This window comes from Streptomyces sp. NPDC093225 (genome assembly GCF_044753805.1).
Classification (GTDB): domain Bacteria; phylum Actinomycetota; class Actinomycetes; order Streptomycetales; family Streptomycetaceae; genus Streptomyces.
Genome location: NZ_JBIVNX010000008.1, coordinates 1 through 57,671, shown reverse-complemented (window position 1 = coordinate 57,671; position 57,671 = coordinate 1). Strand labels below are relative to the sequence as shown.

Genomic DNA, 57,671 nt, shown 5'->3' with positions numbered 1-57,671 from the left:
CGACCCGGTCGCGCCGGCCGCCTCGCTCGGCCGCTGGGCCGAGGTCACCGGGCACGGGTTCGCCCAGCACGTGCTGCCGGGCGGCCACTTCTACTTCCAGGACCGGCTGCCGGAGTTCTTCGCCGTGCTGTCGGCCGTGGTCGGCGGCCGCGACCTGGCCCCGGCCGCCGCCGCGGTCGCCGTCTGACGGCGGTCCGCACCACGGCCGCGGCACCGGTCGCCGTCCGACGGCCCGTACCCACGACCCGTAGCCCACGGCCGTGCCCCCGGCCTGCACACCGGTCCGCCGTCCGACGGCCCGCCGTCCCGGCACCCCCGAGCCCTCCCCACCTTCCGCACCCTTCCGAGGAACCCATGACCACCTACGCAGAAGCCCCCGCCCCGGCCGTCCTCGCCGACGCCCCCATCGCCGCGGTCCACGAGGCCGGCAAGCCCGCCGTCGTGCACACCCCGGCCGGCCACACCCTCGACGAGGCGGTCGCCTGGCTGACCGCCCACCGCGAGGAGATCCGGGCCGAGCTGCACCGCTCGGGCGCCGTCCTGCTGCGCGGCCTGCCCGTGACGGACGCCGCGACCTTCGCCGCCGCCCGGGACGCCCTCGTCGTCCAGCGGGCCGGTTACAAGGAGAAGGCCACCCCGCGCACCGACTTCGGCGAGGGCGTCTTCTCCTCCACCGACCTGCCGGCGGTCCAGCCGATCCGGCTGCACAACGAGAACAGCTACACCCTCGACTTCCCCGGCGTGCTGCTCTTCGGCTGCGTGACCGCCCCCGAGGAGGGCGGTGCCACCACCGTCGGCGACATGCGCGAGGCGCTGCGCCAGCTCCCGCCGGAGCTCGTCGCCCGCTTCGAGGAGGCCGGCTGGCTGCTGGTGCGCAACTACTCGGAGCTGGCCGGGCTGCCCTGGTACAAGACCTTCGCCACCGAGGACAGGGCCGTCGCCGAGGCGTACTGCGCGGAGAACACGGTCGGCTTCGAGTGGCTCGACGACGACTCGATGGTCACCCGCCAGCGCCGCTCGGCGATCATCACGCACCCGGTGACCGGCGAGCGCTGCTGGTTCAACCACTTCGCGTTCTGGAACAGCCGCACCCTCGATCCGGACGTCCGCGAGGTGCTCGTGGACACGTACGGGGAGGACGGCCTGCCGTTCAACACCTACGTCGGCGACGGCAGCCGCCTCACCGACGAGGAGGTCGACGCGATCAACGCCGTCTACGACCGGGTGACCGTCCGCGAGTCCTGGCAGGTGGGCGACCTCATGCTGGTCGACAACCTGCTGTGCGCGCACGGCCGCGAGGCCTTCAAGGGCGACCGGAAGATCCTCGTCGCCATGGGCGAGCCGGTCGCGCTGGCCGACTGCGCCCCCACCGCCCAGCCGTCCACCACCGCCTACTCCGGGAAGTGACCACCACCATGACCGCCGTCCTTCCCGAGCGCCCCCGCACCACGGCCGCTGCCACCGCCCCCTCCGCCCCCTCCGCCACCGCCACGTCCACCACGTCCGCCGCCGTCCCGGTGGCCGACCTGCTCGACCGCCTCGCGCAGGTCCCGGCCGGCCGTACCGCCGTGGTCGCCGCCGACCGCGAGCTGACGTTCGCCGAGCTGCGCGCCGAGGCCATGCGCGTCGCGGGCCGGCTGGCCGCGCGGGGCATCGGCCCCGAGAGCGTGGTCGCGCTGTGCCTGCCGCGCGGCTCGGCCCTGGTCGCCGCACTGATCGGCACCCTGACCGCGGGCGCCGCGTACCTGCCCGTGGACCCGAAGCTGCCCGCCGAGCGGCGCCGCTACCTGGTCGAGGACTCCGGAGCCGACCTCGTCGTCACCGCCGACGCCGACGCCGGGACCCTGCTCGGGGGCGTCCCGCACCTCACGGTCGGCGAGCTCGGCGCCGACGACGTCTCCGCGGCGGCGGCCTACCGGCCCGTGCCCGTCGCGGCCGAGGGCCTGGCGTACGTCATCTACACCTCCGGTTCCACCGGCCGCCCCAAGGGCGTCGAGATCGGCCGGGCCGCGGCCTCCGCGCTGCTCGCCGAGCTGGAGTCCGAGGGCATCGCCGCCCCCGGCGCCGGCCGGGTCGGCTGGAACGCCTCGCCGTCCTTCGACGCCTCCGTGCAGCAGTGGGTACGGCTGTGCCGCGGCGACACCCTGGTGATGGTCGACGACGAGACCCGCGCCGACCCGGCGCTGCTGGCCCGCTTCGTCGACGAGCAGGCGCTCACCGACCTGGACATCACCCCCTCGCACGCCGAGGCCCTGCTGGAGCTGCTCACCGCCGACGGCGGCCCGCGCCCGCTGACCCTGCTCATCGGCGGCGAGGCCATCGGGCCCGCCCTGTGGAAGCGGATCGGCGAGCAGGCGGCCGCCGGGGTACTGCGCGCGGTGAACCTGTACGGGCCCACCGAGTGCACCGTCGACTCCACCGCCGGTTGGATCCACGCCTCGGACGAGCCGCACATCGGCTCCGTGCTCCCGGGCCTGCGCATGCACGTACTGGACGAGAAGCTCGCCCCGGTCGAGCCGGGCGGCAGCGGGGAGCTGTACCTGGCCGGCCCCCGCGTGGGCCGCGGCTACCGCCGCCGCCCCGGTCTGACCGCCGAGCGCTACGTCGCCGACCCGGCGGGCGACGGCGGCCGCATGTACCGCACCGGCGACCTGGTGCGGCTGCTCCCCGACGGCCGGCTCGGCTACCTGGGCCGTGCCGACGGCCAGGTCAAGCTGCGCGGATACCGCATCGAACTCCCCGAGATCGAGGCCGCGTTGACGGCCGTGCCGGGGGTCGCCGAGGCCGTGGTGGTGCTGCGCGACGAGGTCAACGGCGCGCCCGGCCTGGTGGCCTACCACCGCCCGCAGGACCCCGCCGTCGGCCCGGTCGCCGAGGCCGAGCTGCGGACGCGGCTGTTGTCCGCGCTGCCGGCGTACATGGTCCCGTCCGCCTTCGTCGCGATGGACCGCTTCCCCACCACCACCCAGGGCAAGCTGGACCGGGCCGCGCTGCCCGCACCCGCCGCCGCGGCCGCGCCGGCCGCCGAGCAGGCCGCCGAGCAGGCCGCCGGCCAGGGCCTGACCCGCTCGCAGGCGCTGATCGCCGGGGTCTGGGCGAACGTGCTGGGCGCCTCGGAGGTCGGCCCCGACGACAACTTCTTCAAGCTGGGCGGGCACTCCCTCCTCGCGATCAAGCTGGTGTCGCGGGTGCGCGCCGAGCTCGGCGTCGCCCTCCCGGTCAAGGCCGTCTACGCCAACCCCCGGCTGCGGGACCTCGCCGCCCACATCGACACGCTCGTCGCCGCCGCGCCGGGCCAGGACGCGTAAGGACAATTGACCGTGATCCCGCTGTCGTTCGCCCAGCGCAGGCTGTGGTTCCTGGGCCGCCTGCACGGCCCCTCCGCCGCCTACAACGCCCCCGTCGTCCTGCACCTGGACGGCACCCCGGACACCGCCGCCCTCCGGGCCGCCCTGGCCGACGTGGTGGAGCGTCACGAGGTGCTGCGCACGGTCCTGGCGGCCGGCGCCGACGGGGAGCCGCACCAGCAGGTGCTCGGCGCCGCCGCCGTCGAACCGCTCACCACCCGGGACGTCGCGTCCGGCGAACGCGACGCCGCCGTCGCCGCGTTCGTCCGGCAGGCGATCGACATCACCGCCCGCCCGCCCCTGCTCGCCCGGCTGTTCCGGTCCGGTGACGGGACCTCGGTCCTGGTCCTGCTCGTCCACCACGTGGCCACCGACGGCTGGTCCGTACGACCCCTGCTGCGCGACCTGGCGACGGCGTACGGGGCCCGGCTGGCCGGCCGGGCGCCCGGCTGGGAGCCGCTGCCCGTCCAGTACACCGACTACACGCTGTGGCAGCACGAGCTGCTGGGCGACCCGGCCGACCCGGAGAGCCTGGCCGCCGAGCAGCTCGCCCACTGGCGCGCGGCGCTCGACGGCGCCCCGGCCGTGCTGGCGCTGCCCGCGGACCGGCCCCGCCCGACGGAGCCGTCCGGGCGCGGCGCCACCGTCACCGGCCGGCTCGACGCGGCGGCCCACGGCGGACTGCTGGCACTGGCCCGGAGCCGCCGGGCCAGCCTCACGATGGCGGCCCGGGCCGCGCTGGCGGCCACCCTGGCCGCGGCCGGGGCGGGCGAGGACGTGGTGATCGGCGCGCCCGTCGCGGGCCGCCCCGAGGAGGACCTGTACGAACTGGTCGGGTTCTTCGTCAACTCGCTGGCGCTGCGCACCGACCTGGCCGGGGACCCGGCCGTGGGCGAGCTGCTGGACCGGGTCCGGGACGCGGACCTGGCCGCGTACGAGCACCAGGAGCTGCCGTTCGACGTGCTGGTGGAGCAGCTGGCGCCGGAACGCGCCCTGGGCCACCACCCGTTCTTCCAGGTGATGCTGACGGTCGCGGCGGACGCCGCGGCCTGCGGCCCGGTCCGGCTCGCCGGCGGGATCACCGGCCGGACGGCCGACACCGGCCTGGACGCCGCCAAGTTCGACCTGACCTGGTACTGCGCCGAGCGGCACACGGCCGACGGCCGCCCGGACGGTGTCGACGTGGCCCTGACCTACGCCGAGGACCTCTTCGACGAGGACACCGCACAGCTGCTGCTGCGCTCCTACCTGCGGGCGCTCGCGGGCTTCGCCGCCGACCCGCTGCGCCGGATGGGGGAGCTGGACCTCCTGACGGCCGAGGAGCGCGACGGGCTGGAGCGGCGCCGCGAACGCACGGCCCGGGCGGCGGCCGCGGCCGCCCGCGACGGGGCGGCGCCCGCGGCGGTGCGGGCGGACGTGCTCACCCCGCGGGAGGAGATCCTGTGCGGGCTGTTCGCCGAGGCACTGGGCCGCGAGGAGCACGCCGCCGACGCCAACTTCTTCAAGTCCGGCGGGCATTCGCTGCTGGCCAGCAAGCTGGTCAACCGGATCCGCGGCGCGCTCGGCGTCGAGGTGGGCATCCGCGACCTGTTCCTCGCGCCGACCCCGGCCTCCCTGCACCGGCGACTGGCCGCCGCGGCCGGTGATCCGGCCTCGGCCCGGCCCGCGCTGGCCGCCGTACCGGCCGGCGAGCGGCCCGCCCTGGTCCCGCTGTCGGCGGCGCAGCGCGCGCTGTGGCTGCTCGGCCGGATCGAGGGCGGCACGACGGCGTACAACGCCCCGCTGGTCCTGCGCCTGGACGGGGTGCCCGACCGGCGCGCGCTGGCAGCCGCACTGGCCGACGCCCGCGAACGGCACGAGGTGCTGCGCACGGTGTACGGGGCCGAGGGCGGCGAGCCGTACCAGCGGGTGCTGCCGGGGGCGGCGGTCCCGGGTGCCCTGCCGGAGTGGCAGGACTGCACCGCGTCCGAACTCGAGGCGCGGGTCGCGGAGTTCGGGCGCGAGCAGCTGGACCTGGCGGTCGGCGGACCGCTGCGGGCGCGGGTGTTCGTGCCGGGCGACGGCACCGCCGTCCTGGTCCTGCTGGTGCACCACATCGCCACCGACGGCTGGTCGCTGACCCCGCTGCTGCGGGACCTGGGCGAGGCGTACGGGGCGCGGCTGGCGGGCCGGGCGCCGGGCTGGCGGGCGCTGCCGGTGCAGTACGCCGACTTCGCGCTGTGGCAGCGCGAACTGCTCGCCGGCCCGGCCCGGGAACGGCTGCTGGCCTTCTGGGAGCGGGCTCTGGACGGGCTGCCGGCGCGCACGGAGCTGCCGTACGACCGGCCGCGGCCGGCGGAGCCCGGCGGGCGCGGGGCCGCGGTGACCGCGACCCTGGAGGCGGAGGCGCACCGGGCGCTGGCGGCGCTGGCGCGGGAGCGGCGGGCCAGCCTCTTCATGGTGACCCGGGCGGCGCTGGCGGCCGCCCTGTCGGCGGCCGGCGCCGGCCGGGACCTGGCGGTGGGCACTCCGGTCGCGGGCCGGTCGGACCAGGACCTGCACGAGCTGGTGGGCTGTTTCGTCAACTCCCTCGTGCTGCGGGCCGACCTGGCCGGTGACCCGGCGGTGGGCGAGCTGGTGGAGCGGGTGCGCGACGCGGACCTGGCCGCCTTCGACCACCAGGACCTGCCCTTCGACGTGCTGGTGGAGAAGCTGGCGGAGCCGGACCGGGCGCTGGGCGAGCACCCCTTCTTCCAGGTCATGTTGACCGTGCAGGAAGCGGCCGAGGACACGGCCCGGCTCGGCGGGCTGACCGCCCGGGCCGGCAGCACCGACCTGGGGGCCGCCAAGTTCGACCTGTCGTTCCACTGCGGCGTGCGGCGCGCGGCCGACGGCTCGCCCGCCGGACTGGACCTGTACCTCCAGTACGCGACCGATCTGTTCGACGCCGGGACGGCCGAGCTGCTGCTGGCGGTCTTCACCCGGGCGCTGCGCGCCTTCGCGGCCGGGGCCGCGGAGCGGCTGTCGGAGCTGGCCCTGGTGTCGGAGGCGGAGGCGGGCGCACTGGCCGTGCGGCGCGAGCGGCTGGCCGCCGCCGTCCGCACGGCGGCGGAGCAGCCGGCCGCGGTGCCGGCGGGCACCCCGGCAGATCCTCGGGTGGAGATCCTCTCGGCGCTGTTCGCCGAGGCACTGGGCCGCGAGGAGCACGCCGCCGACGCCAACTTCTTCAAGTCCGGCGGGCATTCGCTGCTGGCCAGCAAGCTGGTCAACCGGGTCCGGGCGGTGCTGGGCGTCGAGGCCGGCATCCGCGACCTGTTCCTCGCACCGACCCCGGCCGCCCTGCACCGGCGGCTGGCCGCCGCGGCCGCTGCCGGTGCCGCTGCCGGTGACCCGACCGCGGCCCGGCCGGCCCCCGTGGCCGTACCCGCCGGGGAGCGGCCGGAGCGGCTGCCGCTGTCGTACGCGCAGCGCCGGCTGTGGTTCGTCGACCAGCTGGAGGGCCCCTCCGCCACGTACAACATCGCGCTGGTACGCGAGTTGGACCGGCCGCTGGACCCGATGGCGCTGGCCGACGCCCTCGCCGACGTCGCCGAGCGGCACGAGGTGCTGCGCACCGTGTACGGGGCCGAGGGCGGGGAGCCGTACCAGCAGGTGCTGGACGGAGCACGGCCGCAGCTCGAGCTGGGGCGGCCCGCGGACGTGACGGCGGCGGTGGACGCGGCCGCGGCGCACGCCTTCGACCTGGCGCGGGACATCCCGCTGCGGGCCTGGCTGTTCTTCCCCCAGGGGGAGGGCCGACAGACCCTGGTGCTGCTGCTGCACCACATCGCCGCCGACGGCTGGTCCACCGGTGCGCTGCTGGCCGACCTGTCCGCCGCGTACGAGGCCCGGGCGGGCGGCCGGGCACCGGAGCGGCCTGCGCTCCCCCTCCAGTACGCGGACTACACGCTGTGGCAGCGGCAGCTGCTGGCGGGCTCCGGGGCCGACCGCGAACTCCGCTTCTGGGACGCCGCGTTGGCGGGTCTGCCGCCGCTGATCGACCTGCCGACGGACCGGCCCCGGCCGGCGCTGCCCTCGGGGCGCGGGGCACTGACCGGATTCACGGTGCCGGCCGCCGCCCACCGGGCGTTGGCGCGGGCCGCCCGCTCGCGCGGGGCCACGCTCTTCATGGCCGTGCAGGCGGCGTTGGCCGCCGTACTGACGCGGCTGGGCGCGGGCACGGACCTGGCGCTCGGCACGAGCGTGGCGGGGCGCGGGGACGACGCGCTGTCCGGGCTGGTCGGGTTCTTCGTCAACACGCTGGTGCTGCGCACGGACACCGCCGGCGACCCGGACTTCGGGACGCTGCTGGAGCGGGTCCGGGACGCGGACCTGGCGGCGTACGACCACCAGGAGCTGCCCTTCGACCGGCTCGTCGAGCACCTCAACCCGCACCGGTCGTCGGCCCACGGTCCGCTGGTGCAGGTGATGCTGCAGGTCAACGCCCTGGCCGGGGCGGCCGGGCCGGTGACCGGGCCGCTGGCCGGCACCGAGCTGCCGTACGGGTCGGGGACCGCGAAGTCGGACCTCACCTTCGCCCTGACCGAGCGGTCGGACGGCACGCTGGCCGGTGTCCTGGAGTACGCCACGGACCTGTACGACGCGTCCGGCGCGCACCGGCTCGCGGAGCTGCTGGTCTCGGCCCTGGAGCTGTTCGCCGCCGACCCGGGCGCCCGGGTCGGCGACCTGCCGGCCCCGGCCGACCGGCGCGGGAACCGCCCGCTGCTGGGCGGCTACCGGATCGACGTCCCGCACGTCGAGTCCGTCCTCGCCGGCCACCCCTCGGTGGCCCGGGCGCGGGTCCGGGTCGAGGGCGGACGGATCGTCGCGGAGGTGACGGCGGTCGACGCGGCGCTCGACCTGGCGGAGGCGGAGCTCCAGGCGTGGGCGGCGGACCGACTGCCGGAGTACGCGGTGCCGGCCGCGGTCACCGCCTCGGGTGCGGGTGCGGGGGCGGGTCCCGGTCTGCAGGCGGGTGCGGCCGGGGGCTCGGGCACGACCGCGGGCTCGGCCCGGGGCTCGGATCCGGGTGCGGGCACCGGTCCGGGCGCGGGCGCCGCGGCCGGGGCCGGGGCCGGGGCCGGGGCCGAGGGCGAGGGCAGGGGGCGGGGGCCGGCGAACCCCCAGGACGCGCTCCTGGCCGGTGTGCTGCGGCTGTTCGCGGAGGTGCTCGACGGGCGGGACGTGGGCCCGGGCGACAACTTCTTCAAGGCCGGCGGGCACTCGTTGCTGGCGGTCCGGCTGGTGAACCGGGTCCGTACGGAGCTGGGGCGCGAGCTGACGCTGCGCGAGGTGTTCCGGCACCCGACGCCGGCGAAGCTGGCGGCCTTCCTCGCCGCCGCCGCGGCCGGGCCGGGGCCGTTCGTCGTCCCGCCGACGCCGCCGACCCCGCCGCCGCTGCGGCGCCGTACCCGGGGTGGGGCGCGGGTGCGGCAGCCGTAGCCACCCGTCCGGCGCCGGGTCCCCACCCGGCGCCGGACGGGTGGCCCCGTGCCTCGGACGCCGGTCGGGGCTGATCGTGCAGGATGGGCGCATGGAACGTGTACGGGGAATCGGTGGGTACTTCCTGCGGGCGGCCGACCCGGCGGGGCTGAGCGCGTGGTACCGCGACTGCCTGGGGCTGGACGCGGACGAACACGGCCTCTGGCGTCAGGACACGGGGCTGACGGTCTTCGCGACGTTCGACTCCGGGACCGACTACTTCGGGTCCCGGAGCCAGCGGACCATGCTCAACTTCCGGGTCCGCGACCTCGACGCGATGCTCGCGCAGCTGCGCGCCGCGGGAGCCGACGTGGCCGAGGAGACGCAGGACATGGACGGCGTCGGCCGGTTCGGCTGGGTCACGGATCCGGAGGGCAACCGGATCGAGCTCTGGCAGCCCGCCTGACCGCCCCGGTCCGTGGTTCCCCGGGCCCGCGCGCGGGTACCCCGCGCCGTCGGTCCTGTGGGCGGGCCCGGGAGCGGGAACCTCGACAGACTTGACCGGAACACGTCATTCAGGGTTCACTCCCCCTCGGACGTAGGTCTGGACCAATATGCGAATCGAGGCCCCCCATGCCCACACCCTCGAGCCCCCGCGGCTTACGGACGCTTTCGCTCGCCACCGCCGCACTGACCCTCGCCCTCGGCTGGGGTCCCGCCTCCTCGGCCGCCCCCCGCCCCGCGCCGCAGCCCGCCGCCCGACCCGCTTCGGCCACCGCCACCGCCACCGCGGCCGCCGCGGCCATCGCGTTCGAGGACGACTTCGACGGGCCGGCCGGGTCCGCCGTGGACTCCGCCAAGTGGCAGACCGAGACCGGCGACAACGTCAACAACCACGAGCGCCAGTGGTACACGGCCGGCAACGCCAACGCCGCCCTCGACGGCCGCGGCAACCTCGTGATCACCGCCCGCCGCGAGAACCCGGGCAACCACCAGTGCTGGTACGGCCGCTGCGAGTACACCTCGGCCCGCCTGAACACCTCCGGCCGGTTCACCCGCCAGTACGGGCACGTCGAGGCCCGCATGAAGGTGCCGCGCGGGCAGGGCATGTGGCCGGCGTTCTGGATGCTCGGCCAGGACATCGGCCAGGTCGGATGGCCGAACAGCGGCGAGATCGACGTCATGGAGAACGTCGGGTACGAGCCCTCCACCGTCCACGGCACCCTGCACGGCCCCGGCTACTCGGGTGCCGGCGGCATCGGCGCCGCCTACGGCCTGCCCGGCGGACGGGCGTTCGCCGACGACTTCCACACCTTCGCCGTGGACTGGTCCCCCGGCTCGATCAGCTGGTCGGTCGACGGCCAGGTCTACCAGCGGCGGACGCCCGCCGACCTCGGCGGCCGCCAGTGGGTGTACGACAAGCCCTTCTTCCTGATCCTCAACCTGGCCGTCGGCGGCGACTGGCCGGGCAACCCGGACGGCTCGACGCCGTTCCCCAACCAGCTGGTCGTCGACTACGTACGCGTCACCACCTCCGACGGCGGCGGCGGCGGGGGCGGGCGCACGGGAGCGTTCGTCGGCCTGGCCGGCAAGTGCCTCGACGTGGCCGGGGCGCAGACCGCGAACGGCACCCAGGTCCAGCTCTACGGCTGCAACGGCACCGCCGCCCAGCGCTGGGCCCTGCCGGGCGACGGCACGGTACGGGCCCTCGGCAAGTGCCTGGACGTCGACGCGGCCGCCGCGGCGCCCGGCGCCAAGGTCCAGCTGTGGGACTGCAACGGCACCGGTGCGCAGCGTTTCGACTACAACGCCACCACCCGCGACCTCGTGAACGTACCGGCGGACAAGTGCGTGGACGTGCGCGACCAGAACCCGGCGGACGCGACCCCGGTCCAGACCTGGTGGTGCAGCGGCAACCCGAACCAGAAGTGGACCCTCACGGGCTGAGCGAGGCAGACGGCCCCGGCGGCCGCTCCGAGGCGGCCACGGCGCGCACCCCCGCGCCGTGGCCGCTTCGCGCGAACGCCGGGGCCGTCCCTATGCGCGCGACCAGCCCGGGGCGAAAGTCGCACTGGAGGTCCGTCCAGCGGGGGAAGCGGGCGGAGCCCAGGACGAGGTAGCGCGGAATACCGGCGTACGACCTCTGCACGTAGCTCTCGACCACGTGGCCGTAGCCGATCTCCTGGGGGTGCCGGGCCGGCATCGGTCACCTCTCCGGGTCCGGGTCGGGTCGGGTCGGGTCGGACGGTCCGTGGCGACCCGTGGAGGGCGGCGAGGACGGCGTCGCAGGCGGGGCCGCGCCGCGCTCCCGCAGACACGCTTTCACGCCGCGCCGTCGCGGCGTCCACGCGGGCCCGCCCCGCCGGCGGTGCCGGAGGGGAGCCCGGTGCCGGCGCGACGGCCGTGGGCAGGGCGTGGTGCGGCGGCGGCAGCGGCAGTTCGGAGCGGCAGCGTCGCGGGGGCGAGCTGCCCGCCGGCTGCCCCGGGGACTGCCCGCGGTGCGGTCGCCGCGTACCTAGCGTGAGGGCACGACACCGCGCCCCACCCCCCGACCCCTCGCCTGGAGGCCCCGCGATGCCCTCGACCGCCCCCACCGCCTCCGCCGTCCTGGACGGCGGCCCGGCGCCCGGCCCGGCGCCCCGCGTCCTGGACCGGATCGCCGGGCAGGACGCCGAGCGGATCGCCCTCGTGCACGGCGAGCGCCGGATGACCTACGGGCAGCTGGCCCTCGCGGTCGCGTTCCGCGCCGACGAGCTGGCCGAGGAGGGCGCCGGGCCGGGCCGGCTGGTGGCCGTCAACCGACCGCGCGGGATCGACGCGGTCGTGGGCCTGCTGGCGGCGCTGCGGACGGGGGCGGCCTACCTGCCGCTCGACCCGACCGCGCCGGCCGCCCGGACCGCGGCCGTCCTGGCGGACTGCACGGGCACCGACCACCCGGCCGCCCCGGGCGAGCAGGTGCTGCCGGGGCCGGGCGTGGACCCGGAGGCCGCGTACGTCATCTACACGTCCGGCTCCACCGGCACCCCCAACGGCGTCGTCGTCGGCCAGGACGCCCTGGCCCACTTCACCGCCGGCGCCACCGCCGTCTACGGCATCACCGCCGAGGACCGGGTGCTGCAGTTCGCGCCGCTGCACTTCGACGCGAGCGTCGAGGAGGTGTTCCTGACCCTGGGCGCGGGCGCCACGCTCGTCCTGCGCGACGACGAGATGCTCGACGTGCCCGGCCTGCTGGCCGGCTGCACCGCGCACGGCATCACCGTGCTGGACCTGCCCACCGCGTACTGGCACGAGCTGGCCCACGCCGTGTCCTGCGGGCTCGCCGAACTGCCGCCCACCCTGCGGACCGTGGTCATCGGCGGCGAGGCGGCGCTCCCCGAGCGGGTGTCCCGCTGGTCCGCGGCCGTCGACCCGGAGCGGGTGCGGCTGCTCAACACGTACGGTCCCACCGAGGCGACCGTGGTCGCCACCGTCGCCGACCTGTCCCGGTACGCCGGCGGCCCGGTGCCCATCGGCACCCCGCTGCCGGGCGTCCGGGCCGCGGTGGTGGACGGCGAGCTGTGGCTGCTGGGCGGCGGGCTCGCCCTCGGCTACCTGGGGCGCCCGGAACTGACGGACCGCCGGTTCGCCCGGCTCGGCCCGGAGCGCGCGTACCGCACCGGTGACCTGGTGCGGGTGCGCGAGGACGGGCAACTCGGCTTCGAGGGCCGCGCCGACGACGAGGTGAAGATCAACGGCCATCGGGTGGACCCGGCGTCCGTCGAGTCGGTGCTCTCCGGGCACCCGGGGGTGCGCGAGGCCGCCGTGGTGGCCGCCGACGCCCCGGGCGGCGGCAAGCGGCTGGTCGCCTACGTGGTCGCCGAACCGGGCGTGGGGGCCGCCGACCTGCGCGAGCACGTCCGGCGGCAGCTGCCGGCCGCCGCGGTGCCCGGGCTGTTCGAGCCGGTGGACGCGCTGCCGCTGACCTCCTCGGGGAAGATCGACCGGAAGGCCCTGCGGGCCCGGGCCGCCGCCCCGGACGGCCCGCGGACGGCGGCGCCCGCCGTGGTGTCCGTACCCGATGCGGCCTTCGACGTGTTCGACGGCGAACCGCTGCCCGCGGAGGACCGGGTGCCGCTGTCGTACGCGCAGCGCCGGCTGTGGTTCCTGGCCGGGCTGGAGGGCCCGGCCACGACGTACCACCTGCCGGTGGTGCTGCGGCTGGACGAGGTGCCCGACGCCGACGCGCTGGCCGCGGCCCTCGGCGACGTGCTGGAGCGGCACGAGGTGCTGCGCACCGTCTACCCGGCCGTGGCCGGGGAGCCCTACCAGCACGTGCTCGACGCGCCGCCGGTCCCGCTCGACGTGCGCACCTGCGCCGCGGACGAACTCGACGCGGAGACGGCGCGGTTCACCTCCGCCACCTTCGACCTGGCGCGCCAGCTCCCCGTGCGCGCGGCACTGTTCCTGACCGACGGGGCCGAGCCGACCGCCACGCTGGCGCTGCTCACCCACCACATCGCCACCGACGGCTGGTCGGTCGGGCCGCTGCTGCACGACCTGGGCACCGCCTACGCGGCCCGGCGCGCGGGCGGGGCGCCCGACTGGGAGCCGCTGCCGGTGCAGTACGCGGACTACACCCTGTGGCAGCAGGACCTCCTCGCCGACCCGGCGGCGCCGCTGGCGCACTGGCGGGCCGCGCTCGAGGGCATGCCGACCGTGCTGGACCTGCCCGCCGACCGGCCCCGGCCGGCCGAGCCCACCGGCGCCGGCGCCACGCTGACCGCCCGGCTGGGCGCGGACGCGCTGCACCGGCTCACCGACCTGGGCGCGGACCGCGGGGCGAGCCTGCTCATGGTCCTCCAGCCCGCCCTCGCCCTGGCCCTGGCGGCCGTCGGCGCCGGCTCGGACGTCGCCGTCGGCACCCCGGTCGCGGGCCGCGGCGACGAGGCCCTGGACGGCCTGGTCGGCTTCTTCGTCAACACGCTGGTGCTGCGCACCGACGTTTCGGGGCCGGCCTCGTACGCGGAGCTGGTCGAGCGGACCCGGGACGCGGACCTGGCCGCGTACGCCCACCAGGACCTGCCCTTCGACCTGCTGGTGGAACACCTGGCGCCGGAGCGCGGCCTGGCCGTGAACCCCTTCTTCCAGGTGATGCTCACGGCCGAGCAGGAGGACGGCTCGGGCACCGGCTGCGCCGGCCCGCTGGCCGGCACCTTCGCCGAACCCGGCCTGGAGGCGGCGAAGTTCGACCTGAGCGCCTCGTGCGTGGCGCTGCCCGGGGACGGCGGGCTGGAGGTGTGGTGGCAGTACGCCGCCGACCTGTTCGAGCCGGACACCGCCCGGCTGCTGCTCGACCTCTTCGTCCGCGCCCTCGAGCGCGCCGCGGCGGATCCGTACGCCCCCGCGGCCGGGGCGGAGCTCCTGACCCCGGCGGAGGCCGAGCGGATCGCGACGCTGCGCGAGGGGCGCGCACGGGCCGAGCGCGCCGAGCGGGCCCGGCAGGCGCAGGCGGCCGCCGGGCAGGGGGCGGGCGGCGCCGGGCAGCGGGCCGCCGAGGAGCTGCTGTGCGGCCTGTTCGCCGAGGTCATCGGCCTCGACGCGGTGGGGCCGGACGACAACTTCTTCTCGGTGGGCGGGCATTCGATGTCCGGCGTGCGCCTGGTGAACCGGATCAGGGCCGCGCTCGGTGTGGAGGCCCGCATCCGGGACCTGTTCCTCGCGCCCACCCCGGCCGAACTGGCGGCCCGCCTGGTGCGGGAGGCCGCGCCGTCCGGACGGCCCGGGCCGGTGCCGGTGCCGGCGGAGCGGCGGCCGGAGCGGGTGCCGCTGTCGTACGCGCAGCGCCGCCTGTGGTTCGTGGACCAGTTGGAGGGGCCGAGCCGCTCGTACACCATCCCCTTCGCGCTGCGGCTGGACCGGCCGCTCGACCCGGCGGCGCTCGCCGAGGCGCTGGCCGACGTGGCCGGGCGGCACGAGGTGCTGCGCACGGTGTACCCGGCGGTCGAGGGCGAGCCGTACCAGAAGGTGCTGTCGGGGGCCGAGGCCCGACCGGTGCTGGACCTGGTGTCCTGCCCGGCCGGCGGGTCGGCGGCGGCCGTGGACGCGGCCGCCGGGCACGTGTTCGACCTGGCGGTCGACCTGCCGCTGCGGGCCGCGCTGGTCACCGAGGAGGGCGCCGGGAGCACGGAGGACGCCGGGACCACCGGGACGACGGAGGGCGCAGGGGCCGCAGGGGGTGCGGGGCAGGTCCTGGTGCTGCTGGTGCACCACATCGCGGCCGACGGCTGGTCCACCGGCCCGTTGCTGACCGACCTGGCCACCGCCTACGAGGCGCGGCGGGGCGGCGCGGCGCCGGACTGGCGGCCGCTTCCGGTGCAGTACGCCGACTACACGCTGTGGGAGCGGGACGTGCTCGCCGGCGAGGCCGCCGAGGAGCACGTGGCGTTCTGGCGCGAGACGCTGGCGGGCGCCCCCGAGGTGCTGGAGCCCACCCCGGCGCGGACCCGTCCGGCGGACGCGTCCCGGCGCGGTGCGGCGGTGCCGGTGGTGCTGGACGCGGCCGTGCACGCCCGGCTGGAGCGGCTCGCCCTGGAGCACGGGGCCAGCCTGCTCATGGTGGTGCAGGCGGCGCTGGCAGCGGTGCTGACCCGGCACGGGGCGGGCACCGACCTGCCGCTGGGCACGGTGGTAGCGGGCCGCGACGACGAGGTGCTGGACGACCTGGTCGGGTTCTTCGTCAACACCCTGGTGCTGCGCTGCGACACCTCCGGCGACCCCGGCTTCGGGGAGCTGCTGGACCGGGTGCGGGAGACCGACCTGGCCGCCTTCGCCCATCAGGAGCTGCCCTTCGACCTGGTGGTGGAGCGGCTCAATCCGGCCCGCTCCACCGCCCGGCACCCGCTGGTGCAGACGATCGTGCAGGTGCAGCCGGCCGAACCGGAGGCGCCGGCGGGCGCGGTGCTGGCCGGCACTGCGCTGGGCACCGAGTCCGGGTTCACCAAGTTCGACCTGACCGTGTCGCTGCGCGAGACGCGGGCCGCTGACGGGGCCGCCGGCGGGCTGGGCGGCGTACTGGAGTACGCGACCGACCTGTACGACGCGGGGACCGCGGCCATGCTGGCGGCCCACCTCGAACGGACGCTCGCCGCCGTGGCCGAGGACCCGGCGCTGCGCATCGGTGACATCGAACTCCTGTCGCCGCAGGAGGAGTTCCGGCTGGTGACCGAGTACAACGACACGGCCGTGCCGCGCGTCGAGTGCGGGCTGGTGCACGAGCGGTTCGCCGCCCGGGCCCGGCGCACCCCCGACCGGGTGGCGCTGTCCTTCGGGGACGAGCGGGTGACGTACGCGGAGCTGGAGGCCCGGGCGAACGCCCTGGCCCACACCCTGATCGACGCCGGGGTGGGCCGGGACGGGGCCGTCGGGGTGCTGATGGACCGGACGCCGCTGCTGCTGGTGGCCGCCTTGGCCGTGCTCAAGTGCGGGGCGGCGTACGTGCCGATGGACCCGCGGCTGCCGGAGGCCCGGGTGCGCATGATCCGGGAGGACACGGGCGCGGCGGTGCTGCTGACGCAGGAGGTCCACCTGGCCTCGCCGTCGGTGGCGCAGGAGGCCGCGGACGGGGTGCGGGTGCTGGCGGTGGACGCGCCGGGCACGGTGGACTGGGCGCGGACGGGCGATCCGGGCGTGCCGGTCGGCGAGGACGCGCTGATGTACGTGATGTTCACCTCGGGGTCCACCGGCCGGCCCAAGGGCGTGGGGGTGACCCACCGCAACGTGGTGGAGCTGGTCACCGACCGCTGCTGGAACCTGGAGCACCACCGGCGGATGCTGGTGCACTCGGCGATCGGCTTCGACGCCTCCACGTACGAGCTGTGGGTGCCGCTGCTGGGCGGCGGGCAGCTGGTGATCTGTCCCGGTGACGGCACCGACCTGGCCGAGATCGACCACACCGTGCGGACGTACGGCGTGACGGCGGCGTACTTCACGATGGGGCTGTTCCACATCATGGCCGACGAGGGGCTGGACACCCTCAAGCTCCTGGACGAGGTGTGGACCGGTGGCGACGTGGCCTCGCCCAGCGCCCTGCAGCGGGTGTTGACGCACTGCCCGGACACCGTGCTCGTGCACAGCTACGGCCCGACGGAGACGACGTTCGCCTCGCACCAGCAGCGTTTCACCGTCTCCGAACGCACCGTGCAGGGCGTCCACCTCGGCGCGGCGCTCGACAACACCCGGATCTACGTGCTGGACGAGCGGCTGCGGCCGGTGCCCAGGGGCGTGGCGGGCGAGATGTACATCGCCGGCACGCAGGTGGCGCGCGGCTACATCGGCCGGCCGGGGCTGACGGCGGAGCGGTTCGTGGCCGACCCGTTCGGCGCGGACGGCGGCCGCATGTACCGCACCGGCGACCTGGTGTGCTGGACGCCGGAGGGCGAGCTCCGCTTCCTCGGCCGGGCCGACGGCCAGGTCAAGCTGCGCGGCTTCCGCATCGAGCCGGGCGAGATCGAGGCCACCCTGGCCCGCCACCCGGGCGTCGGGCAGGTCGCGGTCGTGGTCTTCGAGGACGGGCCCGGCGGCAAGCGGTTGGTGGCGTACGCCGTCCCGCGCGCCGGGTACGAGCTGACCGGTGAGGGCCTGCTGCGGTGGGCGGCGGACGAACTGCCCGAGCACATGGTGCCGTCGGCGGCGGTGCTGCTGGAGTCCATCCCGCTCACCGTCAACGGCAAGCCCGACCGCAAGGCGCTGCCGGCGCCGGCGGCGGCCGTGCGGACCGCCGGGCGGGCCCCGCGCACCCCGCGCGAGGAGCTGCTGTGCGGGCTGTTCGCCGAGGTGCTGGGGGTGGAGGGGGTGGGCATCGACGACAACTTCTTCACCCTGGGCGGGCATTCGCTGCTCGGCGTGCGGTTGATCAGCCGGATGCGGGCGGTCCTCGGCCTGGAGCTGGGCGTGCGCGACCTGTTCCGCACCCCGACCGTGGCCGGCCTGCTGGCGGACGAGCCGTCCGGCTTCGACCCGATGGGCGTGCTGCTCCCGCTGCAGGACAAGGGCACGCAGCGCCCGCTGTTCTGCATCCACCCCGGTACGGGCGTCGGCTGGACGTACGCCGGCCTCACCCCGCACCTGGGGCCCGACCAGCCGCTGTACGCGATCCAGGCGCGGGCGTTGAGCGAGCTCGGGCACTCCCCCGAGTCGGTGGAGGAGATGGTGGCGGACTACCTGCCGCTGATCCGCGAGGTCCAGCCGCACGGCCCGTACCGCTTCCTGGGCTGGTCCTTCGGCGGGACGGTGGCCCACGCGCTGGCGGTGCGGCTGGCCGAACTCGGCGAGCGCACGGACCTGTTGGCGATGATGGACGTGCACCTGCTGCCGACCGAGCCGGAGCGGCGGCGGATGACCCCCGCGCAGAAGCGGGACATGCTCGTCGGCGACGCCACGGACGAGCCGGCGGACGCGCCCTTCGACGTGGCGGCGCTCATCGACCTGGTCCGGCTCAAGGACCCGGTGCTCGGCGCCTTCTCGGACGACGAGATCCGCTCGGTGATCGGCGCCTCCATCAACCACGCCGAAATCATGAACCTGTATTCCGCGCGGCCCGTGCAGACGGACCTGCTTTTCCTCGCCGCGCTCGAGGACGGCGAAACGGAGAACACCCTCGCCCAGAACTGGATTCCGTACATCGACGGATCCGTCGAGAACCACATGATCGGGGTTCCCCATACCCGAATGGGAGAACCCGCACCGCTCGCCCTGATCGGCCGTATCCTTTCCGAGAAACTGAGGAGCCTGTCATGACCAACCCCTTCGACGACACCGAGGGCACCTTCCACGTGGTGGTCAACACCGAGGGGCAGCACGCCCTGTGGCCCACCTTCGCCGACGTTCCCGCAGGTTGGGACGCGGTCTGGGGCCCGGGCCCGCGGGCCGGCGCCCTGGAGCACGTGGAGCGGGAGTGGACCGACATCCGCCCGCTGAGCCTGGTCGGACAGTATTCCTGACCCCTGCCGAACAATTCCCACAAAGCACGCCGGCAGCGCCCCGCACCATGCGGGGCGCTGCCGTTTTCCCTTTTCCCCGCGCCCTTTCGGCGGCATCCTCGGACTGCCGCTCCCCTTTCCGCATACTGCCGCCGGAACTTCCCCTCGGGAAGCCCGGCGGTTCCTATATTTCTGGCATGCGACGACGGAATGTGAACATCCTGCTGACAGGCACGGCCTCGGATTCCCATACCTGGAACCTCGTCTACCTCCAGCTGTTCATGGAGGAGTTGGGGCACCGGGTCCGCAACCTGGGCCCGTGCGTCGGAGACGACCTGCTGACCGCCACGTGCGCGGCCGCGCGTCCCGACCTGGTCGTGATCAGCAGTGTCAACGGACACGGGTACCGGGACGGGCTGGGCGCGGTGCGCGCCCTGCGCGCGGCCGGCGTGCCCGCGCCCGTCGTGATCGGCGGCAAGCTCGGCGTCGCCGGGGAGGTGGACCCCGTGCAGCGCGGACGGCTCCTGGAGGCCGGCTGCGCGGCGGTGTTCGACGACGGTGACCTCGGGGGCCTGCAGGCCTTCCTGGAGTGCGGGTTCACCGCCGGGCCGGCCTACTCCGCCCACTCCGCCCACTCCGCCCGCACCGCCCACTCCGCCCGCTCCGGGGACCGGCGGGCCGTCGCGTGAACGCCTCCGCCACGCTCGCCGCACCCGGCGTGGCCCCGGCACCGGAGCGCCCCGCCGACCAGGTACCGGCCGACCGGGTACCGGCCGGGGCCGCGGCGCCGGCCGGCCCCGCCCCGTCCTTCGGCGCCTTCGTCGCCGCCGCGGCCGCCGCCGGCCGGCTCGTGGTCCAGCCCCGGATGGGGTTCAGCGACCCGCGCCGGATGCGGGAGGGGCTGGAGCGGACCCGGTCCGCCGTCGCCACCACGGTCGGCACCCTCACCATCGACAGCTACACCAGGGTGGGCGACCTGGCCGCCGCCCGGGCCGCGCTCGCCGAGGGCACCCCGCTCAACGGGTACCCGATCGCCAGCCACCCGGCCGGCCTGACCCGGGACCTGCTGGCCGGCGTGCTGGACCCCGGGTTCCCGGTCCAGGTCCGGCACGGCTCGTCCCGGCCCGAGCCCATCGTCCGCGCGCTGGCCGCGGCCGGGCTCGACGCCACCGAGGGCGGCCCCGTCTCGTACTGCCTGCCGTACGGCCGCACTCCGCTGGCGGAGTCCGTGGACAACTGGGCCCGCAGCTGCGAACTGCTGGCCGCCCTGGCGCCCGCCCCGCGGGTGCCGCACCTGGAGAGCTTCGGCGGCTGCATGCTCGGCCAGCTCTGCCCGCCGGGGCTGCTGGTGGCGCTCAGCCTGCTGGAGGGGATGTTCTTCGTCCGGCACGGCATCCGCAGCGTCTCCCTGAGCTACGCGCAGCAGACCGACCCCGCGCAGGACGCGGAGGCGGTCCGGGCGCTGCGCCGGCTGGCCGACGAGTTCCTGCCCGCGGACGTGGACCGGCACGTGGTGCTCTACACGTACATGGGCGTCTTCCCGCACACCCGGCGCGGTGCCACCCGGCTCCTGGAGGCCTCGGCGCGGCTCGCGGTGCGGGCCGGGGCGCAGCGGCTGATCGTCAAGACGGCGGCCGAGGCACACCGGATCCCCACGGTCGAGGAGAACGTCCGGGCGCTGGAGACCGCTGCCGCGGTCGCGGCCCTGACCGGGCACCGGGAGCCGGCCGTGGCGCCCGATCCGGCGGACAGCGAGGTCTACCGCGAGGCGCGGACGTTCGTGGAGGCCGTACTCGAGCTCTCCGACGACCTCGGGCGGGCGCTGCGCACCGCCTTCGCGCGGGGCGTGCTGGACGTCCCGTACTGCCTGCACCCGGACAACGCGGGCCGCAGCCGCAGCTTCCTCGACGCCGGCGGGCGGCTGCGCTGGTCGGACGTCGGGGCGATGCCCGTGGTGCCGTACGTGCGGCCGGGCGGGCGCACCCCGATGACCGCGGACGGCCTGCTGGGGGCCCTCCACGCGGTCGCCGGCCGGTACGACGGCCCGCCGACCGGACCGGCTCCCGGACCGGCTCCCGGACCACCGACCGGGCCCACGACCGGGCCCACGACCGGACCACCGATCGGCGCGACGAGCGGACCGCCCCCGTGAACGCCCCGCACCGCCCCCCGCACCTGCCACCCCTTTCACGACTAGGAATCGACATCGACATGGACCTCACCCCCGACGCGACCACCCCTCCCCCGCTCGGCGAGCACCTGGCCTCCCCGCGGCTGCGGTCGGCGATGCTGGTGCAGCAGGAGGCCCTGCACGCGGCCCGCGCGTTCCTGCGCGGCGAGGGCTTCGTGGAGCTGCTGCCGCCCCTGGTCGGGCCGGTGACGGACCCCGGCGGCCGCGGCGCCAAGGCGCTGGACGTGGACTACTACGGACAGCCGTACAAGCTCATGACCAGCGCGATCCTGTACAAGCAGGCGTCGCTGAAGGGCTTCCCGCGGCTGTTCTACATCGCCCCGAACGTCCGCGTGGAACCGCCGGAGACCGCCGGCACCGGCCGCCACCTGGTGGAGTTCCACCAGATCGACGTGGAGATGGCGGGCGGCACCCGCGAGGACGCCCAGGAGATCGCGGCCGGACTGCTCACCCATGTGGTGGAGCACGTGTGGACGGCCGTCCCCGAGGTGCTGCGCGCACTGGGCCGCGAGGAGCTGGACTTCGCCGAGCTGCGGTCCGGCGGCAAGTTCGACGCCTGCACCCACGAGGAGGCGGTGGCGCGGCTGGTCGCCGGCGGCCACCCGCAGAGCCCGGACGCCGAGATCGACTGGGCGGGCGAGCGGGTGCTGTCCCTGGAGGCCGACCGGCCCTTCTTCGTCAACGACTACCCCAAGGGCTCCCGCGGCTTCTACGACCGCGAGGACCCCGAACGGCCGGGCGTGCTGCGCAACTTCGACCTGCTCGCGCACGGCGGCTACGGGGAGCTGGTCAGCGGCAGCGAGCGCGAGTCCGACTACGCGTCGATCGTGACCCGGATGCGCGAGAGCGGCGAGAACCCGGCCAAGTACGCCTGGTACCTCCAGCTGGCGAGGGAGGGCATCTCCCCCAGCGCCGGCTTCGGCATGGGCCTGCAGCGCCTGGTCCGCTTCCTCACCGGCCTGGACGCCCTCTGGCAGGTCAGCGCCTACCCGAAGCTGCCGGGGGTGATCGCGCCGTGAGCGGGCTGCACGCGACCGGGTTCCCGGAGCAGGAGGTGCGGGCGCGGGCCCGTACCGGCACGGCGCGGGTGTTCCCGGCGGCGGGGACGTACGGCGACGGCGGCGGGCTGTTCGGGGCGGACCCGTCCGCCCCGGGCACCGGGGCCGGGTCCGGCGCCCCGGACGCGCTCGACCGGCTGCGGATCGTGCCGCCGGTGTTCATGCCCCGCCGACTGGAGAAGCTGATCGACCTGGGCCGGGAGCCCTCGTACGAGGACGTGGAGCTGGCCGGCCGGGTCGGCGGGTTCGACGCCCGGCTGCCGCTCTACCTGTCGGCGTTCGGCTCCACCCGGGTGGGCAGCGGCGACCTCGGGCTGGCCGCCTCCCGGCAGGCCGCCCGGCTGGGCATCCCCATGGTGATCGGCGAAAACATGGTGCCGGTGCACGGCTACCGGCGCGGCGGCGACGGGATGCGGTCGGCGCTGCTGGAGCGCATCGCGGTCTACGCGGAGACCGTACCCGAGGGCGTCGGCGGCGTGGTCGTCCAGCAGTCCACCGAGGACGCCGACTCCGAGGTCTGGAACCTCCTCTACAGCGACCCCGGCACCCGGGCGCTGCGCGACTCCGGCCGGCTGGGCTTCGAGCTGAAGGTGGGACAGGGCGCCAAGCCGGGACTGGGCGGCATGACCGTGGTGGGCGCCGCCGAAGCGGAGCGGCTGGCCGGGCAGTTCGCGGTACGCGACGTCCTGGGCGACCCGGAGCGGTGGCTGCGGTGCGCGACCCCCGGCACCTTCACCGAGGAGATCGTCCGCCAGCAGCTGCGGTTCATGCGGAACAACTTCCCGCTGGCCCGCACCTGGGTGAAGTTCCACCCGGGCCGGGACATCGCGGGAGCCGCCGCCACCGCCTGGGCGGCCGGCGCCGACGCGGTCACCGTCGACGGCGCCGAGGGCGGCACCGGTTGGGCGCCCCGCGTCTTCCTCGACCAGGTCGGCCTCCCGCTCGGCGAGTGCCTGCGGCGGATCGGCCGGCCCGCCGGCGACCTGTTGGCCACCGGCCGGATCTGGGAGGGCGGGCGCGCGGTGCGCGCCCTCGCGCTCGGCGCGAGCGCGGTCGGCCTGGGCCGCGCGGCCCTGCTCGCCGTCGACGAGGACCCCGAGGAGGGCCTGGTCCGGCTGGGCGGGGCGCTCGCACTGGAGGTGCGGCTGCTGGTCAGCGCCCTGGGGAAGTACCGGGCCGCCGATCTGGACGCGGCCGACCTCTGGGACCCGGCGGCGCCCGCCGCCCGACCCGTGGCGCCGGACGCCGTCCTCGCCGGGGAGCCGTCGTGAGGCGGGCGGTGCCGGGGGTGCGTCGGGTGCTGGTCCGGGCCCGGTTCCGGCTCGCCGGGCCCGCCGGACCGCCGGGGGTCACGGTCGACCCCGGTCCCGGTGCCGGGCCGGCCGGCGCGGCGGCCGCCGGGGCGCTCGCCGAAGCCGGGCTCGGGTACCTCGGCGGCCACCTGGACCTCCGTACGTACGGCCCGGCGCCCCGGGCCGCCGACGCGGCGCACGCCGCCCGCCGGGCGGTGCACCGCGCCCTCGCCGCCCGGCGCCCCCACCCGCTCCGCTGAGCGGCGCCCGCTCCTCCCCTCCCCTCCCCTCCCCTCCCCTCCCCGTCTCCCCTCGCACAGAACAGGTACGTCCATGGACACCACCGCACAGCCGACCGTCCCGTGGGGCCGGGTCGCCTCCCTGGTCGGCGGCCAGGCCGCCGTCCAGCTCGGCAGCTTCGCCCTGCTGATCGCCATGAACTGGACCGCCGTCCAACGCGGCGGCACCGGGGCCGTCACCGTGCTGATGCTCGCCGCCACCATCCCGCGGGCCCTCATGCTGATCTTCGGCGGCGCGTTCGCCGACACCCTCGGCCCGCGCTTCGTGCTGCTGCGCACCACCACCGCCCGGGTCCTGCTGCTGGCCGCGGGCGCGGTCGTCACGGCCACCGCGCACCAGCTGTGGCCCCTCGTGGTGATCGCCCTCGTCGAGGGCGTGCTGCTGGGTCTGGCCGGGCCCGCCTCGGGCGTCCTGCTCCCGATGTTCGCCCGTGGCGACCAGCTGGCCCGGGCGAACTCCATGTACGCGATGGTGCTCCGGGTGGCCCCGATCCTCGGCGCCCCGGCCGGTGCCTTCCTGATCACGGTCGGCGAGCTGTGGGTGGCGCTGGCCGCGGCCGCGGTCACCGGCGCGATCTGGCTCGGCTGCCTGCTGCACGTCACGCACGGCTTCGCCCGGCCCGAGCCGGAGCCCGGCGTCTCCCTGGTCAAGCGGTCCGGTGACGGCTTCCGGCTGCTGGCCCGACACCCCCGGCTGCGCTGGATGTTCGTCGCCTCCCTCTGCCTGGACATGGCCTTCAGCTGGCCCGCCGAGGTCGCCCTGCCGCTGCTGGTCGACGAGAAGGGCTGGGGCGTGAGCGCGGTGGGCGTGGTGCTGGCCGCGTTCAGCGTGGGCGCCCTGGGCTCCAGCGCCCTCGGCGCGGCCCTCGCGCACCGGATCCCCATGTACGTGCGGCTCGTCGTGACCGGGGTCGGACTGGCGGCGGGCATCCTGGTGATGGCCCTCATGCCGTCGGCGCTGTCGCTGACGGTCGTCGCGGCGGCGGTGGGCCTGCTGTCCGGGCTCAACGGGCCGGCCATCGTCACCCTGTACCAGCAGTCCGCGCCCGAGGAGCGGATGGGCGCCGCGATGTCGACGCTGTCGCTGGCCGGCATCGGCACCGCGCCGATCTCCATCGCGGTCTTCAGCTCGCTGTCCCTCGTGCTCGGGGTGCAGACCACCTGGCTGCTGTGCGGGGCGATCGCCTTCGTCTCGCCGCTGGCCGCCGTCCTGGCCCTGCGCCACCCGGCCCGGGCCGAGGAGTCCGTGCCGGTCACCGAACTGCCCGTGCCCGCGGCCGCCTGAGGGGGCTCGATGACCATCCTGACCGTTCCCCGGCTGCTGGTTCCCCGGCGGCTGACCGGTTCCGGGCCGGAGGGCGCGGCGCGAGCCGACGGCGCCCCCCGTACCGATCCCGCACGCGGAGCCGGTACGCGCGCCGACGCGGCCGCACCGGCGCCCGCGGAACCGGACCGGTGGACCGACGCACCGGCGCGAGCCGGTGGCTCCGCCCCGGCCTACGCCCCCGCCCGCCCCGGTGACTCCCCCGCGGCCCACGCGCCCGCCCGACCCGGTGGCGGCCGGTGGCCCGACCCAGGACCGGAGGTGTGGCTGGTGGACGCCACCGAGTACCGGACGCACGCCCACCGGTGCGCGCCCGGCACCCTGGACGCCCAGGAGCTGGCCCGGGCCGCCGAGTTCGTCCGGGCCGCGGACCGCGACTCGTACGTCTGCGCGCACGTGGCGCTGCGCCGGCTGCTCGGCGCGTACCTGGGCATCCCCCCGCGCGAGGTGACCGTCGAGCGGGCGCCGTGCGCGCACTGCGACGAGCCGCACGGGCGGCCGGTCCTGCCGGGCGGGGCGCTGCACTTCTCGCTCTCGCACTGCACCGGCCTGAGCCTGCTGGCCTTCGCGACCGCCCCGGTGGGGGTGGACGTGGAGGAGGTGGTGCCGGCGGCCACCATCGCGGAGACGGCCGACGTCCTCCACCCGCGGGAGGCGGCCGAGCTGGCCCTGCTCCCGGCGGCGGAGCGGCCGGTCGCCTTCACCCGGGTGTGGACCCGGAAGGAGGCGTACCTGAAGGGGCTGGGGGTGGGCCTGTCGACCGACCCCGCCGCCGACTACGTCGGCTCCGGCCCCGATCCCGCCCCGCTGCCGGGTTGGTCCCTGACGGACGTGGCGGTCCCTCCGGGCCACTGCGCCGCCGTCGCCCTCAGCACCCCCTGAACCGACCCCGCCCCGCCCCGTCACCTCTTCGGCGGCGCCCGACCGGCAACCACCCCGGCCCGGGCGCCGCCGCGGCGTTCCACCGGCACGCCGGGAGGTGCGCACGGCTGGATGTCCGGACCTCTGTCTGCGCGGGCTTCCTCAGTCGGCGGACAGGGCGGTGACCAGATCGGCCAGGTCGCCGCCGGCCACGGCGAGGGCCAGGTGGTCGTGGTAGTCGCGGCTGTGCCGGATCAGGCCGTCGCGGATACGGAGGACCTGGACGTTGGCGACCTCGAAGTCCCGGCCGGTGGTCCGGTGGTGGGCCCGGTAGTCGAACTCGGCGACGATCACCTCCGGGTCGTCGGTCTCCCGGACGACGACGTTCGCCGGGGTCAGCAGGAGGGGCGAGTGCTCGGCGACCTGGGCGAACCGGGCCGCGAGGGTGGCGCGGCCCTCGAAGCGCCGCGGACCGACCGGGGCGAAGACGGACTCCACCACGGCGTCCTCGGCGTAGAGGGCGGCCAGTTCGGTGTAGCGCCCCGCGCCGATGCCGTCGAGCAGCCGGTGGAAGACCTCTCGGGGTGACGGCGCTTCGGAACGGTGGGTGGCGTGTGCGGCGGGCTGGGCCTCGGGCCGGGTCGCGGGCTGGGCTTCGGACGGCGTTTCGGACACGATCAACCTCCGGGGATCGGCACGTAGAATCGGACTGTCGACTCCGTTTCGACGATACGGACTGAGCAGTCCGGTTGTCCAGGGTGGATCCGGCCTGCCGTCGGCCGCCCCGGACGGAAAGTGGGGACAGGCATGAGCGGCACGGGCGAACGGCCGTTGCGGGCGGACGCGGCGCGCAACCGGGCGAGGTTGCTGGAGGTCGCCACGGAGGTGTTCACCACCCGCGGCATCGGGGTGCCGACCGAGGAGATCGCCCGGACCGCCGGGGTCGGCGTCGGCACGCTCTTCCGCCACTTCCCGACCAAGGAGGCCCTGCTCGAGGCGGTGATGGTCCGCAGGCTCGAGGCCACGGCGGCGGAGGTCGCCCAGCTGGCCGCGGATGCCGGCCCGGCCGAGGCCTTCTTCGGCTGCTTCCGCCTCCTGGTCGAACAGTCGGTCGGCAAGAGCGAGTTCAGCGACGCCCTCGCCGCGGCCGGCGTCGACGTGCACGCCGCCCTGCGCGAGCGGACCGAGGAGATCCGGGACCGGCTGGACGGCCTGCTCGCCGCCGCGCAGGAGGCCGGGGCGGTCCGCCCGGATCTGGGACTGCCGGAGTTCCTCGCCCTGCTGGCCGGCACCGGCCGCGCGGTGGAGCAGCTCGGGGCGGACCCGGCGGCCCGGGAGCGCGTCTTCGCAGTGGTCTTCGACGGCCTGCGCCCGCACTGAACGGCCGAGAGTCGATCGATCAATTCAAGCCATCACCATGCACGGTGACAGACGCTCACAGATGAGCATGATCGACCCGAGTGGCCCATCACTGGACATGTCGGCTTCTTTCCATCGCACATCGCCTCGCGAAGAGTAAAAGGAACGTCAAATCCCCTGGTCGCGCATGGTGTCAGAGGGGCGCCCCTCCCTAGGGTTCTGATCACCGTGCGCGATCTGACGCGCCGGGGACGCCCGTTGCGATCACGCCGGGCGTCATTTTGTGCTGCCCGAAAGGGCTCTGGGGGTTTGTATGCGGGCGTGGTATGCCCATTCAACGCTGTGGTCAAGACACAGACGCCGATCACAATCGGTCACGATCCTGACCCTGCTCGCGGTGCTGTTCTCTCTGGTGGCGATCCCGGAGGCACAGGCACTGCGCAAGCCGCACCCGAAGGTGTGGACGCCGCCGAAGACCTCGCTGCCGAAGACCAAGTCGGTCGAGGGCGCGCTGGACCGGCCCGGCAAGGCCGGACCGCGCCGCACCGGCGGCGTGCCGAAGGTGTGGAAGCCCGCCCCGCGTCGGGCGGTCAGGACCGGTTCCGTGACGGTCGCCCTGCCGGGCGCGACGGCCGGTTCGTCGAAGGGCCGGAGCTCCGCCGCGGCGGACGGCCCGCACGCCGCGCAGAGCGGCAAGGACGCCGAGGGCGCGACCCGCGCCGGTGAACTCCCGGTCCTCCTGACCGACCTGGGCGCTCCGAAGACCGCCAAGGCCGGCGGCGCCCGCTCGGCAGCGGCGGACCCCGCCTCCGGCGCCCCGTCCGTGCGCGTCGCCGTGCGCGACCAGGCGCAGTCCAAGGCCGCCGGCGCGTTCGGCCCCCTGGTCACCCTCCAGGGCGAGACCGGTACGGCCGCCCAGGCCGGGCGCAGGCTGCGCGTCTCCCTGGACGTGGCGGCCCTGCAGGGCACCGGCTCCTGGGGAGACCGGGCCCGACTGGTGGCCCTCCCCGCGTGTGCGCTGACCACGCCGAAGGCGGCGCAGTGCCGCAAGCGCACCCCCGTCGCGGCCACGCTGGACGCCCGTACGGGGCAGCTGACCGCCGACATCACCCTCCCGGCCACCGCGCCGACCGGCACCGCGAAGCCGGCGACGGCGAGCGGCAGCCCGGCCGCGCGCCCCTCGGCCGCGACGTCCGCCGGCGCCGTGGCGTCCATCGGGGCGGCCGCCCCGATGGCCGTGCTCGCCGCCGAGCCGGCCCCGTCGGGTTCCGGTGGCTCGTTCGCCGCGACCCCGCTGTCGCCGTCGATGTCGTGGAGCGCCGGCTCGAACGCGGGCAACTTCACGTACAGCTACACCTTCGACATGCCGACCTCGCTCGGTGGCGCCGCCCCCGGCGTGCAGCTGGGCTACGACTCCTCCGCCGTCGACGGCATGACGGCCGCGAACAACGCGCAGTCGTCGTGGATCGGTGACGGCTGGAGCTACCACCCGGGATTCGTCGCCCGCAACTACAAGCCGTGCCTCAAGAGCGGCATCGACATGTCGGGCGACCTGTGCTGGGCGGGCCAGTCCCTGTCCCTCAACCTCGCAGGGCACTCCGGCCAGGTGGTCAAGGACGACACCACCGGGGCGCTGCGCCTGCAGGGCGACGACGGCACCCAGATCACCCCGCTGACCGGCCTGACCAACGGGGCCTGGAACGGCGAGGGCTTCAAGGTCACGACGACCGACGGCACGCAGTACTACTTCGGTGCCAACTACCTCCCGGGCGGTGACAAGACCGACCCGGCGTCGAACTCCGTCAACACCGTTCCGGTCTACCACCCGAAGCCCGGCAACCCGTGCTACTCGTCGGCCTCCGGGACGGCGTCGTGGTGTCCGATGGCCTCGCAGTGGAACCTCGACTACGTCGTCGACCTGCACGGCAACCTCATCACGTACAAGTACGACCGCGAGGACAACTACTACGCGCGCGGCGGCGGCCAGAACAACGGCACCGGCACCCGCACGGCGTACACGCGCTACTCGAACCTGAAGCAGGTCGCCTACGGCCAGCGGCTCCCCGAGCAGATCGCGGCCAAGGGCACGGCCAACCCGGCCGTGAAGATGGACTTCACCACCTCCGAACGGTGCATGCCGGGCGGCTCCATCACCTGCGACCCGGCGCAGCGCACCCTCGCGAACCAGGCGTACTGGCCGGACACCCCGCTGGACCAGGCGTGCGGCGCCACCGGCACGTGCACCGTCTACGGCCCCACCTTCTGGACCTCCAAGCGCCTGACGAAGGTGGAGACCCAGGTCCTGGTGGGCACCTCGTACCGCACGGTGGACAGCTGGGCCCTCAACCAGGTGTTCTCGGACCCGGGTGACGGCACCAAGTCCCCGACGCTGTGGCTGGACTCGATCCGGCGCACCGGCTCGAACGGGCTGGACCCGATCACGCTGCCGCCGGTGAAGTTCACCGCGATGCAGAAGCCGAACCGCGTGGACGGCCTGGTCCCGGCGGCCCCGCAGTTCAACCGGCCGCGCATGACCGAGATCACCACCGAGACCGGTGGCCGCATCTCCATCGGCTACAAGGACGTGGAGTGCTCGCGCACGGCCGGCACGATGCCGGCGTCGGAGCAGGGCAACACCATGGCCTGCATGCCCGTGAAGTGGGTTCCGCCGGGCTCGCCCTCGAACACCAAGCCGGTCGACGACTGGTTCCACAAGTACCTGGTGTCCTCCGTGGTGGAGGAGTCCCAGGTCACCTCGGGCGTCCCGCGCACCACCGAGTACGGCTACGGCGGCGGGGCCGCGTGGCACCGCAACGACTCGGAGTTCGCCGACGACGACACCCGCACGTGGGACAACTTCCGCGGCTACCAGACCGTGACCACGACCACGGGCAACGGCAACGACGGCCCGAAGAGCAAGTCCGTCGCGACGTTCCTGCGCGGCATGGGCGGCCAGGTGTCCGACACCTGGGGCGGCACCATCACCGACGAGGAGGAGTTCGCGGGCTTCGTCCGCGAGACGCAGACCTTCGAGTCGGTCGCGGCGGGCGCGAAGGTGGTCAGCGGCGAGCTGAGCACCCCGTGGCGGTCGAACGTCACGGCCACGTACACGCCGCCCACCACGTCCGTCCCCAAGGTGACCGCTCGGTACGTGAGCACCTCGCAGGTCAAGGAGCGGGCGCGGCTCGCGGACGACACGTGGCGGACGACCCAGCGCGACGTCACGTACGACGAGACCAAGGCCGGCCGTGTCCTCACGGTCGACGTACGGGGTGACGTCACCAAGCCCGAGCAGCGCCAGTGCACGACGACCTCGTACGCCACCGGCACGAACGCGATGCTGCTGGAGTTCCCGTACCGGGTCCTCACCCTGGCGGGCGCCTGCGGCCAGACGCCGAACGCCTCGAACACGATCTCCGACACGCTGACCCTGTACGACGGCCTGGCGCTGGGGACCATCGGCGACCGCGCGCTGCAGACCTCGTCGAAGGTCCTGGCGGCGTACAACGGCGACGGCTCGGCCAACTACCGCACCACGGTCTCGGCCGAGTTCGACAAGTACGGCCGCCAGACGGCCACGACCGACCCGAACAGCACCGACGCCACCCACCCGACGGGCGCGCGGACGCAGACCGTTTACGTCCCCGCCGACGGCTCCCTCCCGACCTCGGTGGAGGTCACCAACCCGCTCGGCTGGAAGTCGACCACCACGCTGGACCCGGGCCGTGCCCGGCCCACCCGCGCGGTGGACGAGAACGGCCACTTCACGGACGAGGCGTACGACGCCCTCGGCCGCCTGACCTCGGTCTGGCAGCCGGGCCGTGACAAGGCCACGCAGAGCGCCAACCGCACCTTCGCCTACGACCTGAAGGGCAGCGCCGGCCCGGCCACCATCACGAGCCAGAGCCTGCGCGAGGACGGCAGCTACAGCAAGAGCATCCAGATCCACGACGGCTTCGGCCGGGTCCGCCAGACGCAGGCGATGCCGCCCTACGGCACCGTCGGCCGCGTCATCTCGGACGCGGTCTTCGACTCCCAGGGCCGCCAGGTCCAGACGACCCCGTCGTACTTCAACAACGACTCGGGTCCGACCGCGACCGTCTTCGTCCCGCAGGACGCGCAGATCCCGGCGCAGACGTGGAACGAGTACGACGGCCTGGGCCGGGTCACGGTCGCGAAGTTCATGTCGTACGGCCAGGAGCAGTGGCGCACGACGACGAACTACGCGGGCGCCGACCGGGTCGACGTCACCCCGCCCACGGGCGGCTTCGCGACGTCCACGATCACGGACGCGCGTGGCGCGACGGTGGAGGTCCGCCAGTACAAGTCGGGTAGCCCGACGGGCGCGTACGACGCGACGAAGTACGCGTACGACGTAACGGGTCGCCCCACGGTCCGCACCGATGCGGCGGGCAACGAATGGCGGTACACGTACGACCTGATGGGCCAGCTCACCAGCGCTTCCGACCCGGACGCGGGTGACTCGAGCACCGTGTACGACGCGGGTGGCAAGGTCACGAGGTCCACGGACGCCCGCGGCAAATCGACCAGCTACACCTACGACCTGTTGGGCCGGAAGACCGCCGCTTACAGCGGGACGACCACCACGGACGCCTCGAAGAAGATCGCGGACTGGAGCTACGACACCAAGAAGAAGGGCAAGCTCGACTCGGCGACCCGCTATGTGGGCGGTGCCGCCTACGTCTCCGCAGTCACCGGCTACGACGTCGGCTACCGCGCGACGGGTGCATCGGTGACGATCCCCTCAACCGAGAAGCAGCTGGCCGGTACGTACACGGTTTCGTCGACCTACAGCCCGGTCCTGGGTCTACCGAAGACCACGACGCTCCCCGCCGCCGCCGGTATGACCGGCGAGCGGATCACCAACTCGTACGACGTCGACGGCAACCTCATCGGCTCCAGCGGCAAGTCCGCCCTGGTCACCGACGTGCAGTACGACGCGTTCGGCCGTCCGACCCGGACGACGGTGGGCCCGTACGGAACGCAGGTGGTGTCCACCCAGCAGTACGACCCGGCCACCGGCCGCGTCGTGCAGAACACGCTGGACAAGCAGACCGGCGCCACCCACGTCGACCTGACCTCGTACACGTACAGCAAGGCCGGCTCGCTCACCTCCGTCAAGAACGTCCAGGACGGCAGCAGCTCCGACCTGCAGTGTTTCTCCTACGACTACCTGGGCCGGCTCACCGCCGCCTGGACCGACAAGGGCACCACCACCACGGCACCCGCGCCGTCGGTGTCCGGCATCGGAGGCTGCACGAACTCCTCCGAGCCGACGGCGGCCACGGCCACCTCGCGGGTCGGCGGACCGGCGCCGTACTGGCAGTCGTACTCGTACGACCTCACGGGCAACCGCACCAAGCTGGTCCGGCACGACGTGACCGGTGTGACGACCAAGGACCAGACGGTCGACCAGACCTTCGGCACCGGCCGCAACACCCCGTCGACCGATCCGACCACGGGCGGCGGCACCGGCGGACCGCACGCGCTCATGGCGTCGAAGACGACCGTGGGCGGCACCGCGAAGACGGCCACGTACAAGTACGACGCGGCAGGCAACACCACGTCGATCCAGGGCGACACCGGTGAGACGAAGCTGGCCTGGGACGACCAGGGGAAGATCGGCTCGGCCGAACAAAGCTCCACGACCGACTACGTGTACGACGCCACCGGCAAGCAGCTGATCCGTCGCACGCCGGGCAAGGTCACGCTGTTCCTCGGGTCGGACGAGCTCAGCCTGGACACCGTGTCCGGTACGGTCACCAACACCCGGACGTACGCCGCGCCCGGCGGGCTGTCAGTGGCCCGCGTGGTCACTGCTGGGGTCAGCAAGCTGTACTACCAGGCGGCTGACCCGCACGGGACCAACGGCGTCCAGTTCGATGCGGCCACGCTGGACTCCGTCCGCCGTCCGCTCGACCCGTTCGGCAACGGCCGCGGCACGCCGCCGTCCGGCAGTTGGGCGGGTAGCCGTGGATTCGTCGGAGGCACGATCGAGGGCACGGGCTTCACCACCCTCGGCGCCCGCCAGTACGACCCGGCGACGGGCCGCTTCCTGTCCGTGGACCCGCTCTTCGTCGAGAGCGATCCCCAGTCGTGGAACGCGTACGCGTACGCCAACAACAACCCGATCGACAACACGGACCCGGACGGGACGTGTGTGGTCTACGACGACGGCACCTGCCGCGGCAAGCCGTTCATCAGCACGCCGAGCGGCGGCGGAGGCGGGGGTGGCGGAGGCGGAAGCGGAGGCGGAGTGTCTCCGGCTGCCGACGTAGCCAAGAAGAACACTGCGGCGGCCGACGCGGCGGCGGCCGAAGCCCTGCGCCAGAAGCAGGCGGCCGACGAAGCCCTCGCCAAGGCGAAGCAGGAGCGCGAAGAGCTGATGAGCAAGATCGTCGACGTCGTCGGCGACCTGATCGGCTTCAACGACGCCCGCGACTGCTTCACCAAGGGCGACGTGATGGGCTGCATCAACACGGCCTTGAACTTCGTCCCGTGGGCGAAGGTCTTCAAGGCGGTCAAGGTGGGCGTCAAGGCTTTCAAGCTGTGGCGTGAGGGCGAGAAGGCCTACGACGCCATGCGAAACGCGCAGCGTATCGCCAGGGAAGCGGAAGACGCGGTCCAGGCGGCGCGAAAGACGATCGACGAAGCCGCCGACATGGAAGCTGCGATAGCCAAGGCGGAGAAGGAAGCCGCTGAAAAGGCAGCGAAACAGGAGGCCAATTTCGACGACCTCGTAGCCGACCTCAGGTCGGCGGGCGAGGCCACGGACCCGACGGACAAGAAGAAGCAGTACAAGAAGGCCGGCCGCGCTCTCGAGAAGCACCACTACCCGGGCCGCGCTTCCTACCAGGAGGGCCAGTGGCCCGCCCCGACCGGAAAGCGCAACCCGTGGGCGTGGAACGAGGTCGGCTTGAAGGTGCACGACGAGATCCTCGACAACGTCGACACGATCCAGCACTTCTACTCGAAGAGGTATAAGAGCAACATGATCGAGGTGCGTGCCAAGGACGGACGAGGTACCAAGTACTGGGTACGCGAGGGAGGAAAGATCGAGTTCTACGGGTTCCTGGACAAGTGACGGCGCATTCAGCACGCCACAAGGGGCATGAGGTGGAGGTCCAGACCTTTGCGCCTTATGACTCCGACGAGCGGATCGTCGAGTTCCGTTCCCAGGACGACCACGGGGCGATCGTCGAGGTCCTCGAAGTCTTCCGGCGCGGGGACTCCGAGGAACTGTTCGTCCGCCTGATCGACGACACCGTGAGCGTTGAACTCATCCAGTGGGCGATCGGGGAAGCCACTCGCAGGCTGACCTAGTCGGACGCCCGAGCCAAAGGGCAACACGTCGGCCCGTGCCCCGAACGGGGGCACGGGCCGACTCGTCTTTCCGGGTCAGGCGCTACGGCGTCACGTCACCGGGACCGTGTGCCAGCGCTGGGGGCGGGTGGCGTTGCAGTCGTAGAGCTGCGGGCGGGTGCCGTTCGACGTGGTGCCGTTGGGCGCGTCGAGGCAGCGGGCGGAGGCCGGGTTGTAGATCGAGCCGTCGCCGCGGACGATCCACTTCTGGTTGCCGCCGCCGTTGCAGTCCCACAGGGCGACCTGGGTGCCGTTGGCCGTGCCAGCGCCGATGGCGTCGAGGCAGCGGCCCAGGATGCGCAGGGAGCCGTCGGGGCCGGCGGTCCACTGCTGGGCGGTGGAGCCGTTGCAGTCCCAGAACTGGACCGGGCGGCCGTTCTCCGAGACGCCTCCGCTGAGGTCCAGGCAGCGGCCCGCCGCCATGTCGGAGACCACGGGGCCGGGCTTGCCGGCCGGGTCCACCGGGCGGTCCTCGACGACCACGTCGGCGATGCTGCCGTTGTAGTAGTTCTTGCCCTGGCTGGTGTTCTTGTACCGGCCGAGGACGATCGAGCCCGCCGCCGCCAGCTTCGTGGTGTGGAAGCCGGTGGAGGCCAGCGCGTCGTTGACGTACAGGGCCAGCTGGCCGGTCGTGGCGTTGTAGCTGACCGTCAGCTTGGTCCAGACGCCCTGCTGCACGCGGGCCGCGGCGCTGCGCGAGTCCGTGGTGTCGTAGGGCCAGCCGCCGTTGTCGGCCGTCGCCATGCCCATGTGCCAGTTGACGTAGCCGTTGCCGATGGTGGCCGGCCAGACCATGAAGCCGCTGGTCTGGTTGTTGTCCTGGCTGATGACCACGCCGTCGGTCAGGGCGTTGGCCTTCGTCCACAGCGAGATCGAGAAGGACTTGGTGGTGTCCACCTTCAGGCCCTGGGCCTCGATGGCCGCGTCGGTGCCGTTGAAGGTCGCCACGGTGGTGCTCGCGCCGTTCACGGTGTCCTGGGTGAAGGTGACCCCGCCCTTGACCGTGCCCGGGTACTGCCCGTACGCGTCGGGGGTCTTGCCGCCGGTCGCGCCGGAGAGCTTGAAGCGGTCGACGGGGTCGTGCGTGTCGCCGAGGTCCACGGGGGCCTCGAAGCCGTTCACCGCGGAGGTGGCCTTGCCGTCCGCCGTCCTGCCGCGCCAGAAGCGCAGCTGCTCGGTGGTCTTGTCGATCGCCCACAGGTCGGCGATGCCGTCCTTGGTGGCGTCGCCCACGGAACCGATCCGCCCGAAGCGGTTGGTGTCGATGCCGGTCTGGATGACCGTCGACGCCGCGCTCGTCGGCGAGGACAGGGCCGACAGGTCGAGGACGACCACGCCGTTCACCGTCCTGGTGCCGATCGGGTACGTGCGGATGCTGCCGTCCGAGATCTTGCGGGTCCACAGCGTGGGCTGGGCCTTGCCGCTCGCCGGGCCCGGGTTGATCAGCTCGTAGCCGGCCCAGTCACCGGTGCCGGAGACCTTGACGGCCTCCGCGTCCAGGCTGTTGATGCCGCTCGAGCGGTACAGCCACAGGTTGCCGTTCTCGACCGCCAGGACGGAGGTCTGCTCCGAGGCGGCGTCGCCGTCGTACTCGCCCAGCGGGGCCTTGAGGGCGCCGAGGGCCAGCACCTGGGTGGTCGCCGACCAGTCGGCGACCCAACCGGCCGGGGCCTGGTCCAGGTAGGTCCCGTCGACGTCGATCCACGCGGTGGGCTTGGCCACCGGCGCGTACGTGCCGAAGGTGCCGTCGCCCTTGTTCGGGTACAGGTAGAGGTTCTTCGCCAGGACGGGGTCGGTCGTGGTCCGCGCGAAGACGTCGTCCACGCCCATCGAGCGCAGCGCGCCGCGGTGGGTGGTCTGGACGTCCTTCCACGTGGTGGGCTGCTCGGGCGTGACCCGCGGGGCCAGGCCCAGCGGGGCGCCCTTCGCCGTGGTCGGGTCGTTGTCCGCGGTCATGACCAGCAGGTTGCCCGCGGCGTCGGGCTTGAGCAGGTCGCCGCGGCCGTCCTTGTTGAGGTCACCGGGGACGGCCGCGCCGGTGGCGGGGTCCCAGGGGGCGTAGAAGGTGTACGGGAAGGGCTGGCTGTAGTTGCCGGCCTTGTCCATCGCCTGGACGAACAGGATGTTGGTGCCCCAGTTGCGCGGGGTGAAGCCGAACTGTCCGCTCGCGGCCTTGATGACCCCGCTGTTGCTCGTGGCGGCTTCGTTGCAGCTCCAGCCGGTGACCGGGGTCGGGTCGTTCGTCCAGCGGATGCAGGCGACGCCGGAGGCGTTGAGGCCGGCGCCCGGGGCGGGGTCGGTGCCGGTGACCGTGAAGGTGCCGGCCTGGCCGACCTTCAGCTTCGGCAGGACGTTCAGCGTGCCGCTGGCCGGGAAGTCGGTCGAGGAGATGCCCACGGCCGGTGCGGTCTTGTCGACGCGGAAGTAGCAGGCGCCGGTGTCCGTGGAGGACAGCCAGCCGTCGGTGACGGAGGCGGTCCAGCCGTACTGGTGGCCGTCGTCGAGGTTGCCGGCCCAGTACTCGACCTCGCCGTAGCTACCGGTGGGGCCGCTCTGCTTCCACTGGTTGAACTGGGCGTTGTTGTCGTCCCAGATGTGGTAGTTCGTGTACAGGGCGTTGTAGCCGATGGGCGACCAGGTGTTGGCCCGCAGCTTGACGTACTGGTTGGCGCCGACCCAGCCCGGGTTGTACCAGGCGTAGCCGCCGCCCGGGGTCACGCAGTCGTTGTAGCTGCCGGTGTCGGCGAAGCCCGGGGTGGGGCTGGTGCGCGGGTACCAGATGGTGGGCGCGATGTCGTAGTTGATGGTGATGGTCGGGTCCGCGCCGAGGTGGTGGCGGTAGTACTTCTCGTACTCGTTGTCGGCGGCGAAGCCCACGGTCCAGTTCGGCCACCGCTCGTTGGCGGCCCGCTGGATCCAGTCCTTCACGTCGTAGTTGATCTGGCCGGTGCCGACGATCGAGGCGGTGCCGACCCTGGTGCAGCCGGCCATGATCGAGCCGGTGCCGCAGGGCTGGTTGTTCCAGGTGGCGCCGCCGGGGATCACGCCGGTGCTCCACAGGCCGATCGGCTTGTTGGTGCCCGGGGCCGAGGCCTGGGTCACCTGGGCCGACAGGGTGGCGCTGGAGATCTGCGCGGTGCCGCGGGAACCGTCGGCGTACAGGACCGACGGGATGCCGATCTGGAAGTACGAGCGGTAGCGGAAGCCGCCCGAACCGGTGCAGTCGGAGTAGCCGCAGTAGCCGACGCCCAGCGTGCTGAGCGTGTTGACGTTGGACGTCGTCGGGTGGTTCTCCTGGACCTGGGCGTTGACCTCGCGGCGGCCGTCCACGCTGACGGTGGGGTCGAGGTACCAGGGGCCCGCGCCCTTGCCGAGCGTCCTGGCGTCGGGCGTCAGGACGATCGCGCCGTCCGTCGCGGCGACGGCCATCCTGGAGACCTTGGCGCCGTCGCCGGGCTGCTCGGCCGAGGAGCGCACGCCCGGGGCGGCGTCGGCGCTCGCGGCGGCGCGCTGGCCGGCCTTGCCCGTGGCCGGCGGGGCGGCGTGGCTGGAGTCCCACTGGAAGGGCGTGGGCGCGTGCATGCGGACCGCGCCGCGGGCGTCCTTCAGCGTGAGGTTGCCGCCCTTGTCGGCGGCGAGCTTCAGACCCTTGGTGGAGACCGGGAAGCGCAGGCTCTTGAGCCGGGCGTCGGCGGCGGCCCCGGCCGACCTGACGACGATGACCTCGCGCCAGCCGCCGTCGCGCAGGGCGGTGACCTTCAGGTCCACGTCGGGCAGCACCGAGGCGTACGTGGCGGTCGCGCCGCGCAGCGTCGGCTTCGGCAGCGCGAAGGGGGCGGTGACCGAGAGCTTCTTGCCGTCGGTGGTGGTGATGGTGGCCAGCGGGCCGGTACCGCCGCCGGACAGCGTCAGCGCGGCGCCGGTGACGGCCGGGGTGACGGTCCCGGCGGGGCCGACGCGCAGGGTGGCGTCGAGGGTCTTCCAGGCTCCGCCGCGCTTGACGCGCACGGGCTGGGCGTGGCTCTTGACGGACAGGCTCCTGCCGTCCGGGTTGGCGACCGTCTCGGTCGACTCCGTGGTCAGCGGAGCGACGGTGACGGGCTTTCGGGTCGCCTTGGCCTTGCGCAGGGCGTCCTGGACGGCCTTGGCGGTGGCGCTCACGGCGGGCTTGCGGGCCTTCGCGGTGGCGGCGGCCCCGGGGGCGGGTGTGGCCGCCCTGCCGAACGGTGAGGCCAGTACGGTGAGTCCGAGGGCGGTCGTCACGGCGACCGCGCTCCTCCCGAACAGGCGGCCCCTGGGTGCTCGAGACGTCCCTGTCCGGCGTCTCGCGGGCATGTCTGACATGCGGTTCTGGTGTCCCCTCCCACAGGCCTGCAGGTCTTTCGAGCAGGCATACGGTCGGGAACGATGCAACGCTGGCTGAAAGTGGTCAAGTTGTGTTGGTGGTGTGTACGCCCTTGTCCGGATTGATGATCAGCGATCGAGGTGCCGATGCCGGTCGGCGCCCCCCGGACCGGATCCGGAGCCGTCGGCGGACGGCCCCTCCGGCCGACCGGTCCAGGTCAGCGCGCCGGTGCCGAGGGCCAGTCGGGCGCGCGGACGCATCGGGTCGTCGGGGCCGCGTCGGGAGAGCAGGACGACCTCGTTGACCTGTGCGTTCATGACACCGAGGTGGGCGGCACAGTCGGCCGCCAGGGGGCGCGGGTGGCGGGTCCGCCCCAGCGAGAGGTGCGGGGTGAACCGCTCGTGGCGGTCCCGGCATCGGGGGAAGGGCTCGGCCAGCGCCTCGTACAGGCGCACCCACGGACCCGGGCCGGCTGCAGCGGGATCCAGCCACACGGTGGCGTACGCGTGGTGGCGGAAGTAGCGCACTCCGGCGAGACGGACGTCGAACGGCCGCTGGGTGGCAGCGGCGGCGGCGAGCAGCGGCGCGGCGGCCGCGAAATCGGCCTCGGGGACGAAGCCGAAGACGAGGTTGACGTGCGGGGGCCAGCGGCGGACCTGGGGGTCGTGGACCTCGCGGATGCGCTGCACGGGGCCCCACAGCCGGTCCGGCGGCAGCCAGGCCACGGCCGTGCGCGCGGTGGGGTCGACATCGAGCCGTCCGGCCGCGCCGGGCTCGGCGCCGCGCGACCCGGGGCACGGGCTTGCGGTGTCCACACTCCATGATGGCGCGCCGTCACCGACGCCCGCGCGGGGCGACGACCCGACCGGTCCGACCCCGGTCGATCCCACCCCGTCGATCCGGCCCGTGCCGGCCCGACCCGGTCAGTCCTCCCGCGCGGCACCGTCGACGAGCGGCTCGCCTGAGGACCACGCGTGCCGCACGGACCACCGCCCGCCGCGGCCGAGCGGACTCGGGAGCGGCGGGCGGGGCGGGCGACGAGGGCGTGCGGTGGGGCGGGGCGAGCGGGCGCGGCCGGTCAGGGCTTGACGGCTATGCGGCCCTCGTCCATGCGGGTCAGCAGGAGGCGGGCGCCGGTCTCCTCCAGGAACTCGTCGACCGCCTGGCGCGAGCCCTGCCAGTACCCGTAGTCGTCCAGCAGCAGGACGCCGCCGGGGACGAGGCGGTCGTACAGGTGGACCAGCTCGTGCTTGGTCGAGGTGTACCAGTCGGTGTCCAGGCGCAGGATCGCGATCTGCTCCGGGGCCTGCTCGGGGATGGTGTCCTCGACCTTGCCCTGCACGTAGTGGAGCCGCTGCGCCGGGTAGTCGATGCGCGAGAAGCCGTCCTGGACGTCGTCGAGGGTGGCCAGTGCCCAGATCGGGCGGTCCTTGCCCTGGGCGGCGAGCAGCTGGGCGGCGCTGGCCCCGTCGACGCGCTTGTCCTCGTCGGTGGGCTCGGTCATCCCCTCGAACGTGTCGAAGAGGTACAGCTCGCGGTCGGTGACGTCGAGCGAGAGCAGCGTGCGGGCCACTGCCTGCATGCTGCCGCCGCGCCAGACGCCGCATTCCACGATCGCGCCGGGCAACTCGTGCCGGGTGACGTAACGCACGGACTGGACAAGGGCGTTCAGACGCTCGATGGACGTCATCGTCCACGGCTTCACCGCGGTGATGATCTCCTTGGCCCCGTCGTCGTAGTCCGCCGGGAACTTCAGGCCGGCCGGCTTGGGAGCCGGCTTGGCCACTGGCTTCGGGGCCTCGGTCACCTTGTGGGCACTCCGGGCCTTGCGCAGCTCATAGCCAGTGAGCTGCCCCATCAGCTGGTTCACACTGTTACGCCAGGTCATGCTCCCCGAGCGTACGTGCGGTTCCGCGCCCTGTCTGCCGTTCTGCTCGAGATCGACTCGGTCCAACTCCCCGCCCCCGCATTCGACATGGATCCGGCAGTCGACCGCGGGGGGCGCCCCCCGCCCCGGCGCGCGTCCGCCGACTCACCGTCGGTCACGGACCCGCCGGACGGCACTCGGAGGCCGGCGCCGCGACGAACGTGAGAACTCGCACATTTTTGTCCGTTTTGATGCTTTTTGGCGCATGCTGGTTCGCGGTCTGGTGGCGCTCCGGGGACGGCTCGCGCCCGCCCGCCGGGCCCCCATCGTTCTGTCGACGCACCAGGAGAGACATGCGACCCGCACGCCGCTTGATGAGCAACTGGCGCACCGCCCTGCCCCTGGCGGGCGGAGCCGCCGTCCTCGGATTCGGCGGCCTGTACGGCGCCGGCCTGCTGATGGCCGGCAACGCCATAGCGGACGGCACGCACGTCCGGGGCGTCGACATAGGCGGCATGAACCGCACCGAGGCCAGCGCCGCGCTCGAGCGCGGCCTCGGGAAGGCCGCCGTGGCACCCCTCAGCCTGCGCATCGGCGACCGCACCGAGCAGATCTCCCCCGCCGCGTTCGGCCTCTCCTTCGATCCCGATGCCACCGCCCGGAGCGCCGAGCCGGCCGGGAACGGCCCCTTCGACGTGATCGGCCGCCTCTTCACCGGCGGCGAGGACCGCGAGGTCGAGCCGGTGGTCCGGATGGACGACACGGCGACCAGGGCCACCGTGGAGCGCCTGTCCGACGCCGGCCCGGAGCCCCGCAACGGCTCGATCGCCTTCGCGGCCGGCGCGCCCCGCGTCACCGCCCCGGTCACCGGCGTCACCGTACGCGACGGTCAGGTGGCACAGGTCGTGCGCGCGGCCTACCTGAGCCCGCGGACCGCCCCCGTCGCGCTCCCCGTGAACCAGACGCCGCCGGCCGCGGACGCCGGGGAGACCGAGCGGGCGCTCCGCGAGATCGCCCGGCCCGCGATGTCCGGGCGGGTGGTCCTGAAGGTCGCCGGCACGAGCTCGTCGATCTCCCTCTCCCCCGAGGTGATCGGGAAGCACCTGACGGTCGAGGCCGACGCCCAGGGCCGCCTCGTGCCGAAGCTGGACGCGAAGGGCCTGCTGGCCGACCCCTCGGTCACGCGTCAGCTGGCCGCCGTCGGACCGGGCCCGAGCGCCGGCTTCCGCGTCGACTCCGCGGGCCGTGCCGTCGTCACCGAGGAGGGCCGCGCCGGCACCGTCCACGTGACCGCGGAGCAGCTGCGCGCCGCCGTCGTGCCGCTGCTGACGCGCACCGGCGCCGAGGCCCGCACCGGGCGGCTGGACGCCACGGTCGTGTCGCCGCGCATGACGGTGGCGGAGGCCGAGGCCCTGGGGATCAAGGAGCGGATGTCCTCCTTCACGGTGCACTTCCCGCCCGCCCCGTACCGGATCACCAACATCCACCGCGCGGTGGAGCTGATCAACGGCTCGGTCGTCCGCCCCGGTGAGACGTGGAGCTTCAACAACACCGTCGGCGAGCGGACGAAGGAGCACGGCTTCGTCGACGGCATCATGATCAACGACGGTCAGTACACGAAGTCCCCCGGCGGCGGTGTCTCGGCGGTCGCGACGACCATGTACAACGCGGTGTTCTTCGCCGGCGTCCACCCGGTCGAGCACGGGGCGCACTCGTTCTACATCGAGCGCTACCCCGAGGGCCGCGAGGCCACGGTCGCCTGGGGCACCCTCGACCTGCGCTGGAAGAACGACTCCGGCCACCCGATCTACGTCAAGGCCGAGTCCACGGACTCCTCCGTGACCATCAGCCTGCTGGGCACGAAGAAGTACGACGAGGTCCGCGCCACCAAGGGCCCCCGCGAGAACGTCGTGCCGCCGGGCAAGCGCACCGGCACGCTGCCGGACTGCGAGGTGCAGACCCCGCTGGAGGGCTTCGACGTGAACGTCGGCCGGGTCTTCCTCAAGGGCGGTGAGGAGGTCGGGCGCGAGACCTTCCGCACGCACTACACCCCGCGTGACGAGGTCACCTGCACGCCCGCCACCCCGTCCGGGTCGCCCACGCCCGGCACCGGGGCGACGGGTACGCCCCCGGCGCCCGCCCCCGCGGCGGCCGGCGCGGCCGGTACGACGACGGCGGCGGCCCCGGCCGCCCGCTGACCCGCTGACCCTCTCACCCGGCGCGGCCCCTCGGCGCGTCGTGTCCACCCCCGCCCGACCCACCGGGGTCGGCACGACCTGTCACAGGGCCGCGGCCCGCCGGACGGCGTCGAGCGTGCGGGCCACGTCCCCGTCGGTCGTGGACCAGTTGCTGACCGAGATCCGCAGGACGCGGCGGCCGTGCCAGGTGGATCCGCTGATCCAGGCCGTCCCGTCGTCGAGCAGCCGGGCCACCACCCGGTCCGTGGCCGCGTCGTCGCCGAAGGCCGCGCACACCTGCGTGAACACCACGTCGTTGAGGACGGTGGCGCCCTCGATCCCGGCGATGCCGGTGGCGAAGGTGCGGGCGTGCCGGCACAGCCGGTCGACCAGGCCGGCCACGCCGGAGCGGCCGAACGCCCTGAGCGCGGCCCAGACGGGGAAGGCCCGGCCCCGCCGGGAGAGCTCGGGGACCTTGTCGATCGGGTCGCCGTGCTCGTGGTGGATGAGGTAGTCGCCGCGCAGACCCACGGCGGCCCGGAGCGCGGCCGGATCCCGCACCACGGCCAGGCCGCAGTCGTAGGGGACGTTCAGGGTCTTGTGGGCGTCGGTCGCCCAGGAGTCGGCTTCCGCGCAGCCCGCGGTGAGGTGGGCGTACTCCGGCGAGGCGGCGGCCCACAGGCCGAAGGCGCCGTCCACGTGCACCCACGCGCCGGCCCCGCGGGCCGCGGAGATCGCCTCGGCGAAGGGGTCGAAGGCGCCGGAGTGGATGTCCCCCGCCTGCAGGACCACGATCGTGGGCCGGCCGTCGGCCGGCGCGAGGGCGGCGCGCAGGGCCTCGGACCGGATCCGGCCCTGGTCGTCCGCCGGCACGAGCTCGGGCAGGCCCAGGCCCAGGTAGCGCAGCGCCAGGTCGACGGCCATGTGCCGGTCGGCACCCGCCAGGACCCGTACGGCCGGGCCGCCGGTGAGCCCGTCGCGGGCGACGTCCCGGCCGGCCTGTCGCAGCACGGTGTCGCGCGCGGCGGCGAGGCAGGTGAAGTTGGCCATCGTGGCGCCGGTGGTGAACCCGACGGCGCTGCCGCCCGGCAGGCCGAGGAGGTCCAGGAGCCAGCTGCCGGCGATGTCCTCGACCGCCGCGTACGCGGGCGAGACGGCCCGCATGACGCTGTTCTGGTCCCAGGCGCTGACCAGCCAGTCCGCGGCCAGCGCGGCCGGTTCGGTGCCCCCGACCACGAACCCGTAGAAGCGGCCGCAGGGGAAGGCGGTGAGTCCCGGCTCGCAGGCCGTGGCCAGCAGGTCGACGACCTGGTCGGGCGCGGTGGGACCGTCGGGGAGGTCCGGGCCGAGGGCGCGCACGACCTCGTCGACCGCGGCGCGGGCCGGGACCTCGCGGTCGGACAGGCTCGCAAGCCAGCGGACGGCGTGTCGGTGCGCCTTCTGGAGCGCCGCCTCGCGGTCGTCCACACCTCGGACTATGGGACCGCCCCCGCCGCCCCGCAAGCCAGGGGCTCGCGCGGGCGCGGGGGCCGGGCCGCGTCCGGTCTTCCCGCCGGGCTCAGTTCGCGGAGCGGGCCGTCCCGCCGGTGAGGTGGTCGGGGTGCAGCAGCTCGGCCAGCCGGTCGGCGGGGAGGAGGCCCCGCTCCAGGACGAGCTCGGCGACGCCGCGGTTGCCGCGCAGGGCCTCCTGGGCCAGCGCGGTGGCGGCCGTGTAGCCGATGTGCGGGTTGAGCGCGGTGGCCAGGCCGATGGAGTTCTCTACGCCGGCACGGAGCACGTCGACGTTGGCGGTGATGCCGGTGACGCAGCGCTCGGCGAGCGTCAGGCAGGCCGCGCGCAGCGAGGCGATGCTCTTGGACAGGGCGTGCAGGATGACCGGCTCGAAGGCGTTGAGCTGGAGCTGCCCCGCCTCGGCGGCCATGGTGACGGTCATGTCGTTGCCGATGACCTCGAAGGCCACCTGGTTGACCACCTCGGGGATCACGGGGTTGACCTTGCCCGGCATGATGCTCGAACCGGCCTGCACCGGCGGGAGGTTGATCTCGCCGAGGCCGGCCCGCGGGCCGGAGGAGAGCAGGCGCAGGTCGTTGCAGGTCTTCGACAGCTTGACGGCGATGCGCTTGAGGACGCCGGACAGCTGGACGAAGGCGCCGCAGTCCTGGGTGGCCTCCACCAGGTTCGCGGCGGTGGCCAGCGGCAGCCCGGTGATCTCGGCCAGGGCGCCGCGGGCGGTCTCGGCGTACCCGGCGGGGGCGTTGAGGCCCGTGCCGATGGCGGTGGCGCCGAGGTTGATCTCGTGGAGCAGCGCGACGGCCTCGGCGAGGCGGGTGCGGTCCTCCTCCAGCATGACGGCGTACGTGGAGAACTCCTGGCCCAGGGTCATGGGCACGGCGTCCTGGAGCTGCGTCCGGCCCATCTTGACGACGTCGGAGAACTCCGCGGCCTTGGTGGCGAACGCGCCCTCCAGGACCGCCATGGCCTCGACGAGCCCGCGGGCGGCGGAGATCGTCGCCACCCGCAGGGCGGTGGGGTAGACGTCGTTGGTGGACTGGCTGAGGTTGACGTCCTCGTTGGGGTGCAGGTGGGCGTACTCGCCCTTGGCGTGGCCGAGGAGTTCGAGGGCGCGGTTGGCGACGACCTCGTTGGCGTTCATGTTGGTGGAGGTGCCGGCGCCGCCCTGGACGACGTCGACGACGAACTCCTCGTGCAGCGCGCCGGCCCGGATCTCGCGGCAGGCGGCGACGATGGCCCCGGCCTTCGGTTCGGGGAGCAGGCCGTGCCGCTCGTTGGCGACGGCGGCGGACTCCTTCACGGCGGCCAGGGCCTCGATCAGGTGCGGGTAGGCGGAGATCGGGATGCCGGTGATGGGGAAGTTCTCGGTGGCGCGCAGGGTGTGGATGCCCCAGTAGGCGTCCGCGGGGACGTCGCGGTCGCCGAGGAGGTCGTGCTCGCGGCGGGTGGCCAGAGCGGGGTCGGCGACGATGACGGTCCCGGCCGCGGGGGCGGTGCCGAGCGCGGGGTCGGCGTCGGCGGGCGCGGTCGCGGGGGCCGGCGTCGTCACGGTGGCCGGCGGGGTCGCGGTGGCGGCCGGGTCCTCGGGCGCCATCAGCAGCCGGGTCGCGAGGGCCGCGCGGCGCTCCGCGTCGGACGGCTCGGCGAGCAGGGCGGCGAGCAGCACGATCCGCGCCTGCCCGGCGCGCAGGGTGCCGGTCAGGTGGGCGCCGGCGGCCGCGAGGTCGACGGCGCCGCCGCCGGTGTACACGGCGGCGACCGGACCGGAGGGCACGCGGGTGGTGACGGCCACCGGCACGCCGGCGGCGACCGCGGCGGCCACGGCGTCGACGATCTCGGGGGTGGCGTTGCCCGCTCCGGTGCCGACCAGCACCAGGCCGCGGGCGCCGGCGGCGAGGGCCGCGCGCAGCAGCACCGGGTCGCCGTCGCTGTGGTGGGTCAGGACGTCCACCCGCGGCAGCGCGGCGGCCCCGTCCGCGGCCGCCGCCGGGGCGGTGTCGGAGGCGGTACGGGCCGCCGCCGGCAGGGCGAGCGGCGCGGGCCGGACCGGGCGGCGGCGGACGGCGACCCCGCCGAAACCGACCTTGCCGAGCGGCTCCCCCGAGGGGTCGGCGAACGCGTCGGCGGCCAGGGTCTGGACCTTCACGGTGCCGCGGGCCGCGTGGACGAGGCCGTCGAAGACCACGAGGACGCCGAGGTCCCGTACCGAGGCGGCCACCCGCAGCGCGTCGCACAGGTTGCCCGGGCCGTCGCCGTTGGCGGCGTCGAAGGGCAGCTGGGCGCCGGTGAGGACCACGGGGCGCGGGTCGTGGTGGTGGAGGTCGAGCAGCAGGGCCGTCTCCTCCAGCGTGTCGGTGCCGTGGGTGACGACGATGCCCGCGACGTCCGGGTCGGCGAGGGTCTCGTGGACCGTGCGCAGCAGCTCGAGCTGGTGTCGCGTGGTCATCCGGGAGCTGTTGACCCGGAACAGGTCGACGACCTCGACGGCGACGTCCTCGGGCAGGGCGGCCCCGGCCAGCACGTCGTCGCCGGAGGCGTCGGCGGCGTAGCCCGTGCCCTGCCAGCGGCTGGCGATGGTGCCGCCCGTCGATATGAGCACGATGCGGCGGGTGCGGGGGGCGGCGCTGGCGCGGGTCATGGGTGCCTGCCTCACGGGGCGTGGTGTCGTACGGGGGCGGGGCGGCGGGGGCGACCGGGCGCCCGGGAGGCGCGCGGTCGGCCGGGTACGCGGCCACCGGGGCGCAACGATAGGGCAGGAGCCGTGCAACGCGATTGCGAAGTTGGCGGCATCCTGACCGTTTCCGTCGCACATAATTGCGTCATGGACCGGATCGACCGCCACATCCTGCGCGAGCTCCAGAACGACGGCCGCCTGACGAACCTGGAGCTGGCCCAGCGCGTCGGCCTGAGCGCCTCCGCCTGCATGCGCCGGGTCCGCCAGCTGGAGCAGGACGGGGTGATCCAGGGCTACCGGGCGGTGGTCGACCCGGGGGCGGTCGGCCGCGGTTTCGAGGTGCTGGTGTCGATCGAGGTCCGGCGCGACCGGGAGACGGTCGAGGCCTTCGAGGCGGCGCTGCGGGACATCCCGGACGTGATCGAGGCCTACCGGTTGTTCGGCAGCCCGGGGTGCCTGCTGCGCATCGCCGTCGAGGACCTCGCCGCGTACGAGCAGCTGTGGATCGAGCGGCTCACGGCCCTGGCCGGGGTCACCGAGGTCAACTCGCAGATCATCATGAAACGGATCAAGGAGCCGAAGGGGCTGCCGATCGCGCGCTGAGCCGGGCGGACGGCGCCGGCGTCCCGGGGAGCACCCGGTGGACACCGGCCCCCCGCCCCCCGCCTCCCGGACGCCGACGCCGTCGCCGGCGGGTCAGAACAGCGCCGTGACGTCCTCGCCCCAGGCGGCGAGGGTGTCGAGGGCGCGCCAGCGGTGCGGGTGCTCGCCGTGGGCGAGGGTGAGGACCTGGGCGCGCACGGCGGGGATCCGCTCGGCCAGCGCCGGCAGCCGCAGCAGCGGCAGGACGGCGGCGAGGGCCGCCCCGCGGACCTCGGCCGTGTCCGCGGCGAGGAGCGGGTGCACGGCGTCGTAGAGCTCGGGGGCGAGGTCGAGGACGGCCTCCAGGTTCTCGGCGTCCCCGTAGGGCCGGTCACGCTGCGCGAGCGCCTCCGCGATCGAGTCCCCGAGCCAGTTCAACAGGCCCACCCGCAGCGGGAACGGGGCCTGCGGTCCGAGCCGGGCCTCCTCCACCGGATCGCGGTCGGTGACCAGCGCCCGGGTGCGCGGGTCCCGCAGGACCGCGGCCACGAACCGGGTGGCCGGCGCGTTCGCGGTGTAGAACACCTGCTGCCGGGAGAGGGCCTCGAACACGCTCCGGAGGGCGTGGCCCTGCTCGCGCGGGTCGTCGTCCAGCAGTCCGCGGAGGATCACCGGCATCTCCGGCGCCACGTCCGGGCAGCAGTGGTCCACCGCGTGCCAGTCGGTGCGCAGCAGCAGGTCGTCGACGTCCACCCGGACGTCGAGCGGGCAGGTCCCACCCGCCGCTCCGGTGTCCGTGCCCCGGGTGTGGTCGTCGCCGCGCTGGTCACTCGTCGTATCCATCGGGTCAGTGTGGCAGCCGCCGCTGACAGCGGGTGCGGCCATGTCGGCTGCCGGCGGCCCCCGCTGTCCGACCGTCAGGCGCCGTGGGCCGCCGTCGCCGGCCGGCCTTCCGGTGCCGTCACCCGTCGCCGGCCGACCGCCGACCAGGGCTTCAGAACGTGTCGTAGCGCAGCAGGAGGCCGAAGGCCTCGGACGGCGTGGTGCCGAGCGCGGCGGCCACCGACTCCGTCGAGGCGCCGCTGTCGTGGACCGCCTCGGCCGCCTCGTCCGCCGCCTCCGCGATGATCCGCCGCAGGATCCCGACCGCCCGCAGCGCGGCCAGCGGGGCGTCCGCCACGACGTCCCCGAGCTCGTCGGAGAGGTCGAGGAGGAGTCCGGCCAGCGGCTCGGGCAAGGGCACCACCGTCTCGCGGACGACCGAGAGGTGGGCGTTCCAGTCCGCCAACGGACCCGACAGGTCGACGCGGTGTTCCTCCGGCGGCCCGTCGCCCAGGGCCCGCCGGTCCAGGGGGTACTCCGCGGCCCCGCGCCAGCCGCACGCGCAGGCCGCCCGCAGGGCACGGGCCCTGGGGCTGCCGTGCTGTCCGTCGTACGCCGTCCAGTGCGTCGTCGGGTACCCCTCCGGACCGCTGCCGGCGTCGACGTACACGGGGTCGGGTTCGGTGCCGTCGGCGAGCAGGACCCCCGCCGTCCCGGCGTGCGCGTCGCCGAACTCCACCGTCGTCCAGTCCCATTCCTGCACCACCGTGCCGCCCCTCTCGCCTCCGCGCGGGCCCCCGGGCCCCCCGCAGCAAGACTGCCCCGCCGGGGCCCCGCTCGCACCGGCGCGGGCCCGACGTGCGGGCCGGTGGGGTGGGATCCCGCCACGGTGCCGTCCGGGGTCGTGAAGCGGGCCGGACAACGGGGTCGAACCCCTGGTCGGACCTGGTCGGGCTGTTGGCCGGACGACTGTTCGAACCCTCTTCGCGGGCCTCGGGCCGGTGGCCGGGGCGGCGGGGCGGCCAGCGACGGAAAGCACCGTTCCGGTCCGGTTCGGCCCTCCCACCAGCGGGCATGGGGTGGGGAGTTCCCCGTGTGCGGCCGCGGATCCCGCTGCCCGCACCCGAGTTGGAAGGGCTCGCCGATGACCGCTGCGACGAGCGTGCTCCCCGCCGCACTGGCGCTGGCACTGCTGGCCTCCGTCCCGCTGACCGCCACGGCCGATCCCCCCTACGACGGGCAACCACGGCACGGGAGCGCCCTGTTCGGCGTACGCGCCCCCGGCCGTGCCGCCGCCCAGGAGTTCACCACCGCGGGCGGGCGCGTCACGCGGGTCAGCGTGTACCTGGGCAGCGGGGCCGCGACCGGGCGGCTGCGGGCCGAGATCCGCCGGACCAGGGACGACGCCTCGTCGGCCGTGGCGTCCGCGAGCGTCGACCTGGCGGCGCTGGGCGGGGCGGGCGCGGGCTGGGTCGAGTTCCCCGTACGCGCCGACCTCGTGCCCGGCCGGACGTACCACCTCCACCTGCAGGCGGTCACCCGCGCCCCCGGTCCCGTGGCGTGGTACGGCACACCCGGACCGGTGCGGGGCTCGCTGACCAGCTGGAACTACGACGAGCCGTACTGGGGCGGCTGGCATCCGTACACCTCCCGGCTCGCCTTCCACGTGAACCCCGCCGGTGGCGAGCGGTGCGGCGAGACGGAGCCCTGCTACGTTCCGGCCGCCGCGCTCGCCGCGCGCACCGCCGGGCTCCTGACCGACGGGAAGGCCGTCGAAGCGGTGGCGCCGTCCTTCGCGGTGGGCGCCGCGTACGTCGAGGGGAGCAGCGTGCTGCGGCTGCCGTCGGGACGGTGGCGCCACCTGCGCGCGGGCGCCGCCGCCTCGTCCGTGGTGCCGGCCGACGACCCCGGCGCCCGGGCCGCGATCGCGGAGAGCCGGCGCTGGTCGGCCGCCGGCCGGGTGCCGGGGGCCACCGCGGAGCAGCGGGCGGCGGTGCGACGCGCGCTGCTGTCGATGCGGGCGCTGCTGCGGCCGAACGGCGCGTTCGCCGCCGCCTGGGCGCCGGCCTGGGCGTACTCGTGGCCCCGGGACGGTGCCTTCGCGGCTGCGGCCTTCGCGGCGACGGGCCACGACGAGGAGGCGTACCGGATCCTGCGGTACGACGCCCGCACCCAGCGGGCTGACGGCACCTGGGACGCCCGGACCCGGCTGGACGGCAACGGGCCCCCGGACGGCCGGACGTGGCAGCTGGACGCCAACGGGTGGGTGCCGTGGGCGACCTGGCAGTGGTACCGGTACGCGGCGCCGGACCGGCGGGACGACCGGCTGCGCGCGCTGTACCCGATGGTGCGGGCGGCTGCCGACCGCACCGCCCGCACGCTGGGGCCGGACGGGCTGCCGCCGGCCTCCCCCGACTACTGGGAACTGGACGCCGACGCCCCCACCATCGGGACCGCGGCGCCGCTGCTCGCGGGGCTGAACGCGGCGGCCGACCTGGCCGTCCGGCTGGGCCGGGAGGCGGACGGGGAGCGCTGGGCCGCCGCGGCGCGGCGGCTGTCACGGGGCATCGCCGGTTCCTTCGCGCCGCGCGGCTATCCGCGGACGGCGGACGGGCGGCACGGCCGGGACAGTGCGGCGGCCTTCATGGCGCCGCCGTTCAACGCGGCGCCCGCGGGGCTGCGGGGCGCGCTGGACTCCACGTACCGGGCACTGGTGCTGCCGAACGGCGGGCTCTCGCCGGGCGACGATCCGGGGCACGACTGGGGCCCGTACGCCTGGACCGCCAGCACGTCCTTCTTCGCGGTGGCGTGGGCGCACCTGGGCGACGGGGCGAAGGCGGACCGGGTGCTGCGGTGGGTGCTGTCCCACCGCAACGGGCTCGGCGAACTGCCCGAGACCGTGAACGGCTCCGGGCGGCCCTCTTCGGTGGCCCCGCTGGGCTGGACCGACGCCCTGGTGGTCCTCGCCGCGAGCGCCCGCGAGGGACGCCCGCTGCCGACGCCGCCGCTGCCGTCCGCTTCGTGAGGGGACCGCGGGCCCGCTGCCGCGGGGCCGTTCAGAACTCGGAGTTGGCGAACCAGAGGTCGAGGAGGCCGGCGTCCCCGCCGGTGGTGACCGTGTCGGCGCCGCGGTCGAGGCGGCCGTAGAGGAGCAGGAGCAGGTCCCCGGCGGTGGCCGCCCGTACGGTCGCGTCGGCGGCCCGGGTGGAGTCGCCGACCGGGCCGAACCCGTCGGGGCGCAGCTCCACCAGCCACGCGCCGCCGGGGGCGCCGGGAGCGCCGTACGAGAACCCGATGGTCCGACCGGGGCCGCGCAGGTGGGCCACCTTCGGTGCGAAGGGCGTGGCGAAGGGCAGGTTGACCAGGAACTCGTCGACGCCGTCGTGGGCCAGGGCGGGATCCAGCGCGGAGGGCAGACCCACCGCCCGCTCCGCGTCGACGCGGTGCAGCAGCGTCTCGAAGCACATCCGGCGCGCCCAGAACCGGGCGTGGCCGTCGGCGCCCCACACCCACATGGGCTCGTCCGGGCCGGTCGCGGCGAAGGCCTCGGCCGCCACCTCCGCGCCGGCCGCCAGCCACTCGGCGTACCCGCTCTCCTCCGCGGGCAGCCGCAGGTCCACGTCACGGCTGGTCGGCCGCTCCTGCACGCGCCGGGTCAGCAGCACGGAGAACCACCGCTGGACGGCCCCGACGTGCCGGGTCAGGTCCAGCAGCGTCCACCCCGGGCAGTCCGGCACGGCCGCGGCGAGGTCGGCCCCCTCGATGACGTCCGCGAAGCGGCGGGTCTCCGCCGCCACGGCGGCGCGGTGGTCGGGCTGACCGACGGTGTCCATGCTGTGCACCCTTCCTCGTGGAACGCCTCCCCTTTCTACCCCAGCACCCGGCGGGCCCCGCCCGGGGGGTGAGCTGCCCCGCGCGGGGACGCGCGACCGCGCGTCCCCCTGGAAGGGCCCGTCCCGGCGGCATCCAGCGGCCCCACGAACCGGAGCTGATGAGGGAGGCGGCCGGCAGCCTGAGCATCCACGGGCCCGACTGGGACGACATCGCCGCCGGTCTCGAACGGCGGGCCGACGGCCTGGACGCCGCGGCCCTCGTCCGGCCGGATCGCACGACGTGAGCCGGGGCGGGTCCGGTCCGCTCAGCGGCGGCGGGTGAGGGCGGCGGGGGCGCCAGCCGACTGGGCCCCTTCCGACTCGAGCGTGATGCGGTCCGTGCCGGCCATGGTCACGACGTACTGGTTCCCCTGCGGGCAGGTCAGGAGCGGCGAGCGGTCGGTGGGGTGGCTCGTGACGGCGGTGAGGACGGCGGTGCGGTCGTTGATCTGGACCAGTTTGAGGGCTTCGGTGCATCCCAGGTTCCGGCCCGTGCCGATCTCGCGGAGGTCGCTGACCTGACTGCCCACCAGCTCGCCCACCGCGCCGGTGCGGAAGGTGACGGTGACCTTGAAGTCCTGCGTCCTGGCCCGGGAGATGCCGTCGGCGTCGGGCGTCCCGGGCCCCACTCCGGTCCAGGTGCCGATCCAGGACGCGGGGAGGGACTTCGCGGCGGCCGTCGCCGGGGTGGTGGCGGGGGCGGTCGTCGGCGAGTGCGCGGCGGTGGGGGGCGCGGCCTTGTCGCCCCGGTCGTCGCCACCCGGGTCGTCGGCGTTCCCCGTGTACCGGATCAGCAGGGTGACGGCGGTGGCGAGGACGGCCACGCCGACGGCCGCGGTGATCGCCCTGGACCGGCGGCCGGCTCCGTGCGCGGCGGCCCCGACGGGCGCGGTCCCGGCCGGCGCGGTCCCGGCCGGCGTGCTTCCGGCCGGCGTGCTTCCGTACGGGCCGGACGCCGGCGGGGCTCCGTACGGGCCGCCCGGGGGCGGGGTCCCGTACGGGTTCGGCGCGGGCGGAGCCGCGCCGTAGGGCGTGGGCGTGGCCGGGACCGCTCCGTAGGGCGTGGGCGTCGACGGGGCGGCGCTGCCGGCCGGGGCGTACGGGCCGGGGGCGGGTGGCGTCGTCGTGGCGGCCGGGGGCTGCGGGTCGGTGGCGGCGAGGCGGGTGCGGAGGTCCGCCTCCCGGCGGGCGGTCTCCGCGAGCAGGGCCGCGGGCGCCGCGCCCGCCCAGTCCGGCCCGTCGGCGGTGAGCCGGGCCCGGACCTCCTCGGCGGTCGGGCGCAGCTCGGGGTCCTTGGCGAGGCAGTCCGCGACCAGGGGCGCGAGCGATCCGGGCACGCCGTCGAGGACGGGCTCGTCGTGGACGATCCGGTAGAGGAGGGCCGGCAGACCCGGCTCCTCCCCGGGGCCCAGGAACGGGCCCCGGCCGGTCGCCGCGTACACGAGCACCGCGGCCAGCGAGAACACGTCGGCCGGTGCCCCCGCGACGGCGCCGGTCGCCTGTTCGGGGGCGAGGTAGCCCGGGGTGCCGATGACGGTGCCCGTCCGGGTGCGGCGCGCGTCGCGGACGGCGCGGGCGATGCCGAAGTCGATGAGGAAGGGCCGTTCGGGGCCCAGCAGGACGTTGGCCGGCTTGATGTCGCGGTGCACCACGCCGACCCCGTCGACGGCCACGAGGGCGGCCGCCAGCTCGAAGGCCAGGCGGTGCAGGGCCGGCTCGGGCAGCGGTCCGTCCCGGCGCACCCAGTCGGCCAGCGAGGGTGCGGCGACGTACTCGGTGGCCAGCCACTGGGGGGTCGCGCCGGGCGGGCTGAAGTCCACCACGGAGACCGTCCACGGGGAACGCACCCGGTCGTTGGTGGTGATCTCCCGTGCGAAGCGCTCGGCGAACCCGGGTTCCAGGCTCAGCTCGCGGTGCACGGTCTTGAGGGCCAGTGGACGACCGGACGTGGTCCGGGCCAGGAACACCTCCCCCATCCCGCCCTCGCCGAGCCGTGCCAGCAGGCGGTACCCGCCGATGTCGGTCGGGTCACCGGGCCGCAGAGACTCCACCGACCGCCCCCTGTCCTCGTGTTCGCGCCCGCGTCGTACGGGGCCCCCTGCGGTCACCCTAAGGGACGCGGGCGCCGTGACGGCGGTGTGTGGAGGGCGGCTGGAGGGGCGGTTGGAGGGGCGGTTGGAGGGGCGGTTCGGTCCCGGCGCGGGGCGGACGGGGTCCCGGTATTTCCGCGCCGCGCCGGGAGCCCCCTGGACTAGGGTGAGCGCCGGCCCGTGACCAGGGCCCTTTCCAACGGGGGACGATCTGCGTGGACGCCATAGTGTTCAACCTGACCACGGCGGCACTGATGGTGCTGACCTTCAGGGCCGGGGTGCACCTGATCGGCGAGGACACGGTACGGCGGCGTCCGGTGCCCTGGGTGGCGGTCGGTCTGACCGTGGTGGCCGTCGGGGCGGTCGTGGTCCAGCTGTGCTGGGCCGGGGCGATGGACGCGATGGACGCCGATCCGCGCAGGAGCGGCTGGTGGCGTGTGGTGACGGCCGTGTTCATGCAGAACGGCGGACTGTTCGGGGCGCTGTGGAACATCATCACGCTCGCCGTGGTCGGGGCGCTGGCGGAGTGGTTCTGGGGCGGCCCGGTGGCGGTGGCCCTGTTCGCCGCGGGCGTCCTGCTGCCGCAGCGGATCGACGCGCTGTTCGGTGAGACCGCGCCCACGACCGATCCGCGGAACTTCGCGGGCAGTTCGGGTGCGACGTACTTCCTGGGCGCGACCCTCGCGGCGGCGTTGCTGCTGACCGCGACGGGGACGAGGTTCCGGCTGCTGGCGGTCGCGGTCCCGGCCGCGGGCCTGGCGCTGTGGGTGGCCCAGGACAACGGGCACGGCCTGGTGGCGTGCTACGGCTTCGTCCTGGGCGCCGCCGCCCTGCCGTTGGCCCGCCGCCTGCCGCGGCCGCCGGCCCCGGAGGCCGCGTACGCCTCCTCCGAGCGGGTGGCACGGGCCCGCGACCACGCCTCCCGGAGCCGGTGACGGCGTTGTGCCGGGTGGGTAGTTGACCCGCGGGCCGGGGTGGTCCGGGCCCGGTACGAGGGAGGAGGCCGCGATGGGCGGCGAAGAGGCGAACGACGGGACCGGCGGCGGCACGGGTGTCGGCGGCTGGGACTCGGTGGGACCGGAGGCGAGCGGGCGGCCGGACGGCGGACCGGCGAACGGTGGCACGGCGGGCGGTGGCACGGCGGGCGGTGGCACGGCGGCGGAGCCGCCGGCGACGGTGTCGGCGGCCGAGCTGTTCGACGGGCTGGGCATCGCGTACGAGCAGGCCTTCGGCGAGCTCCCGGGCCAGCTGGCGGCGGTCGACTGGCTGACGGCACGGCTGGGTGCGGGTGCCCGGGTGCTGGACGTCGGCAGCGGCACCGGGCGGCCGGTGGCCGACCTGCTGGCCCGGGCCGGCTGCGAGGTGACCGGCATCGACGTGTCGGGCGAGATGGTCGGGCTGGCCCGCGAGCAGGTACCGGGGGCCCGGTTCGAGCAGTGCGACGTGCGGGAGTTCAGCGCGGCGGACGGGAGCTTCGACGCGGTCTGCGCGTTCTTCCCGCTGCTGATGATGAGCCGGGCGGAGGCGGCGGCCTCGCTGGAGCGGATGGCGGGCTGGCTGGCGCCGGGCGGATACCTGGTGACGGCCACGGTGCCGGCCGACGTCGAGGACGTGGTGATCGAGTGGATGGGGCGCCCGGTGCGGGTGTCCAGCTTCGCCCCCGAGGAGTTCGTGCGCCGGCTGCGCGAGGACTGCGGGCTCGACGTGCTCCACCAGGAGGTGTCGGTGTTCCATCCCAAGGGCGCGGCCGACGAGGAGCACCTCTTCTGTTACGCCCGCCGCCCGGTCTCCTCCCCGCCGGCCCGCGACGCCTGACCCCGGCGCCCTCCCGCGAGGAGGGAACGGGTCTCGCGCACCCACGCGCCGAGCGCCTCGTGGTCGACGCCCGTCAACCCCTGCCGGGCGTCGACCCGGTACGGCAGCGCGGGCCCCCGGTGGCGTGCCCGGACCCACTCCCGGTCGGCCCCGCCGATCTCGTCGCCGCCCCGGACGCATGCCAACCCCCTGATCGGAATGGCCCGTTCCGGCGATGCGGGCAGGAGCTGTCGGCCCCGGGGGCCGGAATTCGCCCCCGGATGCGGCATTTCGGTCTACGCGCGTCACCGTTCCTGCAGATTCCCGTCATGCACATGTCGCAATTTCGTGGCTCGGATGACACGATGTGGCCGGATTCTCTCCCCAGAGCATGACGCGCCGCCAAATCCTGCGGTGGCGCGATGCGTTGCCGAAAGGTTTCCCCCACGTGATGACTTCCCTGCGCAAGGTCCGTCGCGGCCGCTGGGCCGCCGCCGGTGCCGCCGTGGCCGCGGTCGCGCTCATGCTGCCGACGGGCTCCGCGGCCTCCGCGGCCTCCACCGCGGCACCGTACGACTCGTACTACGCGGCCGCCGAGGGCAAGACCGGCACCGCGCTCAAGTCCGCGCTGCACGGCATCATCAAGACGCAGTCCAAGATCTCGTACAGCGCCGTCTGGGACGCCCTGAAGAACACGGACCAGGACCCCAACAACACGAACAACGTGATCCTGGTCTACTCCGGCCGCTCGCAGTCGAAGTCCACGAACGGCGGCGGCGTCAACGACTGGAACCGCGAGCACGTCTGGGCCCAGAGCCACGGCGACTTCGGCACGTCGGCCGGCCCCGGCACCGACCTGCACCACATACGTCCCGAGGACGTCACGGTCAACAGCACCCGTGGCAACAAGGACTTCGACATGGGCGGCAGCGCGGTCGGCGAGGCCCCGGGCAGCCGCACGGACTCCGACTCCTGGGAGCCGCGCGACGCCGTCAAGGGCGACGTGGCCCGCATGATCTTCTACATGGCCGTCCGCTACGAGGGCGAGGACGGCTACCCGAACCTGGAGGTCAACGACTCCATCAACGGTTCGGTCCCGCTGCACGGCCGCCTCAGCGTCCTGAAGCAGTGGAACGAGCTGGACCCGCCGGACGCCTTCGAGCAGCGCCGCAACCAGGTCATCTTCGACACCTACCAGCACAACCGGAACCCGTTCATCGACCACCCGGAGTGGGTCGAGGCGATCTGGTAGTCGCACGGGCCGGCGGACCGCCGGACCAGGTACGACCCGAGGCGCCGGGGCCGGGGGCGGGGCACCCCCCCCCCCCCCCGCGCGCCCCCCCCGCCCCCCCCCCCGTCCCCCCCCCCGCCCCCCCGGGCCCCCCCCCGGCCGCCCATTTTTATCGGGCCCCCAAGAGTTGACCACC

At 74.7% G+C, this 57,671-nt stretch carries 36 protein-coding genes and 1 pseudogene (1 of these 37 running past the window's edge); 25 read left to right on the top strand and 12 right to left on the bottom strand.

Going from position 1 to position 57,671, the window contains the following annotated elements:
- The 6 genes from ACIQCH_RS10075 to ACIQCH_RS10050 form a co-directional block, all read left to right on the top strand.
- A protein-coding gene (locus tag ACIQCH_RS10075; protein ID WP_402579918.1) for a thioesterase II family protein crosses the window boundary here: on the top strand, positions 1-187 show its end. It extends 620 nt beyond the left edge of the window; the window shows 187 of its 807 coding nt (coding positions 621-807); the start codon falls outside the window, past its left edge; it ends in the stop codon at positions 185-187.
- Between the two features lie 167 nt (positions 188-354).
- The gene (locus tag ACIQCH_RS10070) at positions 355-1,407 is read left to right on the top strand and encodes a TauD/TfdA family dioxygenase (protein WP_402579916.1); all 1,053 of its coding nucleotides are present in this window, start codon (positions 355-357) and stop codon (positions 1,405-1,407) included.
- An 8-nt stretch (positions 1,408-1,415) separates the two neighbouring features.
- Entirely contained in the window at positions 1,416-3,308 is a 1,893-nt protein-coding gene (locus tag ACIQCH_RS10065; RefSeq protein ID WP_402580183.1) for an amino acid adenylation domain-containing protein, read from the top strand.
- Between the two features lie 12 nt (positions 3,309-3,320).
- A complete protein-coding gene (locus tag ACIQCH_RS10060) occupies positions 3,321-8,807 on the top strand; it encodes a condensation domain-containing protein (RefSeq protein ID WP_402579914.1) in 5,487 nt (1,828 codons plus the stop codon).
- 91 nt (positions 8,808-8,898) lie between these two features.
- A complete protein-coding gene (locus ACIQCH_RS10055; protein ID WP_402579912.1) occupies positions 8,899-9,252 on the top strand; it encodes a VOC family protein in 354 nt (117 codons plus the stop codon).
- 167 nt (positions 9,253-9,419) lie between these two features.
- Positions 9,420-10,733 (top strand): ricin-type beta-trefoil lectin domain protein, encoded by a 1,314-nt coding sequence (locus ACIQCH_RS10050; RefSeq protein ID WP_402579910.1) that lies wholly within the window; start codon positions 9,420-9,422, stop codon positions 10,731-10,733.
- Here ACIQCH_RS10050 and ACIQCH_RS10045 read toward each other — a convergent pair.
- Positions 10,723-10,989, bottom strand: coding sequence for a hypothetical protein (locus ACIQCH_RS10045; protein ID WP_402579908.1), 267 nt, complete (start codon positions 10,987-10,989; stop codon positions 10,723-10,725). The two genes, ACIQCH_RS10050 and ACIQCH_RS10045, sit on opposite strands and share 11 nt — an antisense overlap.
- Positions 10,990-11,360: 371 nt before the next feature.
- Here ACIQCH_RS10045 and ACIQCH_RS10040 point away from each other — a divergent pair, with 371 nt between their 5' ends.
- From ACIQCH_RS10040 to ACIQCH_RS10000, 9 genes are all read left to right on the top strand, one after another.
- Positions 11,361-18,560 (top strand): amino acid adenylation domain-containing protein, encoded by a 7,200-nt coding sequence (locus ACIQCH_RS10040; RefSeq protein WP_402579906.1) that lies wholly within the window; start codon positions 11,361-11,363, stop codon positions 18,558-18,560.
- Entirely contained in the window at positions 18,557-18,763 is a 207-nt protein-coding gene (locus ACIQCH_RS10035; RefSeq protein ID WP_402579904.1) for an MbtH family protein, read from the top strand. The genes ACIQCH_RS10040 and ACIQCH_RS10035 overlap by 4 nt, the downstream gene beginning before the upstream one ends.
- Before the next feature lie 176 nt (positions 18,764-18,939).
- Positions 18,940-19,431 (top strand): cobalamin B12-binding domain-containing protein, encoded by a 492-nt coding sequence (locus ACIQCH_RS10030; protein ID WP_402579902.1) that lies wholly within the window; start codon positions 18,940-18,942, stop codon positions 19,429-19,431.
- Positions 19,428-20,894, top strand: a complete 1,467-nt coding sequence (locus tag ACIQCH_RS10025) for a methylaspartate mutase (protein WP_402579900.1) — start codon at positions 19,428-19,430, stop codon at positions 20,892-20,894. Before ACIQCH_RS10030 ends, ACIQCH_RS10025 begins: the two co-directional genes overlap by 4 nt.
- 59 nt (positions 20,895-20,953) lie before the next feature.
- Positions 20,954-21,952 (top strand): asparagine synthetase A, encoded by a 999-nt coding sequence (locus tag ACIQCH_RS10020; RefSeq protein WP_402579898.1) that lies wholly within the window; start codon positions 20,954-20,956, stop codon positions 21,950-21,952.
- Positions 21,949-23,262, top strand: a complete 1,314-nt coding sequence (locus tag ACIQCH_RS10015; protein WP_402579897.1) for a glutamate synthase-related protein — start codon at positions 21,949-21,951, stop codon at positions 23,260-23,262. Before ACIQCH_RS10020 ends, ACIQCH_RS10015 begins: the two co-directional genes overlap by 4 nt.
- Complete coding sequence (locus ACIQCH_RS10010) at positions 23,259-23,543, top strand: hypothetical protein (RefSeq protein WP_402579895.1); 285 nt, start codon at positions 23,259-23,261, stop codon at positions 23,541-23,543. Before ACIQCH_RS10015 ends, ACIQCH_RS10010 begins: the two co-directional genes overlap by 4 nt.
- 73 nt (positions 23,544-23,616) lie before the next feature.
- Positions 23,617-24,867 (top strand): MFS transporter, encoded by a 1,251-nt coding sequence (locus ACIQCH_RS10005; RefSeq protein ID WP_402579893.1) that lies wholly within the window; start codon positions 23,617-23,619, stop codon positions 24,865-24,867.
- Between the two features lie 9 nt (positions 24,868-24,876).
- Entirely contained in the window at positions 24,877-25,788 is a 912-nt protein-coding gene (locus ACIQCH_RS10000; RefSeq protein ID WP_402579891.1) for a 4'-phosphopantetheinyl transferase family protein, read from the top strand.
- Positions 25,789-25,929: 141 nt separating this feature from the next.
- On the opposite strand, the gene ACIQCH_RS09995 is transcribed toward ACIQCH_RS10000, so the two are convergent.
- On the bottom strand, positions 25,930-26,442 hold the full coding sequence (locus ACIQCH_RS09995) for a nuclear transport factor 2 family protein (protein ID WP_402579889.1): 513 nt from the start codon (positions 26,440-26,442) through the stop codon (positions 25,930-25,932).
- Positions 26,443-26,574: 132 nt separating this feature from the next.
- Here ACIQCH_RS09995 and ACIQCH_RS09990 point away from each other — a divergent pair, with 132 nt between their 5' ends.
- The 3 genes from ACIQCH_RS09990 to ACIQCH_RS09980 all read left to right on the top strand — a co-directional run bounded on the left by ACIQCH_RS09990 (position 26,575) and on the right by ACIQCH_RS09980 (position 34,470).
- Positions 26,575-27,147, top strand: a complete 573-nt coding sequence (locus ACIQCH_RS09990; RefSeq protein ID WP_402579887.1) for a TetR/AcrR family transcriptional regulator — start codon at positions 26,575-26,577, stop codon at positions 27,145-27,147.
- Positions 27,148-27,523: 376 nt separating this feature from the next.
- Complete coding sequence (locus ACIQCH_RS09985; protein WP_402579885.1) at positions 27,524-34,231, top strand: RHS repeat-associated core domain-containing protein; 6,708 nt, start codon at positions 27,524-27,526, stop codon at positions 34,229-34,231.
- A 32-nt stretch (positions 34,232-34,263) separates the two neighbouring features.
- Positions 34,264-34,470 carry a hypothetical protein gene (locus ACIQCH_RS09980; protein WP_402579883.1) on the top strand — a complete coding sequence of 69 codons (207 nt, stop codon included), beginning with the start codon at positions 34,264-34,266 and terminating at the stop codon, positions 34,468-34,470.
- 90 nt (positions 34,471-34,560) lie between these two features.
- On the opposite strand, the gene ACIQCH_RS09975 is transcribed toward ACIQCH_RS09980, so the two are convergent.
- From ACIQCH_RS09975 to ACIQCH_RS09965, 3 genes are all read right to left on the bottom strand, one after another.
- Positions 34,561-38,772 (bottom strand): ricin-type beta-trefoil lectin domain protein, encoded by a 4,212-nt coding sequence (locus tag ACIQCH_RS09975; RefSeq protein WP_402579881.1) that lies wholly within the window; start codon positions 38,770-38,772, stop codon positions 34,561-34,563.
- A 210-nt stretch (positions 38,773-38,982) separates the two neighbouring features.
- Positions 38,983-39,669, bottom strand: coding sequence for a 2'-5' RNA ligase family protein (locus ACIQCH_RS09970; protein ID WP_402579879.1), 687 nt, complete (start codon positions 39,667-39,669; stop codon positions 38,983-38,985).
- Positions 39,670-39,932: 263 nt separating this feature from the next.
- Entirely contained in the window at positions 39,933-40,742 is an 810-nt protein-coding gene (locus ACIQCH_RS09965) for a TylF/MycF/NovP-related O-methyltransferase (RefSeq protein WP_402579877.1), read from the bottom strand.
- Positions 40,743-41,074: 332 nt separating this feature from the next.
- Here ACIQCH_RS09965 and ACIQCH_RS09960 point away from each other — a divergent pair, with 332 nt between their 5' ends.
- Entirely contained in the window at positions 41,075-42,919 is a 1,845-nt protein-coding gene (locus ACIQCH_RS09960) for a VanW family protein (RefSeq protein ID WP_402579875.1), read from the top strand.
- Between the two features lie 81 nt (positions 42,920-43,000).
- On the opposite strand, the gene ACIQCH_RS09955 is transcribed toward ACIQCH_RS09960, so the two are convergent.
- From ACIQCH_RS09955 to ACIQCH_RS09945, 3 genes and pseudogenes are all read right to left on the bottom strand, one after another.
- A complete protein-coding gene (locus ACIQCH_RS09955) occupies positions 43,001-44,365 on the bottom strand; it encodes a pyridoxal phosphate-dependent decarboxylase family protein (RefSeq protein WP_402579874.1) in 1,365 nt (454 codons plus the stop codon).
- 91 nt (positions 44,366-44,456) lie between these two features.
- Positions 44,457-45,881, bottom strand: coding sequence for an aspartate ammonia-lyase (locus tag ACIQCH_RS09950; RefSeq protein WP_402580181.1), 1,425 nt, complete (start codon positions 45,879-45,881; stop codon positions 44,457-44,459).
- A 93-nt stretch (positions 45,882-45,974) separates the two neighbouring features.
- Positions 45,975-47,048: pseudogene (locus ACIQCH_RS09945) on the bottom strand (asparaginase); the annotation flags it as partial.
- Between the two features lie 183 nt (positions 47,049-47,231).
- On the opposite strand from ACIQCH_RS09945, the gene ACIQCH_RS09940 reads away from it, so the two are divergent.
- Positions 47,232-47,687 (top strand): Lrp/AsnC family transcriptional regulator, encoded by a 456-nt coding sequence (locus tag ACIQCH_RS09940; protein WP_402579872.1) that lies wholly within the window; start codon positions 47,232-47,234, stop codon positions 47,685-47,687.
- A 93-nt stretch (positions 47,688-47,780) separates the two neighbouring features.
- Here ACIQCH_RS09940 and ACIQCH_RS09935 read toward each other — a convergent pair whose 3' ends face one another.
- Complete coding sequence (locus ACIQCH_RS09935; RefSeq protein WP_402579870.1) at positions 47,781-48,509, bottom strand: hypothetical protein; 729 nt, start codon at positions 48,507-48,509, stop codon at positions 47,781-47,783.
- A 151-nt stretch (positions 48,510-48,660) separates the two neighbouring features.
- A complete protein-coding gene (locus ACIQCH_RS09930) occupies positions 48,661-49,254 on the bottom strand; it encodes a hypothetical protein (protein WP_402579868.1) in 594 nt (197 codons plus the stop codon).
- A gap of 378 nt (positions 49,255-49,632) precedes the next feature.
- Between ACIQCH_RS09930 and ACIQCH_RS09925 the strand changes: the two genes are divergently transcribed.
- Positions 49,633-51,513, top strand: coding sequence for a hypothetical protein (locus ACIQCH_RS09925; protein ID WP_402579866.1), 1,881 nt, complete (start codon positions 49,633-49,635; stop codon positions 51,511-51,513).
- A 31-nt stretch (positions 51,514-51,544) separates the two neighbouring features.
- Here the strand turns inward: ACIQCH_RS09925 and ACIQCH_RS09920 are convergent, their stop codons facing one another.
- Complete coding sequence (locus tag ACIQCH_RS09920) at positions 51,545-52,321, bottom strand: maleylpyruvate isomerase family mycothiol-dependent enzyme (protein ID WP_402579864.1); 777 nt, start codon at positions 52,319-52,321, stop codon at positions 51,545-51,547.
- 158 nt (positions 52,322-52,479) lie between these two features.
- Between ACIQCH_RS09920 and ACIQCH_RS09915 the strand changes: the two genes are divergently transcribed.
- Positions 52,480-52,605, top strand: coding sequence for a hypothetical protein (locus ACIQCH_RS09915; protein WP_402579862.1), 126 nt, complete (start codon positions 52,480-52,482; stop codon positions 52,603-52,605).
- Between the two features lie 21 nt (positions 52,606-52,626).
- Here ACIQCH_RS09915 and ACIQCH_RS09910 read toward each other — a convergent pair whose 3' ends face one another.
- Positions 52,627-54,411, bottom strand: a complete 1,785-nt coding sequence (locus tag ACIQCH_RS09910) for a serine/threonine-protein kinase (protein WP_402579860.1) — start codon at positions 54,409-54,411, stop codon at positions 52,627-52,629.
- A 254-nt stretch (positions 54,412-54,665) separates the two neighbouring features.
- Between ACIQCH_RS09910 and ACIQCH_RS09905 the strand changes: the two genes are divergently transcribed.
- The 3 genes from ACIQCH_RS09905 to ACIQCH_RS09895 all read left to right on the top strand — a co-directional run bounded on the left by ACIQCH_RS09905 (position 54,666) and on the right by ACIQCH_RS09895 (position 57,496).
- Positions 54,666-55,385, top strand: coding sequence for a hypothetical protein (locus tag ACIQCH_RS09905; RefSeq protein WP_402579858.1), 720 nt, complete (start codon positions 54,666-54,668; stop codon positions 55,383-55,385).
- A gap of 73 nt (positions 55,386-55,458) precedes the next feature.
- Positions 55,459-56,265 carry a class I SAM-dependent methyltransferase gene (locus ACIQCH_RS09900; RefSeq protein ID WP_402579856.1) on the top strand — a complete coding sequence of 269 codons (807 nt, stop codon included), beginning with the start codon at positions 55,459-55,461 and terminating at the stop codon, positions 56,263-56,265.
- A gap of 430 nt (positions 56,266-56,695) precedes the next feature.
- The gene (locus tag ACIQCH_RS09895; RefSeq protein WP_402579854.1) at positions 56,696-57,496 is read left to right on the top strand and encodes an endonuclease I family protein; all 801 of its coding nucleotides are present in this window, start codon (positions 56,696-56,698) and stop codon (positions 57,494-57,496) included.
- Positions 57,497-57,671 lie beyond the last annotated feature (175 nt).

Coding starts and splice junctions, on each gene's coding strand:
- ACIQCH_RS10045 (WP_402579908.1), bottom strand. CDS start 10,989: ATGCCGGCCCGGCACCCCCAGGAGATCGGCTACGGCCACGTGGTCGAG.
- ACIQCH_RS09990 (WP_402579887.1), top strand. CDS start 26,575: ATGAGCGGCACGGGCGAACGGCCGTTGCGGGCGGACGCGGCGCGCAAC.
- ACIQCH_RS10035 (WP_402579904.1), top strand. CDS start 18,557: ATGACCAACCCCTTCGACGACACCGAGGGCACCTTCCACGTGGTGGTC.
- ACIQCH_RS10065 (WP_402580183.1), top strand. CDS start 1,416: ATGACCGCCGTCCTTCCCGAGCGCCCCCGCACCACGGCCGCTGCCACC.
- ACIQCH_RS09965 (WP_402579877.1), bottom strand. CDS start 40,742: ATGACCTGGCGTAACAGTGTGAACCAGCTGATGGGGCAGCTCACTGGC.
- ACIQCH_RS09925 (WP_402579866.1), top strand. CDS start 49,633: ATGACCGCTGCGACGAGCGTGCTCCCCGCCGCACTGGCGCTGGCACTG.
- ACIQCH_RS10000 (WP_402579891.1), top strand. CDS start 24,877: ATGACCATCCTGACCGTTCCCCGGCTGCTGGTTCCCCGGCGGCTGACC.
- ACIQCH_RS10030 (WP_402579902.1), top strand. CDS start 18,940: ATGCGACGACGGAATGTGAACATCCTGCTGACAGGCACGGCCTCGGAT.
- ACIQCH_RS10070 (WP_402579916.1), top strand. CDS start 355: ATGACCACCTACGCAGAAGCCCCCGCCCCGGCCGTCCTCGCCGACGCC.
- ACIQCH_RS09940 (WP_402579872.1), top strand. CDS start 47,232: ATGGACCGGATCGACCGCCACATCCTGCGCGAGCTCCAGAACGACGGC.
- ACIQCH_RS09915 (WP_402579862.1), top strand. CDS start 52,480: ATGAGGGAGGCGGCCGGCAGCCTGAGCATCCACGGGCCCGACTGGGAC.
- ACIQCH_RS09935 (WP_402579870.1), bottom strand. CDS start 48,509: ATGGATACGACGAGTGACCAGCGCGGCGACGACCACACCCGGGGCACG.
- ACIQCH_RS10020 (WP_402579898.1), top strand. CDS start 20,954: ATGGACCTCACCCCCGACGCGACCACCCCTCCCCCGCTCGGCGAGCAC.
- ACIQCH_RS10040 (WP_402579906.1), top strand. CDS start 11,361: ATGCCCTCGACCGCCCCCACCGCCTCCGCCGTCCTGGACGGCGGCCCG.
- ACIQCH_RS10005 (WP_402579893.1), top strand. CDS start 23,617: ATGGACACCACCGCACAGCCGACCGTCCCGTGGGGCCGGGTCGCCTCC.
- ACIQCH_RS09960 (WP_402579875.1), top strand. CDS start 41,075: ATGCGACCCGCACGCCGCTTGATGAGCAACTGGCGCACCGCCCTGCCC.
- ACIQCH_RS10055 (WP_402579912.1), top strand. CDS start 8,899: ATGGAACGTGTACGGGGAATCGGTGGGTACTTCCTGCGGGCGGCCGAC.
- ACIQCH_RS09920 (WP_402579864.1), bottom strand. CDS start 52,321: ATGGACACCGTCGGTCAGCCCGACCACCGCGCCGCCGTGGCGGCGGAG.
- ACIQCH_RS09895 (WP_402579854.1), top strand. CDS start 56,696: ATGACTTCCCTGCGCAAGGTCCGTCGCGGCCGCTGGGCCGCCGCCGGT.
- ACIQCH_RS10050 (WP_402579910.1), top strand. CDS start 9,420: ATGCCCACACCCTCGAGCCCCCGCGGCTTACGGACGCTTTCGCTCGCC.
- ACIQCH_RS09900 (WP_402579856.1), top strand. CDS start 55,459: ATGGGCGGCGAAGAGGCGAACGACGGGACCGGCGGCGGCACGGGTGTC.